The organism is Cereibacter changlensis JA139 (assembly GCF_003034985.1).
In the GTDB taxonomy this organism is placed as follows: domain Bacteria; phylum Pseudomonadota; class Alphaproteobacteria; order Rhodobacterales; family Rhodobacteraceae; genus Cereibacter; species Cereibacter changlensis.
Map to the genome: position 1 here is coordinate 1 of NZ_PZKG01000028.1, position 45,806 is coordinate 45,806.

General features: G+C 67.7%; 49 protein-coding genes. 31 read left to right on the forward strand and 18 right to left on the reverse strand.

Annotation, left to right across the window (positions count from 1 at the left end; translation table 11 throughout):
- From C5F48_RS08455 to C5F48_RS08465, 3 genes are all read right to left on the reverse strand, one after another.
- Positions 1 to 447, reverse strand: a 447-nt coding sequence (locus C5F48_RS08455; RefSeq protein ID WP_308812747.1) for a ferritin family protein, incomplete at its 3' end; no start/stop codon positions are given.
- A gap of 97 nt (positions 448 to 544) precedes the next feature.
- Positions 545 to 1,333 carry an exodeoxyribonuclease III gene (locus C5F48_RS08460; RefSeq protein WP_107663472.1) on the reverse strand — a complete coding sequence of 263 codons (789 nt, stop codon included), beginning with the start codon at positions 1,331 to 1,333 and terminating at the stop codon, positions 545 to 547.
- A gap of 264 nt (positions 1,334 to 1,597) precedes the next feature.
- Positions 1,598 to 2,284 carry a response regulator transcription factor gene (locus C5F48_RS08465; protein ID WP_107663473.1) on the reverse strand — a complete coding sequence of 229 codons (687 nt, stop codon included), beginning with the start codon at positions 2,282 to 2,284 and terminating at the stop codon, positions 1,598 to 1,600.
- A gap of 149 nt (positions 2,285 to 2,433) precedes the next feature.
- On the opposite strand from C5F48_RS08465, the gene ribA reads away from it, so the two are divergent.
- Positions 2,434 to 3,522 (forward strand): GTP cyclohydrolase II, encoded by a 1,089-nt coding sequence (gene ribA, locus C5F48_RS08470; RefSeq protein WP_107663474.1) that lies wholly within the window; start codon positions 2,434 to 2,436, stop codon positions 3,520 to 3,522.
- Positions 3,519 to 4,019: a L,D-transpeptidase family protein gene (locus C5F48_RS08475; protein ID WP_107663475.1), complete on the forward strand. Its 501-nt coding sequence runs from the start codon at positions 3,519 to 3,521 to the stop codon at positions 4,017 to 4,019. The genes ribA and C5F48_RS08475 overlap by 4 nt, the downstream gene beginning before the upstream one ends.
- A gap of 84 nt (positions 4,020 to 4,103) precedes the next feature.
- Here the strand turns inward: C5F48_RS08475 and C5F48_RS08480 are convergent, their stop codons facing one another.
- Together C5F48_RS08480 and C5F48_RS08485 are read right to left on the reverse strand one after the other, a co-directional pair.
- Complete coding sequence (locus tag C5F48_RS08480; protein WP_107663476.1) at positions 4,104 to 4,754, reverse strand: YggS family pyridoxal phosphate-dependent enzyme; 651 nt, start codon at positions 4,752 to 4,754, stop codon at positions 4,104 to 4,106.
- 141 nt (positions 4,755 to 4,895) lie between these two features.
- Positions 4,896 to 5,867, reverse strand: a complete 972-nt coding sequence (locus C5F48_RS08485) for a porin (RefSeq protein ID WP_170139537.1) — start codon at positions 5,865 to 5,867, stop codon at positions 4,896 to 4,898.
- 289 nt (positions 5,868 to 6,156) lie between these two features.
- On the opposite strand from C5F48_RS08485, the gene C5F48_RS08490 reads away from it, so the two are divergent.
- From C5F48_RS08490 to C5F48_RS08510, 5 genes are all read left to right on the forward strand, one after another.
- Positions 6,157 to 6,678: a DUF3576 domain-containing protein gene (locus tag C5F48_RS08490; protein ID WP_107663516.1), complete on the forward strand. Its 522-nt coding sequence runs from the start codon at positions 6,157 to 6,159 to the stop codon at positions 6,676 to 6,678.
- A 111-nt stretch (positions 6,679 to 6,789) separates the two neighbouring features.
- Positions 6,790 to 9,387, forward strand: a complete 2,598-nt coding sequence (leuS, locus tag C5F48_RS08495; protein ID WP_107663478.1) for a leucine--tRNA ligase — start codon at positions 6,790 to 6,792, stop codon at positions 9,385 to 9,387.
- The gene (gene lptE / locus C5F48_RS08500; RefSeq protein WP_107663479.1) at positions 9,374 to 9,865 is read left to right on the forward strand and encodes an LPS assembly lipoprotein LptE; all 492 of its coding nucleotides are present in this window, start codon (positions 9,374 to 9,376) and stop codon (positions 9,863 to 9,865) included. The genes leuS and lptE overlap by 14 nt, the downstream gene beginning before the upstream one ends.
- Complete coding sequence (holA, locus tag C5F48_RS08505) at positions 9,862 to 10,860, forward strand: DNA polymerase III subunit delta (RefSeq protein ID WP_107663480.1); 999 nt, start codon at positions 9,862 to 9,864, stop codon at positions 10,858 to 10,860. Before lptE ends, holA begins: the two co-directional genes overlap by 4 nt.
- A 129-nt stretch (positions 10,861 to 10,989) precedes the next feature.
- Positions 10,990 to 11,700 carry a hypothetical protein gene (locus tag C5F48_RS08510; RefSeq protein ID WP_107663481.1) on the forward strand — a complete coding sequence of 237 codons (711 nt, stop codon included), beginning with the start codon at positions 10,990 to 10,992 and terminating at the stop codon, positions 11,698 to 11,700.
- Positions 11,701 to 11,702: 2 nt separating this feature from the next.
- Here C5F48_RS08510 and C5F48_RS08515 read toward each other — a convergent pair whose 3' ends face one another.
- Positions 11,703 to 12,848, reverse strand: coding sequence for a TIGR03862 family flavoprotein (locus C5F48_RS08515; RefSeq protein ID WP_107663517.1), 1,146 nt, complete (start codon positions 12,846 to 12,848; stop codon positions 11,703 to 11,705).
- Between the two features lie 665 nt (positions 12,849 to 13,513).
- Here C5F48_RS08515 and C5F48_RS08525 point away from each other — a divergent pair.
- Complete coding sequence (locus tag C5F48_RS08525; protein WP_107663483.1) at positions 13,514 to 14,542, forward strand: LacI family DNA-binding transcriptional regulator; 1,029 nt, start codon at positions 13,514 to 13,516, stop codon at positions 14,540 to 14,542.
- Here C5F48_RS08525 and C5F48_RS08530 read toward each other — a convergent pair.
- From C5F48_RS08530 to C5F48_RS08540, 3 genes are all read right to left on the reverse strand, one after another.
- Complete coding sequence (locus C5F48_RS08530) at positions 14,539 to 15,141, reverse strand: LysE family translocator (protein WP_107663484.1); 603 nt, start codon at positions 15,139 to 15,141, stop codon at positions 14,539 to 14,541. The genes C5F48_RS08525 and C5F48_RS08530 overlap by 4 nt on opposite strands.
- Positions 15,142 to 15,243: 102 nt before the next feature.
- Positions 15,244 to 16,206, reverse strand: a complete 963-nt coding sequence (gene ispH / locus C5F48_RS08535) for a 4-hydroxy-3-methylbut-2-enyl diphosphate reductase (RefSeq protein ID WP_107663485.1) — start codon at positions 16,204 to 16,206, stop codon at positions 15,244 to 15,246.
- Positions 16,207 to 16,380: 174 nt separating this feature from the next.
- On the reverse strand, positions 16,381 to 16,953 hold the full coding sequence (locus C5F48_RS08540) for a LabA-like NYN domain-containing protein (RefSeq protein WP_107663486.1): 573 nt from the start codon (positions 16,951 to 16,953) through the stop codon (positions 16,381 to 16,383).
- Between the two features lie 138 nt (positions 16,954 to 17,091).
- Here C5F48_RS08540 and folK point away from each other — a divergent pair, with 138 nt between their 5' ends.
- From folK to C5F48_RS08600, 12 genes are all read left to right on the forward strand, one after another.
- Entirely contained in the window at positions 17,092 to 17,676 is a 585-nt protein-coding gene (gene folK, locus C5F48_RS08545; RefSeq protein ID WP_107663487.1) for a 2-amino-4-hydroxy-6-hydroxymethyldihydropteridine diphosphokinase, read from the forward strand.
- Between the two features lie 96 nt (positions 17,677 to 17,772).
- Positions 17,773 to 18,126 (forward strand): DNA-directed RNA polymerase subunit omega, encoded by a 354-nt coding sequence (gene rpoZ, locus C5F48_RS08550; RefSeq protein ID WP_107663488.1) that lies wholly within the window; start codon positions 17,773 to 17,775, stop codon positions 18,124 to 18,126.
- 33 nt (positions 18,127 to 18,159) lie between these two features.
- Positions 18,160 to 20,277, forward strand: coding sequence for a RelA/SpoT family protein (locus C5F48_RS08555; protein ID WP_107663489.1), 2,118 nt, complete (start codon positions 18,160 to 18,162; stop codon positions 20,275 to 20,277).
- A gap of 16 nt (positions 20,278 to 20,293) precedes the next feature.
- Entirely contained in the window at positions 20,294 to 20,980 is a 687-nt protein-coding gene (locus C5F48_RS08560; RefSeq protein WP_107663490.1) for a DUF2062 domain-containing protein, read from the forward strand.
- 33 nt (positions 20,981 to 21,013) lie between these two features.
- Entirely contained in the window at positions 21,014 to 21,772 is a 759-nt protein-coding gene (locus C5F48_RS08565; protein WP_107663491.1) for a pyridoxine 5'-phosphate synthase, read from the forward strand.
- Positions 21,773 to 21,818: 46 nt separating this feature from the next.
- Positions 21,819 to 22,247 (forward strand): holo-ACP synthase, encoded by a 429-nt coding sequence (acpS, locus tag C5F48_RS08570; protein WP_107663492.1) that lies wholly within the window; start codon positions 21,819 to 21,821, stop codon positions 22,245 to 22,247.
- Between the two features lie 83 nt (positions 22,248 to 22,330).
- Entirely contained in the window at positions 22,331 to 23,119 is a 789-nt protein-coding gene (lepB, locus tag C5F48_RS08575; RefSeq protein WP_107663493.1) for a signal peptidase I, read from the forward strand.
- Entirely contained in the window at positions 23,116 to 23,805 is a 690-nt protein-coding gene (gene rnc / locus C5F48_RS08580) for a ribonuclease III (protein ID WP_107663494.1), read from the forward strand. The genes lepB and rnc overlap by 4 nt, the downstream gene beginning before the upstream one ends.
- A gap of 55 nt (positions 23,806 to 23,860) precedes the next feature.
- On the forward strand, positions 23,861 to 24,775 hold the full coding sequence (gene era, locus C5F48_RS08585) for a GTPase Era (RefSeq protein ID WP_245941249.1): 915 nt from the start codon (positions 23,861 to 23,863) through the stop codon (positions 24,773 to 24,775).
- Between the two features lie 6 nt (positions 24,776 to 24,781).
- The gene (locus C5F48_RS08590; RefSeq protein WP_107663496.1) at positions 24,782 to 25,114 is read left to right on the forward strand and encodes a DUF1491 family protein; all 333 of its coding nucleotides are present in this window, start codon (positions 24,782 to 24,784) and stop codon (positions 25,112 to 25,114) included.
- A 37-nt stretch (positions 25,115 to 25,151) separates the two neighbouring features.
- The gene (gene recO / locus C5F48_RS08595; protein ID WP_107663497.1) at positions 25,152 to 25,868 is read left to right on the forward strand and encodes a DNA repair protein RecO; all 717 of its coding nucleotides are present in this window, start codon (positions 25,152 to 25,154) and stop codon (positions 25,866 to 25,868) included.
- 69 nt (positions 25,869 to 25,937) lie between these two features.
- Positions 25,938 to 27,173 (forward strand): MFS transporter, encoded by a 1,236-nt coding sequence (locus C5F48_RS08600; RefSeq protein WP_107663498.1) that lies wholly within the window; start codon positions 25,938 to 25,940, stop codon positions 27,171 to 27,173.
- On the opposite strand, the gene C5F48_RS08605 is transcribed toward C5F48_RS08600, so the two are convergent.
- Complete coding sequence (locus tag C5F48_RS08605) at positions 27,170 to 28,834, reverse strand: acyl-CoA dehydrogenase family protein (protein WP_107663499.1); 1,665 nt, start codon at positions 28,832 to 28,834, stop codon at positions 27,170 to 27,172. The two genes, C5F48_RS08600 and C5F48_RS08605, sit on opposite strands and share 4 nt — an antisense overlap.
- Before the next feature lie 164 nt (positions 28,835 to 28,998).
- On the opposite strand from C5F48_RS08605, the gene C5F48_RS08610 reads away from it, so the two are divergent.
- Complete coding sequence (locus tag C5F48_RS08610) at positions 28,999 to 29,766, forward strand: sulfite exporter TauE/SafE family protein (RefSeq protein ID WP_107663500.1); 768 nt, start codon at positions 28,999 to 29,001, stop codon at positions 29,764 to 29,766.
- A gap of 52 nt (positions 29,767 to 29,818) precedes the next feature.
- Here C5F48_RS08610 and C5F48_RS08615 read toward each other — a convergent pair whose 3' ends face one another.
- Positions 29,819 to 31,417, reverse strand: coding sequence for a phosphoenolpyruvate carboxykinase (locus C5F48_RS08615; protein WP_107663501.1), 1,599 nt, complete (start codon positions 31,415 to 31,417; stop codon positions 29,819 to 29,821).
- A gap of 338 nt (positions 31,418 to 31,755) precedes the next feature.
- On the opposite strand from C5F48_RS08615, the gene C5F48_RS08620 reads away from it, so the two are divergent.
- The 6 genes from C5F48_RS08620 to C5F48_RS08645 are packed head-to-tail and all read left to right on the forward strand — an operon-like array spanning position 31,756 to position 36,204.
- Positions 31,756 to 32,457 (forward strand): response regulator transcription factor, encoded by a 702-nt coding sequence (locus C5F48_RS08620; protein ID WP_107663502.1) that lies wholly within the window; start codon positions 31,756 to 31,758, stop codon positions 32,455 to 32,457.
- 1 nt (position 32,458) lies between these two features.
- On the forward strand, positions 32,459 to 34,186 hold the full coding sequence (locus C5F48_RS08625; protein WP_107663503.1) for a sensor histidine kinase: 1,728 nt from the start codon (positions 32,459 to 32,461) through the stop codon (positions 34,184 to 34,186).
- Positions 34,183 to 34,611, forward strand: a complete 429-nt coding sequence (locus C5F48_RS08630) for an HPr kinase/phosphorylase (RefSeq protein WP_107663504.1) — start codon at positions 34,183 to 34,185, stop codon at positions 34,609 to 34,611. The genes C5F48_RS08625 and C5F48_RS08630 overlap by 4 nt, the downstream gene beginning before the upstream one ends.
- 17 nt (positions 34,612 to 34,628) lie before the next feature.
- Positions 34,629 to 35,528, forward strand: a complete 900-nt coding sequence (gene rapZ, locus C5F48_RS08635; RefSeq protein WP_107663518.1) for an RNase adapter RapZ — start codon at positions 34,629 to 34,631, stop codon at positions 35,526 to 35,528.
- 7 nt (positions 35,529 to 35,535) lie between these two features.
- Positions 35,536 to 35,934 carry a PTS sugar transporter subunit IIA gene (locus tag C5F48_RS08640; protein ID WP_107663505.1) on the forward strand — a complete coding sequence of 133 codons (399 nt, stop codon included), beginning with the start codon at positions 35,536 to 35,538 and terminating at the stop codon, positions 35,932 to 35,934.
- Positions 35,935 to 36,204 carry an HPr family phosphocarrier protein gene (locus C5F48_RS08645; protein ID WP_107663506.1) on the forward strand — a complete coding sequence of 90 codons (270 nt, stop codon included), beginning with the start codon at positions 35,935 to 35,937 and terminating at the stop codon, positions 36,202 to 36,204. It abuts the gene before it with no gap.
- A gap of 13 nt (positions 36,205 to 36,217) precedes the next feature.
- Here C5F48_RS08645 and C5F48_RS08650 read toward each other — a convergent pair whose 3' ends face one another.
- A complete protein-coding gene (locus C5F48_RS08650; protein ID WP_107663507.1) occupies positions 36,218 to 37,093 on the reverse strand; it encodes a 3-hydroxybutyryl-CoA dehydrogenase in 876 nt (291 codons plus the stop codon).
- A gap of 157 nt (positions 37,094 to 37,250) precedes the next feature.
- Between C5F48_RS08650 and C5F48_RS25115 the strand changes: the two genes are divergently transcribed.
- Positions 37,251 to 38,078 (forward strand): DUF6473 family protein, encoded by an 828-nt coding sequence (locus C5F48_RS25115; protein WP_170139535.1) that lies wholly within the window; start codon positions 37,251 to 37,253, stop codon positions 38,076 to 38,078.
- A gap of 120 nt (positions 38,079 to 38,198) precedes the next feature.
- Here the strand turns inward: C5F48_RS25115 and C5F48_RS08660 are convergent, their stop codons facing one another.
- From C5F48_RS08660 to C5F48_RS08685, 6 genes are all read right to left on the reverse strand, one after another.
- Positions 38,199 to 39,125, reverse strand: a complete 927-nt coding sequence (locus C5F48_RS08660; protein ID WP_107663508.1) for an electron transfer flavoprotein subunit alpha/FixB family protein — start codon at positions 39,123 to 39,125, stop codon at positions 38,199 to 38,201.
- The gene (locus C5F48_RS08665; RefSeq protein ID WP_107663509.1) at positions 39,125 to 39,886 is read right to left on the reverse strand and encodes an electron transfer flavoprotein subunit beta/FixA family protein; all 762 of its coding nucleotides are present in this window, start codon (positions 39,884 to 39,886) and stop codon (positions 39,125 to 39,127) included. The genes C5F48_RS08660 and C5F48_RS08665 overlap by 1 nt, the downstream gene beginning before the upstream one ends.
- A 125-nt stretch (positions 39,887 to 40,011) precedes the next feature.
- Entirely contained in the window at positions 40,012 to 40,590 is a 579-nt protein-coding gene (locus tag C5F48_RS08670; RefSeq protein ID WP_107663510.1) for a cob(I)yrinic acid a,c-diamide adenosyltransferase, read from the reverse strand.
- The gene (locus C5F48_RS08675; RefSeq protein WP_107663511.1) at positions 40,590 to 40,799 is read right to left on the reverse strand and encodes a twin transmembrane helix small protein; all 210 of its coding nucleotides are present in this window, start codon (positions 40,797 to 40,799) and stop codon (positions 40,590 to 40,592) included. The genes C5F48_RS08670 and C5F48_RS08675 overlap by 1 nt, the downstream gene beginning before the upstream one ends.
- Positions 40,800 to 40,865: 66 nt before the next feature.
- Positions 40,866 to 41,690, reverse strand: a complete 825-nt coding sequence (locus tag C5F48_RS08680; RefSeq protein ID WP_107663512.1) for an SDR family NAD(P)-dependent oxidoreductase — start codon at positions 41,688 to 41,690, stop codon at positions 40,866 to 40,868.
- Between the two features lie 65 nt (positions 41,691 to 41,755).
- A complete protein-coding gene (locus C5F48_RS08685) occupies positions 41,756 to 42,259 on the reverse strand; it encodes an SH3 domain-containing protein (protein ID WP_107663513.1) in 504 nt (167 codons plus the stop codon).
- A gap of 138 nt (positions 42,260 to 42,397) precedes the next feature.
- On the opposite strand from C5F48_RS08685, the gene C5F48_RS08690 reads away from it, so the two are divergent.
- The 3 genes from C5F48_RS08690 to C5F48_RS08700 all read left to right on the forward strand — a co-directional run.
- Positions 42,398 to 44,701, forward strand: a complete 2,304-nt coding sequence (locus tag C5F48_RS08690) for a DNA topoisomerase IV subunit A (RefSeq protein WP_107663514.1) — start codon at positions 42,398 to 42,400, stop codon at positions 44,699 to 44,701.
- Positions 44,702 to 44,806: 105 nt separating this feature from the next.
- Entirely contained in the window at positions 44,807 to 45,376 is a 570-nt protein-coding gene (locus C5F48_RS08695) for a hypothetical protein (protein ID WP_107663515.1), read from the forward strand.
- A 97-nt stretch (positions 45,377 to 45,473) separates the two neighbouring features.
- Positions 45,474 to 45,806: GTP-binding protein (locus C5F48_RS08700; protein WP_181247682.1), on the forward strand; the 333-nt coding region annotated here is incomplete at its 3' end.

Sequence of the window (45,806 nt, forward strand, 5' to 3'; positions counted from 1 at the left end):
GCGCTCGTGCCCGGCCTCGGCGGCGGCGAGATCGCCCAGGAGCTTGCGTGTGCCGGCATCGGTGACCCGGGTGGCGGCGGTCTCGTAGAACTGCCGCGCGCTCGCCTCCATGTTCCAGGCCTCGGCGCGGATCGTCTCCAGCGAGAGATTGGCCATCAGCCAGACCGGCTTGCGCGCTTCGGCCCCCGCGACATGCTCGCGCCGGATCAGCGGGATGGTCTCGCCAAAGCGCCGACGATGCAGCTCGATCAGCCGCTGCCGGTGCCCGTCCTCCTCCGCCGCCATCCCCTCGAACACTGCCGCCGAAGCCGGATATTCCGCCCTCAGCCGCTCGGCATAGCCACGGTAGATCCGGGCATCGTCCTCCTCGGAGGAGATGGCCAGCGCGAGGATCTCCTGCTCGGACAGATCCTTGAAGCGGCGGCGGGAGGACAGTCCGGGGATCATGGCGGCTCCGTGGTTTAGAATGATTCCAAACTACGCGAAAGCGCGCAAAAGGCAAGGCGGCAAATCCGCCCGCCCGCGTCGTGTCTGGTCGAAATGCTTACAAATCGAAGGTCGCGAACACCGGCGCGTGGTCCGAAGGCTGCAGCCAGCCGCGGGCGCTGCGCAGGATGCGGCTGTCGTGGGCGGCGTTGACGATGTCGGGCGTGGCCCAGATGTGGTCGAGCCGCCGGCCCTTGTCGGCCAGATCCCAATCCGCCGCCCGATAGGACCACCAGGAATAGAGCTGCCCCTGCGGGATGTCGTGGCGGGTCACATCGATCCACTTGCCGGCCTCCATCACCGCGTTCAGGTGATCGACCTCGACCGGCGTGTGGCTGACGATCTTCAACAGCGCCTTGTGGTTCCAGACGTCGTCCTCGCGCGGGGCGATGTTGAGATCGCCGACCAGGATCGCGCGGTCCGGCGTCTCCCAGCGGCACCAGTCGCGCATCTGCGTCAGGTAGTCGAGCTTCTGGCCGAACTTGGCGTTCAGCTCGCGGTCGGGGATGTCGCCCCCCGCCGGAACATAGCAGTTGTGGATCGTCACCCCGTTCTCCAGCCGCGCCGCGACGTGGCGGGCATGGCCGAGCTGGGCGAAATCGCGGTCGCCCGCGTCCATGATCGGCAGTTTCGACAGGATGGCGACGCCGTTGTAGCCCTTCTGGCCGCGCGCCACGGCGTAGCGGTAGCCGAGGTCGTGGAACACGTTGAGCGGCATCTTCTCCACCGGCGACTTGCACTCCTGCAGGCAGAGGATGTCGGGCATCTCCTCGCCCAGCAGCCGCGTCACCAGGCCTTCGCGCAGGCGGATCGAGTTGATGTTCCATGTGGCGAGGGTGAAGGTCATGCGGGCTCCTGTGCTCTGCGCGCAGGATAGCGGCGGCCCGACGTCTGTACCACCCGAAACGGGCGCAAACCGTCAACCGGCGTGAGCGGGCGCATTCAATTGCGCCGCGTCCTTCAAATGAAAAAAGGCCGGGCACAAGGCCCGGCCAGGTCCAACAGGGAGGGTGCCGCGTCAATCGTCCCCGACGCGACAAGGGGATCCGTTTTGCAGAAGACCGGCTGCGCAATTGAGATCCTGAATTACAATCTGCGCATCAAATCCGATTCATGCAACAAGTCTGTATCCGCCGGATTCCGTCACCAGCAGACGGGCATTGGAGGGATCGGGTTCGATCTTCTGCCGCAGCCGGTAAATATGCGTCTCCAACGTATGGGTGGTGACCCCGGCATTGTAGCCCCAGACCTCGTGCAGCAGCACGTCGCGGGCGACGACGCCCTGCGAGGCGCGGTACAGGTACTTCAGAATATTGGTTTCTTTTTCCGTCAGCCGGATCTTCTTGTCCTTCTCGTCGACCAGCATCTTCTGCGAGGGTTTGAACGTGTAAGGCCCCAGCTGGAACACCGCGTCTTCGGATTGTTCATGGGTGCGCAATTGCGCCCTGATGCGGGCCAGCAAAACCGGAAACTTGAAAGGTTTTGTCACATAGTCATTGGCGCCGGCATCCAGCCCTAAAATGGTGTCGCTGTCCGAATCGTGACCGGTCAACATCAGGATCGGGCATTTCACCCCGGCCTTGCGCATGCGGCGGCACAATTCGCGGCCATCGGTATCCGGCAGGCCGACATCGAGAATGACCAGATCGTAAAGCGCGGCCTTGGCCTTCTCCATGCCCTCGGCCCCGGTGCTCGCCTCGAACACGTCGAAATCCTCGGTCATCACCAGCTGTTCGCTCAGCGCCTCGCGAAGGTCGTCTTCGTCGTCCACCAGCAGGATCTTGCGTAGGGATGCCATGGCGTCCTCCTTTGTTCTGGCTATCACATGCGCGTGCCTCACCGCTGCGACAAGTTGTGCGACCGATTTCTCACGCCCTCGTGTCGGAAAGCGGGGAAATGTTTCAATTCCCTTCAGCCGCGGCTAGACAGGGCGGGAAAGGACCGCCCATGCCGCTTGCTCCGAGCATCGTCGAACGTATCGCCCGCGCGCGGGGCGACCTGCGCATGGGCGTGCCCGTGGTGCTGACCGGCCCCGGCGGGGCCGCGCTGGTGGTGGCGGTGGAGGCGCTGGATGCCGCCCGGCTGGCCGACCTGCGCCTCCTGGGCACGCCCGAGCTCGCGATCACCCTGCGCCGGGCCGAGACGCTGAAGGCCCGGGCCTATGACGGCGACCTCGCCCGGCTCGAGGTGCCGGAGACGGCGGGGATCGACTGGCTGCGGGCGCTGGCCAACCCGGTGGATGACCTGCGTGTGCCGATGAAGGGCCCGTTCCAGTCGCTGCGCGGCGGCGCGGCCGACCTGCATCGCGCCGCCATCGCGCTGGCCAAGTCGGCGCATCTGCTGCCGGCGGCGCTGCTCGTCCCCGTCGCCGACGGGCCGACGCTGGCCGCGGCCCATGCGCTGACGCTGCTCGCCCTGTCGGAAGTGGCGCCGGAGCTGCTGCGCGGCTCGCCGCTGCATCCGGTGGTCTCGGCCCGGGTGCCGATGGTCGCCTCGGAGGCCGGGCGGGTGCATGTCTTCCGGCCCGAGGATGGCGGGGCCGAGCATTACGCCATCGAGATCGGCCGTCCCGACCGCGGCGCGCCGGTGCTGGCGCGGCTGCATTCGGCCTGCTTCACCGGCGACGTGCTGGGCAGCCTGAAATGCGACTGCGGCCCGCAGCTGCGCGCCGCCTTGGCGCAGATGGGGGCCGAGGGGGCGGGGGTGCTGCTCTACCTCAACCAGGAGGGCAGGGGCATCGGGCTGGCCAACAAGATGCGGGCCTATGCGCTGCAGGATCAGGGCTTCGACACGGTGGAGGCCAATCACCGGCTGGGTTTCGAGGACGACGAGCGCGATTTCCGTATCGGGGCCGGTCTGCTGAAACAGATGGGCTTCTCGGCGGTGCGGCTGATGACCAACAACCCCAACAAGCTGCGGATGATGGCGGCCAATGGCGTGACCGTGGCCGAGCGGGTGCCGCTGCATGTCGGCCAGACCGAGCAGAACGCGGCCTATCTGGCGACCAAGGCGGCCAAGTCGGGGCATCTGGCATGAAGCGCGGCGATCTGCTGGTGGGGCGCTGGGGCGCATCCTTCGGCGGGCGGCGCTTCGCCTGCTCCATCGGGCGGGGCGGGATCAGCGCGGCGAAGCGCGAGGGGGACGGGGCGACGCCGGTGGGGAGCCATCGCATCACCGGGCTGCTGTATCGCCCGGACCGGGTCGCTGTCTCGGACCTGCCGGAGTGGGCGGTGCCGATCGGGCCGGGGGATCTGTGGTCCGACGATCCGCGCGATCCGGAGTACAACCACATGGTCCGGGCTCCGCACCCCTTCGGCCACGAGCGGCTGAGCCGGGCGGACCCGCTTTATGATGTCATTCTGACCACGGACTGGAACTGGCCCTGGGCGCGGCCGGGGCGGGGGTCGGCGATCTTCCTGCACAGCTGGCGCAAGCCGCGGCATCCGACCGCCGGATGCGTCGCCTTCGCGCGGGAGGACCTGTTGTGGATCGCCAAACGGCTGGCCCCGGAGACGCGGCTGATCGTGCGGTAGCCGCGGCGTTTCACGCGTGAAAATCGGCCTATCCCGTTGATTCCGCAGGATTGCCGGAAATTTCTTCAGGAAGTCTTAACCGTTTCACACCACCCGCGCGCCGAAGATGGCGCTGCCGACGCGGACATGGGTCGCGCCATGGGCGATGGCCTGCTCGAAATCGGCGCTCATGCCCATCGACAGGCCGCTGAGCCCGTTGCGCTCGGCGATGGCGGCCAGTTCGGCGAAATGCGCGGCGGGGGGCTGGTCTTCCGGCGGGATGCACATCAGGCCGCGGATCGGCAGGTCCATCGCCCGGCAGGTCTCGACGAAGCTGTCGGCGTCGTCGGGCAGCACGCCGGCCTTCTGCGGCTCGGCGCCGGTGTTCACCTGCACGTAAAGCGCGGGGCAGCTGCCGTGCTGCTGCGCCAGCTTCGCCAGCTTTTCGGCCAGCGAGGGCCGGTCGAGCGTGTGGATCGCGTCGAACAGGCCGAAGGCGGCCTTGGCCTTGTTGGTCTGCAGCGGGCCGATCATGTGGACCTTGACGGCGCCGAAGCGGTCGCGCAGCGCGGGCCATTTGCCGGCGGCTTCCTGCACGTAATTCTCGCCGAACAGCCGGTGCCCGGCGGTCAGCACCGCCTCGACCCGGTCGAGCGGCTGCAGCTTGGAGACGGCGATCAGCTGCACCGAGCCCGGCGCCCGGCCGGTCTGCACCTCTGCCGCCGTGATCCGTTCGGCAATCGCCTGAAGCCCCATGTCATCCCCCTCTGCGGTTGGCAGGATGGTCCTAGCACGGCGGAAGCGGCGCTGCACCCCCGAGCTGCGCCCCTGCGCCGGAGCGCAGACATGAAAAAAGCGGGCCGAAGCCCGCTTTTCCCAAACCGATCCTTGGAAGGATCAGAAGCTCATCGTGATACCGAAGTCGGCAACGGTTTCGCGATCCGCGTCGGCAGCTTTGGAGCGGGCGATGCCGCCGGCCAGCGAAGCGCCGCCGCCGAGGTCGTAGGCAGCCGCCAGGCCGTAGATTTCCTGGTCGTCAGCGAAGTCTTCCATGTCGGCTTTGCTGTAGGCCGCGACGAAGGTGAACGCGTCCATGCTGTACGTGCCGCGCAGACCGTAGGACTTCACGTCGTAGTCGGCGCCGGTGTCGTTGTTGTCGATTTTGCCGTCGGCATAGAGAGCAGCGATCCCGAAGGCGCCGAAGGTGCCGCCAGCGGCGATGGTCGCGACTTCAGCATCGCCGTCGAAGGGACCGTCCGTCGCCGCGCCGTCGAAGTCGAGGTTCGAGTGCTTGGCGTAGCCGAGGCCAACGTAGGCGTCGCCGAAGTTGTAGCGGCCGCCGATGGCATAGCTTTCGACGTCGTCGCCGTCGCTGGTGTTCGCGTTGTCGATCTTGCCCGAGATGGAGATCGAGAAGGCGTCAGCCGCGTAGGTGTAGTTCACGTTGTGGTCGAGGCTCGAGGCCATGTAGTCGTCGAGTTCGTCGCCGGTGATGTTCTCGGCGATGTCGTCCGAACCGAGGTCGTCCCAGCCGATGTCCGACAGGCCGCCGAGTTCTTCAGCTTCCGGCACGGCGCCCATGCTCAGTTTGCCGAAGGCGCCCGAGATGAAGACGGTGGTGTCGTCGTTGGCCAGGTCGCCGTTGTTCTCGACAATCATGTCGATGGTGGCGCCGAAGGCCAGACCGGTGTCGGTTTCACCCGACATCGCAACGTAGAGAACAGCTTCGCTGTGCGCGGTCGCTTTGTCGTCTTCAAGCGCGCCGTCGTACTTCAGACCCATTTTGGCCTGGCCGGAGAAGCTGACTTCGGCGGCGGCGAAGCCGGCCGAGAATGCGAGCGCGGTGGTCGCAAGCAGAATCTTTTTCATAGTGTTCCCTCGTTTTATCTGGAAGGTGCGGCCCAACTCAGGGGAATCCGAATTGGGTATGGCTTTGTTTCCCGCTTTGGCCCCTCGATTGCAATCTGAACGGCCGGAACCGCGGGAAGAACGCCAGTGTTGGTGCAGCTTTGCCACAGTTTCGTTACCGGCGGAACAATGCCGCGGCGCCGCAAAACAGCTGCCCTCTAAGGCTCGCGCGGCGCGCCCGTGGGGAAAAGCCTTGTTCGGCCCCAAGCGCTCGGCTAGACAGCGGAATATCTGTTGAACGGGGGACTGCATGACCTTGAACCGCCTTGCGCGCGCCGCCATCGCCGGTGGTCTCGGGCTTTCTCTGGCCAGCTGCGGCGGCGGCGCCAACCCGCCGGTCAACGCGACGACCTACATGAGCCCCGGCCAGATGGAAGAGCTGGGACCGGAAGAGGTGCAGCGCCTGTCGCAGCAGGGCGCCCGCAAGCGCTCGACGCTCTGGGACCTGTTCAGCAACGTCGATGACCCGAATGTCACGGTCGAGGTGAACAAGTATCTCTGGAATGCCTCGCTGGAGGTGCTGAACTTCCTGCCCATCGAATCGGTCGATCCCTTCACCGGCGTCATCGTCACCGGCTATGGCCGTCCGCCGGGCGGCGGCCGCGCCTATCGCGCCACGGTCTATGTGCAGGACCCGGCGCTGGACGCGCGGTCCCTGAAGGTGGCGCTCGAGTCGCAGGGCGGCCCGGTGTCGGCCGAGACCCAGCGCGCCGTCGAGGATGCGATCCTCAGCCGCGCCCGCCAGCTGCGTATCCGCGACTCCAAGCTGTAACTCCGGCGGGGCCTCTGCGCCCCGTCCGGCCAAGAAGAAGCAGGGCGCGGCTCTGGACCTCGGGGCTTGGGTCGGTGTAACTGCGCCATCCGCCAGACGCATGAGGCCGCCATGTCCTACGATCCCGCCGCAACCGAAGCCAAGTGGCAAGCCGCCTGGGAGGCTGCGGAGGTGTTCCGCGCGCGGCGCGACCCGGCCAAGCCGAAATATTACGTGCTGGAGATGTTCCCCTATCCGTCGGGGCGCATCCACATGGGCCATGTGCGCAACTACACCATGGGCGACGTGGTGGCGCGGCAGAAGGCGTCCGCCGGCTATTCCGTGCTGCATCCGATGGGCTGGGACGCTTTCGGCATGCCGGCCGAGAATGCGGCGATGGAGCGGGGCGGCCATCCGAAGGACTGGACCTACGGCAACATCGACGTGATGCGCGATCAGATGAAGCCGCTGGGCCTCTCGATCGACTGGAGCCGCGAATTCGCCACCTGCGACCCGGAATATTACGGCCAGCAGCAGGCGATGTTCATCGACATGCTGGAGGCGGGGCTGGTCTATCGCAAGAGCGCGGTGGTGAACTGGGACCCGGTCGACATGACCGTGCTGGCGAACGAGCAGGTGATCGACGGCAAGGGCTGGCGGTCGAACGCGCCGGTGGTGCGGCGCGAGCTGACGCAGTGGTTCTTCCGGATCTCCGACTATTCCGGGGAATTGCTGGAGGCGCTGGACGGGCTGAAGGACTGGCCGGAGAAGGTCCGGCTGATGCAGGCCAACTGGATCGGCCGGTCGCGCGGGCTGCAGTTCGCCTTCTCGCTGGTCGATGCGCCGGAGGGATTCGACCGGCTGGAGGTCTATACCACGCGGCCCGATACGCTTCTGGGGGCGTCCTTCGCCGGGATCTCGCCGGATCATCCGCTGGCCAAGCATCTGGAGCGCGACAATCCCGAGATCGCCGAATTCGTCGCCGAATGCCGCCGCATCGGCACCTCGGAGGAGGCGCTGGAGAAGGCCGAGAAGCGCGGCATGGATACCGGCATCCGGGTGCGGCATCCGTTCGATACTTCGGTGGAGCTGCCGGTCTATATCGCGAACTTCATCCTGATGGATTACGGCACCGGGGCGATCTTCGGCTGCCCGGCGCATGACGCGCGCGATTTCGAATTCGCCACGAAATACGGCCTGCCGATCCCGCCGGTCTTCGTCGCCGAGGGCGCCGGGGAAGCGCCGCTTGCCGAGGCCTATGTGCCGCTGAAATCCGAGAAGGTGCGCTACATCCGCGGCTTCGCGGGGCAGGAAGTGCAGACCGGCGAGGAGGCGGTGAACGCCGCCATCGAATTCTGCGAGTCGCAGGGCGTGGGCCGGGGCGTCACCAACTACCGCCTGCGCGACTGGGGCATCAGCCGGCAGCGCTACTGGGGCTGCCCGATCCCGGTGATCCATTGCGAGACCTGCGGCGTCGTGCCCGAAGCCAAGGAAAACCTGCCGGTCCGCCTGCCCGACGATGTGAGCTTTGACATCCCGGGCAACCCGCTCGACCGCCATCCGACCTGGCGCGACTGCACCTGCCCGAAATGCGGCGGCCCGGGGCGGCGCGAGACCGACACGATGGATACCTTCGTCGACTCGAGCTGGTATTACGCGCGCTTCACCGCGCCGCATGCCGCGACGCCGACCGATGCCGAAGACGCCGATTACTGGATGAACGTCGACCAGTATATCGGCGGGGTGGAGCATGCGATCCTGCACCTGCTCTACTCGCGCTTCTTCGCCCGGGCGATGCACAAGACCGGGCACCTGCCGGCGAAGGCGATCGAGCCGTTCAACGCGCTGTTCACCCAGGGGATGGTGACGCACGAGATCTACAAGAAACCTCAGCCTGTTGAATTCACGGCCTACACGGCGAGCGGAGAAAAAGCTGAGTTCACGTCTCTCAAAACGCAGTACTATTTCCCCGAAGAGGTGGACCGTGCAACCCGCACCGTTATTTCCACGGGCGAGCCGGTGGAGGTGATCCCCTCGGCCAAGATGTCGAAATCGAAGAAGAACGTGGTCGATCCGGTGTCGATCATCCAGTCCTTCGGCGCGGATACCGCGCGCTGGTTCGTCATGTCCGACAGCCCGCCCGAGCGCGATGTGGAATGGACGGCCTCCGGCGCCGAGGCGGCCTTCAAGCACATGGGCCGGGTCTGGCGTCTGGCCGACGAGATCGGCCGCGCCGATGCCGCACCCAATGCCGAGGATACGGTGCTGGAGCGGGCGACGGCGCGGGCCATCGCCGAGGTGACCGCCGGGATCGAAGGCTTCGCCTTCAACAAGGCGGTGGCCAAGCTTTACGAGTTCACCAACACGCTGAACCGCTCCCCCGCCGGGGCCGCGGCGAAGAAGCAGGCGATGCTGACCATGGCGCAGCTGATGTCGCCGATGGTGCCGCATCTGGCCGAGGAGATCTGGGCGATGCTGGGCGGGCAGGGGCTGGTGGCGCAGGCCGCCTGGCCCAAGGCCGATCCGGCGCTGCTGGTCGAGGACACGGTCACCCTGCCGATCCAGATCAACGGCAAGCGGCGCGCGGAAATCACCGTGCCGAAGGACATGCCGATCGCCGAGGTTGAAAAGCTGGTGCTGGCGGAGGAGACTGTGGTCAAGGTGCTGGCGGGCAGCGCCCCGAAGAAACTCATCGTCGTGCCGGGGCGCATCGTCAATGTCGTCATCTGACCGCCGCAGCTTCCTGCTTCTGACCGCCGGCGCGCTTGCCGCCTGCGGTTTCCAGCCGGCCTATGCGCCGGGTGGCCCGGCGGAGAAGCTGCAAGGCGCGATCCGGGTGAATGATCCCGGCGACAAGAACGGTTTCGACCTGGTGGAGCGGCTGGAAGAGCGGATCGGCCGCCCCGACGCGCCGCGCTACGCGCTGAGCTACAGCATCGCCACCAATCCGGTGGGAATCGGCGTGACCACGAGCAACTCGATCAACCGCTACAATCTGGTCGGCAGCATCGACTGGGCGGTGACCGAGACCGCCAGCGGCGCCCGGGTCACCGGCGGCACGGCGCGCAGCTTCACCTCCTATTCCGCCACCGGATCGACCGTCGCACTGATCTCGGCCGAGCAGGACGCGGCCTATCGGCTGATGCGCATCCTCGCCGACCAGATTGTTGCCCAACTGATCGCCACCTCCGGGCGCTGGCTCAGATGATCCTGCGCGGCATCGAGGCGACGCGCTATTTCGCGAAACCCGATCCGGCGAAGACGGGGCTTCTGATCTTCGGCCAGGACGCGATGCGGGTGGCGCTGAAGCGGCAGGAGGTTGTGGCGGCGCTGATCGGCCCGGAGGGGCCGGCCGAGATGCGGCTGACCCGGCTGCCCGCCGCCGACCTGCGCAAGGACCCCGCCGCCCTGCTGGATGCGCTGACCGCGACCGGCTTCTTTCCCGGCCCGCGCGTGGTGCTGCTGGAAGAGGCGGGCGATTTCGCCACGGCGACCATCGGCGCGGCGCTGAAGGACTGGCGGCCCGGCGATGCGCAGCTGGTGGTGACGGCGGGCGGGCTGACCGGAAAATCCTCGCTGAAAAAGCTGTTCGAGGCGCATCCCAACGCCTTCGCCGCCGGGCTCTACGACGATCCGCCGAGCCGCGAGGAGATCGAGGCGACGCTGAAGGCCTCGGGGCTCAGCGGCATCGACGCGGCGGCGATGGCCGACCTTTCGGCGCTGGCGCGGGATCTCGACCCGGGCGACTTCCGCCAGACGGTGGAGAAGATCGCGCTCTACAAATGGGGTGATTCCTCGCCGCTCAGCTCGGCCGACGTGGCGGCGCTGGCCCCCGCCTCGATCGAGGCCGAGGTGGATGATGTGCTGCATGCCGCCGCCGATGGGCGGCGCGACGAGATCGGCCCGCTGATGCGCCGGCTGGAGGCGCAGGGCGCGAGCCCGGTCACGCTCTGCATCGGGGCGATGCGGCATTTCCGCGCGCTGCATCAGGCGGCGGCCGGTGGCGGCGGCGGGCGCCCCGCCTTCTTCGGCCCGCGCAAGGAGCAGATGCAGCGCCAGGCGCAGCGCTGGGGCATGTTCCGGCTGGAGCAGGCGCTGGCCTTGCTGCTGGAGACCGACCTGACGCTGCGCTCGGCCAGCCGCGCGCCGCAGATGGCGCTGATGGAGCGGGCGCTGATCCGGCTGGCCATGCTGCCGCGCTGAGCCGGGCGGAAACGCGCCAATCATGCCGCCGCCCTGCGACAGGGGGCCGGGCGGTGAATCTGCAGGGTGATTTGCGAATCGCCCTGTGCTAAACCGAAGATCCAAGACCAAAAAAAGACGGAGCAGTCGATGAACAGGCACCTTACCGGGATCGCGCTTGGCGCGTCCCTCGCATTCGCGATTCCGGCCCATGCGGTCGAACTCACCGGCGCCGAAGTGGGCGCCTCGCATTCCTTCTTCGTCGACGACACCTCGGTGTCGAAGACCACGCTGCAGGGCTCGGCGGAGCTCGGCTTCGGGCCGATGTTCGGGGTGCAGGGCGATCTGGGGATCAACTGGCTGAACGAGTCGGACGAGACCGCGACCAGCGCCACGCTGCACGGGCTGTACCACGTCAACGACCAGACCTCGCTCGGCCTGTTCTACGGGTCGGACAAGCTGGATGGCGAGCATCGCGACTATTACGGCTTCGAGGTCGGCCAGAAGGGCCCGAGCTTCGACGTCGAGGCCTATGTTGGCCGCGGCGAGGATTCGGGGCTGACCGGCACGATGATGGGCGTCGAGGGTCGTTTCGCCGTTTCCGGCGCCTTCGGTCTGGGCGGCAAGCTGCAGAACGCCGATTTCGACGATGACGCCTCGATGACCCGGGTCGGGCTGACCGGCGATTACACCATGCCGAACGGCATGGGGCTGACCGCCGAACTCGGCCGGCTGAACTCGGATGGGCTGGGGGTCGGCGACGAGACCTATGTCGGCATCGGCGCCAAGATGAGCTTCGGGCCGAACCAGGGCGTGACCTTCGGCAAGCGCGGGCTGCTGGACGTTCTGCCGGGGCTCTGAGCCTAGAGGCCTGCCGCCGCCCGCCCGGCCCAGCGTCCGCTGGCCAGGCAGGCGGTGAGCAGATAGCCCCCGGTGGGGGCCTCCCAGTCCAGCATCTCGCCGCAGGCGAAGGTGCCGGGCAGGGCGCGCAGCTCCAGCCCCTCCGTCAGGCTGGCGCGCGTGATGCCGCCGGCGACCGAGATCGCCTCGTCCAGCGGGCGCGGCCCGGCCAGCGGCACGGGCAGCGCCTTCAGCCGCTGCGCCAGCGCCGCACCTTCGGGCAATGGGCGGGCGAATTCCTGCACCAGCGCCACGGCGACGGGCGAGAGGCCGAGCTTGCGCAGCCGGTTCGCGGCGCTGTCCTTGGCCTTGCCTTGGGCCAGCCGCGCGGTAAGTTTCGCCTCGGTGAGGTCGGGCAGCAGGTCGAGACGCAGCGCGGCGCCGTCGCGCAGCTCGCGCGAGACGGCATAGATGCCGCCGCCCTCCAGCCCCCGGGCCGAGACCACGAATTCGCCGCGTTCGCGCCGGTCGCCTGTGCAGAGCGCGGCGCCCTTCACCGGGTTGCCAAAGTGCCGGGCCATATGCGGCGACCAGTCGACGAGGAAGCCCATGTTGGCCGGTCGGAACGGCGCGACCCCGACGCCCTTCGCCTCGAGCCAGGGCGCCCAGGCGCCGTCGGAGCCGAGCCGCGACCAGCTGGCCCCGCCGAGCGCCAGCACCGTCACCCGCGCCTCGATCCGCTGCGGCCCGTCGGGCGTGTCGAAGCCCTCGCCGGTCCAGCGCCAGCGCGGCCGGATCTCCCCCCCCAGCGTCGCCAGCCGGGCGAGCCAGGCGCGCAGCAGGGGCGAGGCCTTCATCGCCACGGGGAAGACCTTGCCGGAGGAGCCGGTGAAGACCTCCTGCCCCAGGCCGCGGGCCCAGTCCTGCACCTCCTCCGGGCCGAAGGCGTTGAGCATCGGCCGCAGCCAGTCGGCGGCTTCGAAATAGTGGTCGGCGAAGAGGTCGAGCGGTTCGGCCTTGGTCAGGTTCAGCCCGGATTTTCCGGCCATCAGCAGCTTGCGCCCGACGCTCGGCTTGCCGTCGCAGACCACCACCCGCCGCCCGGCGCGCGCCAGCTCCTCGGCCGCCATCAGCCCGGCGGGGCCGGCCCCGATCACCAGCGCATCGATCATCAGCGGCCCTCCTGCATCGCCCCTGCATAGCGGAGCTGCGGCGGCAGGAAAAGCGGGCCTCAGGAAAGGGGGAGGATTTGGAGATGGTGTCCGCGGCGGGATTCGAACCCACGGCCCCAGGATTCATACCACTTCGACTTTCGCCGCCCCCCTTTCGGGAGTTCGTGGTCTGGACTGTCCCTTCACCATCGACGCGAACGTCCTTAGGTGCTGCCCGTCCAGTCTCTACACCTTCCCGGCGGGCCGGGCTTGGCTCGGGATTGGCCTGGCGCCACGGCGCTTTAGCGTTCCCCGACTTTGAGCAGATCCGTTGCGCGGTTTCCCCTCGCAACGCCCAATTACACTAGGAATCCTGTGCTCTATCCAGCTGAGCTACGCAGACATCATCTCCGGCCCATTGCATAAACCGGATGCCGGCGTTCGGCAACAGGGCAACTGCGCGGCGGGATGTCGGGGATGGGGAAGGCAAGGGGGAGTGACTTTTGGCCCACCACTCCCCCTCTGGTCCGTCGCGTCGTCTTTGGAGAGCTTGCATGACGCGCAGGATGAGGTCGCCACCAGAGGGTGGCCGTTACCGCTAACATAGCGCGAGATCGGCCCTTGGACAAGCCCCGCCTTTGGCGCTAACAAGAAAATGAACTTGCAGGAAAGGCCCTTGCCCCTTGGCCAAAGACCCCGTCCCCCGCCGCACCCTGACCCTGCGCGACGTGTCCGAAGCCTCGGGCGTCAGCGAGATGACGGTCAGCCGCGTGCTGCGCAGCCGTGGCGACGTTTCCGTCAGCACGCGCGAGCGGGTGCTGGAGGCGGCGCGGGCGCTTGGCTATGTGCCGAACAAGATCGCCGGGGCGCTGGCCAGCCAGCGGGTGAACCTCGTTGCGGTCATCATCCCCTCGCTGTCGAACATGGTCTTTCCCGAGGTGATGACCGGGATCTCCGACGTGCTGGAGGATACCGGGCTGCAGCCGGTGGTCGGGGTCACCAACTATTCGCCCGAGCGCGAGGAGAAGGTGCTGTACGAGATGCTGTCCTGGCGGCCCTCCGGCGTCATCATCGCCGGGTTGGAGCACACGCCGGCGGCGCGGGCCATGCTGCAGAACGCGGGCATCCCGATCGTCGAGGTGATGGACATCGACGGCACGCCGGTGGACAGCGCCGTCGGCATCTCGCATTTCCGCGCCGGGCGGCACATGGCGGCGGCGATCGTCGCGGCGGGCTATCGCAGGATCGGCTTCCTCGGCACGATGATGCCGCATGACCACCGCGCGCGGAAGCGGCTGGAGGGCTTCGAGGAGGAGCTGGCGAAATCCGGTCTTGAGGTGCAGGACCGCGAGTTCTACTCCGGCGGCTCGCAGCTGTTGAAGGGGCGCGAGATGACCGAGGCTATCCTGACCCGCAGCCCGGATCTGGATTTCCTGTATTACTCCAACGACATGATCGCGGCGGGCGGCTTGCTCTACTGCCTGCACCACGGCATCGACGTGCCGGGCAAGCTGGGCCTCGCCGGGTTCAACGGGGTGGAGCTGCTGGAGGGTCTGCCCTGCCGGCTGGCGACGATGGACGCCTGCCGCCACGAGATCGGCCGCCGCGCCGCCGAGATCATCGCGGGCCAGCACGAGGCGGGCGCGACCGGCGGCATCATCACCGAGCTGGAGCCGAAGCTGCAACCGGGCGACACGATCCGGAGCACTTAGGCGCGTTCCAACGCCAGCCGCGCGCCCAGACCGGCGAAAGAGGCGGCGAAGGCGCGGCGCAGCCAGGTCATCACCTGCGGGCTGGACAGGATCGCGCGGCGCGAGCTGGCGACCAGCAGCACATAGCCGACGAAGGTGACGAAGGTCATCGCGGTGAAGACGAGGCCGAGCTCCACCAGCAGTCCCGCGGGACTGCCGGCAGGGATGAACTGCGGAAGGAAGGCGACGAAGAACAGGGGCAGCTTGGGGTTCAGCAGGTTCAGCAGGACGCCGCGCCAGATGATCCGCCCCGCTGTCCCCGGCTCGGCCGCGTCGATCCGCATCCCGCCGGAGCCCTGCAGCGTGGCCCAGGCCATCCACAGCAGATAGGCGACGCCGGCGAATTTCACGAGCTGGAACAGCACCGCGCTGGTGTGCAGCACCGCGGCGAGCCCCGCCATCGCCGCTACCATGTGCAGCGCCGTGACCAGGGTGCAGCCGAGCGCGGCCAGCACTCCGGCGCGCATTCCGCCGCCCAAGGTCATCGACAGGGTGTAGACCACGCCGATCCCCGGCGAGACGCAGACGATGAAGGCGGTCAGCAGGAATTCCGGGCTCATGTGGCGATCCTCCGGTTATGAGCGGAGGATGCGCGACAAAGGGCCCTTGCGGCAAGGGGTTTCACCGTCGCATTCGCCGCACTCTCCGAAGGGCCGCTCGGATCAGGCCGCGCCGGGCACCGGCTCGCGCAGGACGCGCGGCACCTTGAACTCGACGCGCTCCTTCACCGTCTCGACCAGCTCGACCGTGGTGTCGTAGCGGGCGCGGAAGGCCTCGAGCACCTCGTCCACCAGCACTTCCGGCGCCGAGGCGCCCGCCGCCACGCCGACCCGGGTCACGCCTTCCAGCGCGCGCCAGTCGATGTCGGTGGCGCGCTGCACCAGCTGGGCATAGCCGCAGCCCGCCGCGCGCCCGACCTCGACCAGCCGGCGCGAGTTCGACGAGTTCGGCGCGCCGATCACCAGAAGCGCGTCGATCTGGTCGGCGATGGCCTTCACCGCGCCCTGCCGGTTGGTGGTGGCATAGCAGATGTCTTCCTTGTGCGGCACGGCGATGGCCGGGAAGCGCGCCTGCAGCGCCGCGACGATGGCCGCCGTGTCATCGACCGACAGGGTGGTCTGGGTGATATAGGCCAGCCGCTCCGGATCGCGCACCTCAAGCCCCGCCACATCCTCCACCGTTTCCACCAGCAGCACCTCGCCCTCGGACAGCTGGCCCATGGTGCCGATGGTCTCGGGGTGGCCCCGGTGGCCGATCATCACCATCTGCAAACCGTTTTCATTGTGCCGCTCGGCTTCCAGATGCACCTTGCTGACCAGCGGGCAGGTGGCGTCGACATAGACCATCTCGCGCCGTTCGGCCTCGGCCGGCACCGCCTTGGGCACCCCATGCGCCGAGAAGATCACCGGGCGGTCCTGCGGCACCTCGTCGAGCTCCTCGACGAAGACGGCGCCCATCTCGCGCAGCCGGTCGACCACGAACTTGTTGTGCACGATCTCGTGCCGGACGTAGACCGGCGCGCCCCATTTCTGCAGCGCCAGCTCGACGATCTTGATCGCGCGGTCGACGCCGGCGCAGAAGCCGCGCGGCGCGGCGAGATAGAGGGTGAGGGCGGCTTTGGTCATCAGGAGGCTCATCGGTGAGGATGTCCCACAGGTAGGCGCTGACGGCGCGCAGGTCCAGTCCCCCATGATGCCGCATCGGGGGGCGTGGCGGAAGCAGAGGGGCCAGCGCGGTTTCCCCAAACCGGCTGGCCCCAGATCTGCAGGTTGGGGGCGGGCGGCGACGCCGCCCGGCTGTCACTTCGCCTCGGCGGCGATCTCCTCGCGCTCGACGCGCGGCTCGCGCGGCGGGCGGCCGATGACGTCGCGCAGCTCGTCCAGTTCGATGAAGTTGTCGGCCTGGCGGCGCAGTTCGTCGGCGATCATCGGCGGCTGGCTGCGGATGGTCGAGACCACCGAGACGCGCACGCCCTGTCGCTGCAGGCTTTCCACCAACGGACGGAAATCGCCGTCGCCGGAGAACAGCACGATGTGGTCGACCCGGGGCGCAAGCTCCATGGCGTCGACCGTCAGCTCGATGTCCATGTTGCCCTTGACCTTGCGGCGGCCCTGGCTGTCCGTGTATTCCTTGGCGGGCTTCGTCACCATGGTGAAGCCGTTGTAGTGCAGCCAGTCGACCAGCGGGCGGATCGGGGAATAGTCATCGTTCTCGAGCAGAGCCGTGTAGTAGAAGGCACGCAGCAGTTTCCCGCGCCGCATGAATTCCTGCCGCAACAGCTTGTAGTCGATGTCGAACCCAAGCGCCTTCGCCGCCGCGTAAAGATTGGATCCGTCGATGAACAGCGCGAGCCGTTCGTCCTTGTAAAACATTACAGTTGTCCCCTTGAAATCTTTGCCCCGTCAATCTGCCTGCTGCGCGCGCAATACGTTCTATAGGAAAATCGACAAGTACTGGGATATCAGTCAAAATAGTGCGCCGACAAGCGGGGCCATGAGAAAGATATAGCATTGCCTGACCCATCTGGAAAGCACGCTCTGGTTGCATTCGGGGCCAATGTCGCCCACGGCGACCAACCGCCTACGGCCACGATCCGGGCCGCTTTCGCCAATATTTGCGAAAGATTCCATGCGGTTGGCCAGCTGAGCCGGCTTCACGCCAGCCCCTGTTTCCCTGTCGGGGCGGGCCCGGATTACGTGAATGCCGCAGGGCTCATCATATTTGATGTTCAGGTTGACGCAGCGGAAATCCTGAGCGTTTTTCATGGGATCGAGGCCGCCCACGGGAGGCGAAGACTGTCGCGCTGGGGCGCGCGCACCCTCGACATCGATCTTCTGGCCCTGGGCGATTCGATCCTGCCCGACCGCGAAACCCAAGCCCATTGGCGCTGCCTGCCGCCGGAGCGTCAGGCGCAGGAGGCCCCCGACAGGCTGATCCTGCCGCATCCGCGGATGCAGGACCGTGCCTTCGTTCTCGTTCCGCTTCAAGAGGTAGCACCCGACTGGCGCCACCCGATCCTCGGTCTGACCGTCAGCGAAATGCTCGCCGCGCTGCCCGCCGCCGACCGCGATGCGGTGCGGCCGCTGCCGGGCTGAGCGGCCGTCAAGGCCAAGGATTCCGGGCTTGTCAAGCGTTCTGGCAAGGCATACATAGGGCCGTTCCATGCCCCCTGTCCGAAACTGGAGTATCCCATGGCCCGCGTGACGGTTGAAGATTGCGTTGACAAAGTCCCGAACCGCTTCGAGCTGGTGATGCTCGCCGCTCATCGGGCGCGCGAGATCGCCGCCGGCTCGCCGGTGACGGTGGACCGCGACAACGACAAGAACCCCGTGGTGTCGCTGCGCGAGATCGCCGACGAGACCCAGAGCGCGGAATCCCTGCGCGAGCGGATGATCGAAAGCCACCAGACCCAGATCGAGGTGGACGAGCCGGAAGAAGACCAGATGGCGCTGCTCATGGGCGGCGAGGTCGATCGTCCGATGCAGGACGACATGTCGGAAGAGAAACTGCTGCGCGCCCTTATGGAAGCGCAGGGTCAGAACTGACCCGCAGCGACTGAAGAGAAAGCGACGAGGGCAATGATCGACGTCGAAGACCTGATCGCCCTCGTCCGCAATTACAATCCGCGCACCAACGCCGATCTGATCCGCCGGGCCTATGCCTATGGGCGGCAGATGCACGAGGGCCAGTTCCGCCACTCGGGCGAGCCCTATTTCACCCATCCCGTCGCCGTCGCCGCCATCCTCACCGAACAGCGGCTGGACGATGCGACCATCGTGACCGCGCTGCTGCACGACACGATCGAGGATACCAAATCCACCTATACCGAGGTCTCGCGCCTCTTCGGCCCCGAGATCGCCGAGCTGGTAGATGGCGTCACCAAGCTGACCAATCTCGAGCTGTCCTCCGCCCAGTCCAAGCAGGCCGAGAACTTCCGCAAGCTGTTCATGGCGATGTCGAAGGACCTGCGGGTCATCCTCGTGAAGCTCGCCGACCGTTTGCACAACATGCGCACCATCAAGTCGATGCGCCCGGAGAAGCAGGCGCAGAAGGCGCGCGAGACGATGGAGATCTTCGCCCCGCTCGCCGGGCGCATGGGCATGCAATGGATGCGCGAGGAGCTGGAAGACCTCGGCTTCCGCGTGCTGAACCCCGAGGCGCGCAACTCGATCATCCGCCGCTTCATCACGCTGCAGCGCGAGACCGGCGACGTGGTGCACAAGATCACCGCCGACATCCGGCTGGAGCTGGAAAAGGCGCAGATCGAGGCCGATGTCTATGGCCGCGCCAAGAAACCCTATTCGATCTGGCGCAAGATGCAGGAGAAGGATCTCGCCTTCTCGCGCCTCTCCGACATCTACGGCTTCCGGGTGATCTGCGCCTCCGAGCAGGATTGCTACCGCATCCTCGGCGTCATCCACCAGCGCTGGCGCGCCGTGCCGGGCCGGTTCAAGGATTACATCAGCCAGCCGAAATCCAACGGCTACCGCTCGATCCACACCACGGTCTCGGGCCGCGACGGCAAGCGGGTCGAGGTGCAGGTGCGCACCCGCCAGATGCATGAGGTCGCCGAGGCTGGGGTGGCCGCGCATTGGTCCTACCGCGAGGGCGTGCGCGCGCTGAACCCTTTCGCCGTCGATCCGGCGAAATGGATCGCCGGCCTGACCGAGCGGCTGGACGAGGACGACCACGACGAGTTCATGGAGAACGTGAAGCTCGAGATGTACACCGATCAGGTGTTCTGCTTCACGCCGAAGGGCGATGTGGTGCAGCTGCCGCGTGGGGCGACGCCGCTCGACTACGCCTATGCGATCCACACCCGCATCGGCAACTCCTGCGTCTCGGCCAAGATCGACGGCATCCGCGTGCCGCTCTGGACCCGGCTGAAGAACGGCCAGTCGGTCGAGATCATCACTGCCGAGGGCCAGCGCCCGCAATCCTCCTGGATCGACATCGTGACGACCGGCCGCGCCAAGGCAGCGATCCGCCGCAGCTTGCGCGAGGAGGACCGCGGCCGCTTCGTCAAGCTGGGGCAGGAGCTGGCCCGCGCCGCCTTCGACCATGTCGGGCGCAAGGCCACCGACAAGGCGTTGCGCACCGCGGCCAAGATGCTCGGCCTCTCCGACGAGACCGAGCTTCTGGCGCAGATCGGCAGCGCCGAGCTGACTGCGCGCCGCGTGGTCGAGACGCTCTACCCCGAGCTCGCGCGCTCCACCGCGCCCGAGGTCGATGGCCAGCGCCCCGTCGTCGGCCTGTCGCAGGATCAGCAGTTCCGCCGCGCGCCCTGCTGCCAGCCGGTGCCGGGCGAGCGCATCGTCGGCATCACCTATCGCGGGCAGGGCGTGGTGATCCACGCCATCGATTGTCCCGCGCTGGAAGAATTCGAGGAACAACCTGGCCGCTGGGTGGATTTACACTGGCACGCCGGTCGCCACGCCGCCGTGCACACGGTCACGCTGGAGCTGACGATCTCGAATGACGCTGGTGTATTGGGGCGGATCTGCACCTTGATCGGCGAACAGAAGGCCAATATCTCCGACCTGCGCTTCACGGACCGGAAGCCGGATTATTACAGACTGCTGGTAGACGTGGACCTGCGCGATGTCGAACACCTGCACATGGTGATGACGGCGCTGGAAGCGGAGACCGACGTGGCGCAGATCTCGCGCCACCGGGATCTGAGCAGGAAGCCCTGACCGGGCAAGGAGGATCTTGGTGTTCAAACGACGCGAGAAGCGGACCTATACGCAACTCCTGACGGAATCGGTCTATCCGCGCGGCGGCTGGCGGCGGGCGGCGTATTACGTGCAGCATCGGCTGCAGCGCCTGCCGGACGAGCCGCACCGCATCGCCCGCGGCGTCTTCGCCGGCGTGTTCATCTCCTTCACCCCGCTGTTCGGTTTCCACTTCCTCGGCGCGGCGCTGATCGCCTGGATCCTGCGCGGCAACATCCTGGCCGCCCTGCTGGCGACCTTCGTCGGCAACCCCCTGACCACGCCGATCATCGCCGTCTCCTCGATCGAGCTCGGGCACTGGATCCTCGGCACCACGGCGCATTTCAACCTGATGACGGTGTTCGAATCCTTCACCAGCGCCGGGCGGGAGATCACCCACAACCTGCTGGCGATCTTCACCTCCGAGCCGACCCGCTGGCACAAGCTGGGGGCCTTCTTCCAGACCATCTTCCTGCCCTATCTGGTGGGGGGCATCCTGCCCGGCATCCTCGTCAGCTTCGTGTTCTACTATCTCACCATCCCGGTGATCCGCGCCTATCAGCTGCTGCGCGCCAAGCAGGCGGGCGAGCGCAAGCGGCGGCGGTTGCACGCAAAGCACGGTGGCCCCGCAGAAATGCGGACTGCGCTGCTGCCGCAGGATGACGGGGCCGGCGGAAAGCCCTAACATGGGGCGACAAGCGGGAAGGGGCGTCAGGCCATGAAACCACTCGGACGGCTGCGGCTCGGGGTGAACATCGATCACGTCGCCACGGTGCGCAACGCCCGCGGCTCGGCCTGGCCCGACCCGCTGCGCGCGGCGCTGGTGGCCGAGGCGGCGGGGGCCGACGGCATCACCGCCCATCTGCGCGAAGACCGCCGCCACATCCGCGACGACGACATCGCCTCGCTGATGGCCGGGATCAACGTGCCGCTGAACTTCGAGATGGCCGCCACGACCGAGATGCAGACCATCGCCCTGCGCCACCGGCCGCATGCGGTCTGCCTCGTGCCGGAAAAGCGCGAGGAGCGCACCACCGAAGGCGGGCTCGACGTGGCCGGCGATATCCCGCGGCTGACCGACTACATCGACGCGCTGCGCGAGGCCGGTTGCCGGGTGTCGATGTTCATCGGCCATGACGTGCGCCAGATCGAGGCCTCGGCCGAGATCAAGGCGGCGGTGGTCGAGCTGCACACCGGCCATTACTGCGACCTCATCGCCGAGAACCGCCGCGCCGAGGCCGCCATCGAGCTGGAGGCGCTGCGCGAGGGCGCGGCGCTGGCGCATTCGCTGGGGCTCGAGGTGCATGCCGGCCATGGCATCAGCTACGACACCGTGGCCGAGATCGCCGGCTTCCCGCAGGTGATGGAGCTGAACATCGGCCATTTCCTGATCGGCGAGGCGATCTTCCGTGGCCTGGGCAGCGCCATCGAGGGCATGCGCCGCCGCATGGACGCGGCGCGCGCCGCGCTGGCATGACGGACGCCGTGCTGCGGATCGCCTTTCCAGATCGACCGCCCGCCCGATGATCCTCGGGATCGGCACGGATCTGTGCAACATCGAGCGGATCGAGCGGACGCTGGCCCGCCATGGCGACCGCTTCCGCGACCGGGTCTTCACCCCGCGCGAACAGGCCCGCGCCGAGGGCCGCGCCCATGTCGCCGCCACCTATGCCAAGCGCTGGGCCGCCAAGGAGGCCTGCTCCAAGGCGCTCGGCACCGGGCTGCGGATGGGCATCGCCTGGAAGGACATGGCGGTCAGCAACCTGATGACCGGCCAGCCCGTCATGCAGCTGACCGGCTGGGCCGCCGACCGGCTGCGCAGCATGACGCCCGAGGGGCACGAGGCCATCGTCCATGTCACCCTGACCGACGACCACCCCTGGGCCCAGGCCTTCGTGGTGATCGAGGCGCGGCCGCTGGCGGGCGGCGCGGCGGGCGACCAGTCAACTTGACTCCCCGGCGTCCCGCGCGCATGTAGCGCGAAACTCGGAAATGGTCGGGCGACAAGCCCCGCACCCAGAGAAGGCAGGACCGAATGGCGAGCAAGGCAAAGACCGACGGCGGCATCCTCGAGACGATCAAGACCATCGTCTACGCGCTGCTCATCGCGGGCATCTTCCGCACCTTGTTCTTCCAGCCGTTCTGGATTCCCTCGGGTTCGATGAAGGATACGCTGCTGATCGGCGACTTCCTCTTCGTCAACAAGATGGCCTATGGCTATTCGCAATTCTCCTGCCCCTTCTCGTTCTGCCCGGTCTCGGGCCGCATCCTTGGGTCGGAACCGGAGCGCGGCGACGTGGTGGTGTTCCGCCACCCGGTGAACGGGTCGGACTTCATCAAGCGGCTGATCGGCCTGCCGGGCGACACCGTGCAGATGAAGAACGGCGTGCTGTTCCTGAACGGCGCCGAGGTGCCGCAGGTCGCGGACGGCGTCTTCGAGGAGACCTACGAGCAGCAGGGCCCGATGGGCAACCTGCCGCGCTGCGAGAACGGTCCGGTCGGCGAGGGCGGAACCTGCACCAAGTCGCGTTTCACCGAGACCCTGCCGAACGGCGTCAGCCATGACATCCTGAACATCGACACCAACGGCTTCGGCGACAACACCGATGTCTTCACCGTGCCGGCCGGGCATTACTTCTTCATGGGCGACAACCGCGACAACAGCCAGGACAGCCGCTATGGTCAGGCTGTCGGCGGCGTCGGCTTCGTGCCCTTCGATCACCTTATCGGCCGCGCCGACCGGATCATGTTCTCCTCCGCGGGCCGCTCCATGCTCTATTTCTGGACCTGGCGGTCCGATCGTTTCTTCAAGGCGGTCGATTGAAGCTATCCTCCGATCTCCGGGCCTTCGAAGGCCGCATCGGGCATGAGTTCCGCGAGTCCGAGCTCCTGCTGCGCGCCGTGACCCATGCCTCGATCTCCTCGCCGACCCGGCCCGACAACCAGCGGCTGGAGTTTCTCGGCGACCGGGTGCTGGGTCTCGTCATGTCCGAGGCGCTGCTGCAGGCCGACCCGAAGGCGAGCGAGGGCCAACTGGCGCCGCGCTTCAACGCCTTGGTGCGCAAGGAAACCTGCGCCGATGTCGCGCGCGAGCTGGGGCTCGGCGATGTGCTGAAGCTCGGCCGGTCCGAGATGATGTCCGGCGGCCGCCGCAAGGAGGCGCTGCTCGGCGACGCGCTGGAGGCGGTGATCGCGGCGGTCTATCTCGACGGCGGCTTCGAGGCGGCGCGCAACATGGTGCTGCGGCTCTGGGGCAAGCGGATCCACGCGGTGGAGACCGACGCCCGCGACGCCAAGACGGCATTGCAGGAATGGGCGCAGGCCCGTGGCCTGCCGCCGCCGACCTACAGCGAGAAAAGCCGTTCCGGCCCGGATCATGCGCCGGTCTTCACCGTCGAGGTCCGGCTCGGCAATGGCGCGGCGGAGAACGCCGCCGCCAATACCAAGCGGGCCGCGGAGCAGACCGCGGCAAGGGCGCTTCTGGCGCGGATGGAGGCGACAGATGACTGATGAACCGCAAGACACCGGCCCGCAGGACAACGAAGACACAGGCGCCATCGGCGGCGTGCCGGGCGAGACCCGCGCCGGCTTCGTCGCCCTGATCGGCGAGCCGAATGCCGGCAAGTCCACCCTGCTCAACCGCATGGTCGGCGCCAAGGTCTCGATCGTCACCCACAAGGTCCAGACCACCCGCGCCCGCATCCGCGGCGTGGCGATGGAGGGCGCCACGCAGATCGTCTTCGTCGACACCCCCGGCCTGTTCCGCCCGCGCCGCCGTCTCGACCGGGCGATGGTCGCCGCCGCCTGGGGCGGGGCCGCCGATGCCGACATCATCGTGCTCTTGATCGAGGCGCATCGCGGCCTGACCGAAGGCACGAAGGCGATCATCGAGTCGATGCGCGACCGCATCCCGCGCGGGCAGGCGGTGGCTCTGGCGATCAACAAGATCGACCGGGTGAAGGCCGAGACCCTGCTTGCCCTCACCGAAGAGATGAACAACGCCTTCCCCTTCGTCGAGACCTTCATGATTTCGGCCGAAAAGGGCTACGGCGTCGACAAGCTGAAGCAGTGGCTGGCCGGCGAACTGCCCGCCGGCCCCTGGTTCTACCCGGAGGACCAGATCGCCGACGTGCCGATGCGCAACATCGCCGCCGAGATCACCCGCGAGAAGCTGACCCTGCGCCTGCACGAGGAGCTGCCCTACCAGCTCACCGTCGAGACCGAGAAATGGGAGGACCGTCCCGACGGCTCCACCCGGATCGACCAGATCGTCTATGTCGCCCGCGACGGCCACAAGGGCATCGTGCTCGGCAACAAGGGCGAGAAGATCAAGGCCATCGGCCAGCAGGCCCGCATCGACATGACCGAGTTCCTCGAGCGCCCGGTACACCTGTTCCTGCAGGTGAAGGTCCGCCCGAACTGGCTGGAAGAACCCGAGCGCTATTCCGAGATGGGGCTGGACTTCAAGGATGGCAACTGAGGCTTCATGGCGCGGCTGACCGCCGACTTCTGGGTCCGGGCCTATCTGGCCCGGCTGCGGCTGGCCGACATCCCGGCCTTCATCACTGCCAAGGGTGACGCCACCTCGGGCGCGGTGCTGGTCAAGCTCGCCACGCTCGACGGCAAGGCGAAGGCCTTCCACCGCAGCTTCGATCTGATGACCGGCGAACGGGCCTGGATCGTGCTGGCCGAGGGCGAGGAGGCGACGGTGGATGCCTCCATCGCCAAGCAGCGCGGCTTCGACCGCGACCTCTGGGTGATCGAGATCGAGGATCGGCAGGGCCGCACCCTGCTCGACGAGCCCGGCCTCTCCGACTGAACTTGTCGCCTCGCGCATTTCGCCCGATAGTCCGGCGATGGAATGGCGGGACGAGGGCGCGCTGCTCTCCATGCGCAGGCATGGCGAGAGCTCGGCGATCATCGAGGTGTTCACGGCGGCGCATGGGCGTCATGCCGGGGTGGTGCGCGGCGGGGCCTCGCGCCGCTCGGCCCCCATCCTGCAACCCGGCGCCCAACTTGCGGTGAACTGGCGCGCCCGGCTCGACGACCATATCGGCGCCTATACGGTCGAACCCCTGCGCTCGCGCGCCGGGCTCATGGCCGACCGGCTGGCGCTGGCCGGGCTCAACGCGATCTGCGCCATGATCCGCGTCGCCCTGCCCGAACGCGAGCCGCATCTGCATCTCTGGCACATGACCATGGCGCTGCTCGATGCATTGGAGGCCCCCGGCTGGCCGCCGCACTACCTGCGCTGGGAGATGCTGCTGCTGGACGAGATCGGCTTCGGCCTCGATCTCTCCACCTGCGCCGTCACCGGCAGCCGCGAGGATCTGGCCTATGTCAGCCCCAAGACCGGCCGCGCCATCAGCGCCGAGGCGGCGGGCGACTGGGCGCCGCGCCTCTTCCCGCTGCCGCCCGTGCTTCTGGGGCAGGGGCCCGCCACCCAGACTGAGCTGGCCCAAGGTCTGGCGATCACCGGCCATTTCCTGACGCGCGAGCTCGCCCATGCCCGCAACGACCGCGGCCTGCCCGAGGCGCGGGCCCGGCTTCTCGACCTGCTCTCCCGCCCCTGACCATCCGCGACCCGGAATGTCGCGCACAAGCCAGACGCAGGGCGCCCGGAGGGGGCCAATGGGCGGGCCATGGCGACGCGCAATATCCCCATCTTCCTGAAACACACGCCGACCCCGCGTGTCGAATCCTTCGCCCTTCTGGCCGGGCTCGAGGCCGCAGTGCGCGGCATCCTGATCTCGGTCATGCCGCTGACCATCTATGACGCCGTGCTCGACGCCGGCGTGGTGTCGCGGATCTACTTCCTCGTCGGCATCGCTTCGCTGCTCTGGGGCCTGCTGGTCCCCTGGGCCACCCGCCATGTGCCGCGCCGCTGGCTCTACACGCTCGGCACCGGGCTCTATCTCGTCGGCATGACGCTGGCGGTCATCGGCGGGCCAATCACCGTGCCGCTGGCGCTTCTGGCCAATGCGCTGGCGACGGTGACGATCTTCGTCTGCTTCAACGCCTATGTGCTCGACTACATCGCCCGCGCCGATCTCGGGCGCTGCCAGTCGATGCAGATGCTCTACGCGGCCGCGCCTTGGGCGCTCGGCCCGATGCTGGGCGTCTGGCTGCGCAGCCTCTGGCAGCCCGCGCCCTTCCTGATCGCCGCGGTCTTCTCGGTGGCGCTCTGCATCGCCTTCTGGATCCTGCGGCTCGGCAACGGCAAGCAGATCACCCGCGCCAAGGGCCCGGCGCTGAACCCGCTGGCCTATCTCGGCCGCTTCTTCAGCCAGCCGCGGCTGATCGCCGGATGGCTCTTCGCGGTGATCCGCTCCTGCGGCTGGTGGGTCTATGTGGTCTACCTGCCGATCTACTGCATCGAATCCGGCCTCGGCGACAAGGTCGGCGGCGTCGCGCTGTCGCTCTCCAACGCGCTCCTCTTCACCACGCCGTTCCTGCTGCGCTTCGTCTACCGCCGCACCGTCCGCATCGCCGTGCGCTCCGCCTTCGCGCTTTGCGCCATGGCCTTCATCGGCGCGACGCTGGCTTCCGGCCTGCCGTGGATCACCGTGCTGCTGCTGATGGTCGGCTCCACCAGCCTCGTCCTGCTCGACGTTGCGGGGGGCCTGCCCTTCATGATGGCGGTGAAACCCTCGGAGCGGACGGAGATGGCCGCCGTCTACTCCAGCTTCCGCGATGTCTCGGGCATCCTCACCCCCGGTGCGGCCTATCTGGTGCTGCTGGCGGCGCCCCTCGCCGGGGTCTTCGCCGCCTGCGGTCTCGGCATGGCGGCGGCATGGGTCATGGCGGGCCGGCTGCACCCCCGCCTCGGCACCGCCCGCCCCTCGCGCGGCGGGCAGCCGCTGCCGAAGGCCGCCTAGTCCAGCAGCCGCCGCGCGATCACCTGCGCCTGGATCTCCGCCGCCCCCTCGAAGATGTTCAGGATCCGCGCATCGCAGAGGATGCGGCTGATCTGATACTCCAGCGCAAAGCCGTTGCCGCCGTGGATCTGCAGGGCATTGTCCGCCGAGGCCCAAGCCACCCGCGCCCCCAGCAGTTTCGCCATCCCCGCCTCCAGATCGCAGCGCTGGCCGTGGTCCTTCTCCCAGGCCGAGAAATAGGTCAGCTGCCGCGCCACCATGATCTCCACCGCCATCATCGCCAGTTTCCCGGCGACGCGCGGAAACTCGATCAGCGCCTTGCCGAACTGCTTGCGGTCCTCGGCATAGCCCATCCCCACCTCCAGCGCGTTCTGCGCCACGCCGATGGCGCGGGCGGCGGTCTGGATGCGCGCGCTCTCGAAGGTCTGCATCAGCTGCTTGAAGCCTTGCCCCGGCACCCCGCCCAAGAGGTTCTCGCCCTTCACCTTGAAGCCGTCAAAGCCGATCTCGTATTCCTTCATCCCGCGATAGCCGAGCACCTCGATCTCGCCGCCGCTCATGCCGGGGGTGGGGAAGGGCGCCTCGTCGGTGCCCGGCGTCTTCTCGGCCAGGAACATCGACAGGCCGCGGTAATCCGCGGTCTCCGGCTCGGTCCGCGCCAGCAGCGTCATCACATGGGTGCGGGCGGCATGGGTGATCCATGTCTTGTTGCCGCTCACCACCCAGTCCTCGCCTTCCTTCACCGCCCGCGTCCGCAGCGACCCCAGATCGGACCCGGTGTTGGGTTCGGTGAAGACCGCCGTCGGCAGGATCTCGGCCGAGGCGAGCTTCGGCAGCCAATAGGCCTTCTGTTCCTCGGTGCCGCCACACAGGATCAGCTCCGCCGCGATCTCGCTGCGCGTGCCCAAGGATCCCACGCCGATATAGCCGCGCGACAGCTCCTCCGAGACCACCACCATCGAGGCCTTAGACAGCCCGAAGCCGCCGAATTCCTCCGGGATCGTCAGGCCGAACACCCCCATTTCCGCCAGCGCCTCGATGATCTCCATCGGGATCAGCTCGTCGCGCAGGTGCCAGCCATGGGCGAAGGGCGCCACCTTCTCGTCGGCGAAGCGGCGGAACTGGTCGCGGATCATCTCCAGCTCCTCGTCCAGCCCCGAGGCGCCGAAGGTCGCCCGCCCGTGGTTGTCGCGCATCAGCTCCACCAGCCGCATCCGCGCCGCCGCCGTGTTGCCCGCCATCAGCGCCGCCACCGCCGCACCGGGAGCCTCCGCCTCGATCCCCAGATCCGACAGCCGCGCCATCTCGCCCTGCGACATCGGGATGCCGCCGCGGATCTGGCAGAGGTATTCGCCATAGCCGATCTGCAGGATCAGCGCCTCCATCTCGCCGAAGCGACCCTCGCCCTCCAGCTTCACCGCCCAGGCCCGCATCTGCCGCAGCGCCTCGGTATAGGTGGCGAGCCAGGCCAGCGCATGCGCCGCATGCTGGTGCTGTTCCAGCGCCGCGCCCGACACCTTGCCGCCCCGCGTCACCTCGGCCCGCAGCGCCTCGCGCGCGCCCCCGAACAGCGCCTCCACCTCGGGCAGGGCCTCGGCCGTCAGCGGCAGGAGCCCGGCGATAAGCGGGGCGGCGGGGCGGATCGTGGCGTCCTTCGGCATGGCGAGACTCCTTTGCTGCGACTGCGAAGGAGGTAGCCTCTCTGCAGTCATCGCGCAACAAAAATTCAACGCATGGATAACGGGCGCATGAAAATGTCTCGTCCGATTCGACCGTGCAGCCGTCGGATCAAAGCGCTAAGACGGCCCGGCAGCGGAGGATTTCCATGGACATGCTGATGGCGGGGCTCACCCCCGCAGCCTTCTGGGCCGCGATGGCGGTCACGCTCTTTTCCGGTTTCGTGAAGGGGGCCATCGGTTTCGCCATGCCGATGATCATGATCTCGGCCTTCTCCTCCTTCCTGCCGCCGGAGGTGGCGCTGGCCGGGATGATCCTGCCGACCCTGCTGACCAATTTCAGCCAGGCCTTCCGCCAGGGCTGGGGCCCGGCGTTCGAGTCGATGCGGAAATACTGGCGCTTCCTCGCCGGGACCATCGTCTTCATCCTCGTCTCGGCGCAATTCGTGCGCGACATCCCGCAGATCGTCTTCCTCCTGATGCTCGGCCTGCCGATCACCGCCTTCGCCGCGCTGCAACTGGCGGGCCGCAGCCTTGCCCTGCGGCTGGAGCATCGCCGCCGCGCCGAGACCGTGCTGGGCATCATCGGCGGCCTCTATGGCGGAGTGTCGGGCATCTGGGGCCCGCCGCTGCTGGTCTACCTGCTGTCGGTCGGGGCCGAGAAGCGCGAGGCGATCCGGGTGCAGGGCGTGGTCTTCCTGATCGGCGCGGCGACGCTGACCTTCGCACACTTGAACTCGGGCGTGCTGAACGCCGCCACCGTGCCCTTCTCGCTGGCCCTCGCCGTCCCCGCCTTCCTCGGCATGGTGGTCGGTTTCGCGGTGCAGGACAGGCTGGACCAGACCCGCTTCCGCCGCTGGACCCAGATCCTGCTGGTGCTCACCGGGCTGAACCTGATCCGGCAGGCGCTGTCCTGAATGAAAAAGGGCGCCCGCGGGCGCCCTTTCCGTTCCGACTGTCGCTCCGGCCTCAGCCGATGGCCGCCGCTTTCACATCCGCGTCGATATAGGGCACATATTGCGCAAAGTTGTCGGCGAACATCGCCACCAGCTTCGCCGCCTGCGCGTCATAGGCCGCCGGATCGGCCCAGGTGGAGCGCGGGTCGAGCAGCTTGCTGTCGACGTCATGCACCATGACCGGCACGTCGAAGCCGAAGTTCGGATCGCGGCGGAACTGCCCCGCGGCCAGCGAACCGTCCAGCGCCGCCGTCAAGAGCGCCCGGGTCGCCTTGATCGGCATCCGCTTGCCCGTGCCATAGGCGCCGCCGGTCCAGCCGGTGTTCACCAGCCAGCAGACGGCGCCATGCTTGGCGATCTTGGCCTGCAACAGCTTGCCATAGACCTCCGGCCGGCGCGGCATGAAGGGCGCGCCGAAGCAGGTCGAGAAGGTCGGCTGCGGCTCGGTCACGCCGCGCTCGGTCCCGGCCACTTTCGAGGTGAAACCCGACAGGAAGTGGTACATCGCCTGCGCCGGGGTCAGCCGCGCGATCGGCGGCAGCACCCCGAAGGCGTCGCAGGTCAGCATGATGATGTTCTTCGGATGCCCCCCCAGCCCCGACTCCGAAGCGTTGGAGATGTAGTCCAGCGGATAGGCGCAACGGGTGTTGGCCGTCAGGCTGTCATCCTCGAAGTCCAGCTCCAGCGTTTCCTCGTCATAGACCATGTTCTCGACCACGGTGCCGAAGCGCGAGGTGGTGGCATAGATCTCCGGCTCGGCCTCGGGGCTGAGGTTGATGGTCTTGGCGTAGCAGCCGCCCTCGAAGTTGAAGGTGCCGCGCTCCGACCAGCCATGCTCGTCATCGCCGATCAGCGTGCGGGTCGGGTCGGCCGAGAGCGTGGTCTTGCCGGTGCCGGACAGGCCGAAGAACACCGCGGTGTCGACCGGGTTGCCGATGGCGTGGTTGGCCGAGCAATGCATCGCCATCACGCCCTTGCCGGGCAGGATGTAGTTCAACAGAGTGAACACCGACTTCTTGTTCTCGCCGGCATATTCGGTGTTGCCGATCAGGATCGTCTTCTTGTCGAAGTTCAGCGCGATCACCGTGTCGCTGCGGCAGCCATGGCGCGCGGGGTCGGCCTTGAAGCTGGGGCAGTTGATGATCGTCCATTCCGGCACGAAGCCGTCGAGCTCGGCGCGCTCGGGGCGGCGCAGCATGTGGCGGATGAACAGGCCGTGCCAGGCCAGTTCCGTCACCAGCCGCACGTCGAGCCGCAGCGTCGGGTCGGCGCCGGCGTAGAGGTCCTGCACGAAATAGTCGCGGCCCTTCATATGCGCCAGCATGTCGGCATGCAGCGCGTCGAAGGCCTCGGGCGTCATCGGGGCGTTGTTCTCCCACCAGATCGAATCCTCGACCGCCGGGCTGCGCACCACGAACTTGTCCTTGGGCGAGCGCCCGGTGAACTGGCCGGTCGAGCAGAGAAATGCCCCGCCCTTGCCGAGACGGCCTTCGCCGCGCTTCACGGCGGCTTCGACGAGCGCCGGTTCGATCAGGTTGTAATGAACGTCGCCAAGTCCTGTGATGCCTTGTGCATCCAGCGTTTGCGCTGGGTTCACGCGTCCGAAATTCATACTGCAAGCTCCCCGAGGCCGTGTGTAGCGGCGGTTTCCGGTTCGAAGGCGGTATCCCGGGCCAAGAGGATACCCGTCGGCGCCCGGATCGGAGGCCGACGCAAAAGCTATAACATGAGCTTTCCTTGTCGCAACAGGCGCAGGATGCGTCGTTAGCGCAACCAGCGACAGGTTAGCGCAACCTCGGCGCGCGACCGCCCGATGCACGGCGGATTTTAACCCCTGCGCGATCACCCTGCGGTCGTGGCGGGGCGCGATTCGCACTTGAGGGTTGATTCCCCCCGAAGGAACCCGGATCATGAGCGGAAAGTCGCATAAACAGAACAGGAACATGCCCGATGGCCCGGATCGCCCTTGTCGATGACGATCGGAATATCCTGACGTCCGTCGCCATGACGCTGGAGGCCGAGGGTTTCGAGGTGGAGACCTACACCGACGGCCAGTCGGCGCTCGACGCCTTCCTCAAGCGCATGCCCGACATGGCGGTGCTCGACATCAAGATGCCGCGCATGGACGGCATGGACCTGTTGCAGCGCCTGCGGCAGAAGACCTCGATCCCGGTGATCTTCCTCACCTCCAAGGATGACGAGATCGACGAGGTGCTGGGCCTGCGCATGGGGGCTGACGACTATGTGAAGAAGCCCTTCTCGCAGCGCCTGCTGGTCGAACGCATCCGCGCCCTGCTGCGCCGGCAGGAGGCCATCGCCACCGGCGAGGTCGCCGTGTCGGAAGAGACCCGGATCATGGAGCGGGGCAACCTGCGCATGGACCCGCTGCGCCACTCGGTCGCCTGGAAGGGGCAGGATGTGTCGCTGACCGTCACCGAATTCCTGCTGCTGCAGGCGCTGGCCCAGCGGCCCGGCTTCGTGAAAAGCCGCGACCAGCTGATGGACGTGGCCTATGACGATCAGGTCTATGTCGACGACCGGACCATCGACAGCCACATCAAGCGGCTGCGCAAGAAGATGCGCGGGGCGGACCCGGAGTTTTCCGCCATCGAGACGCTCTACGGCATCGGCTACCGCTACAACGAGGAATGAGATGACGGCCCCGCCGCGCGCCCCGGGCAAGGGCAAGGAAGCGCGGCCGCCGCCGCCGCCGCGCCCCGGCGACCTGCTCCTGGGCGAGGATTGGCTGTCGCCCGACCAGCTGGCCGATCCGGCGCTGCACCAGACCCGGGTGCGGCGCGGTCTGGTGTCGCTGAACCGCTCGCCGCTGGCGCGCAAGATCATCATCTTCAACCTGCTGGCGCTGGTGGTGCTGGTCTCCGGCGTGCTCTTCGTCAACCCGTTCCGCGAGAATCTGGTGCTGCAGCGCGAGCGGGCGCTGGTCGGCCAGTCGCGGCTGATCGCCAATGTCTTCGAGGCGCGGATGCCCGCCGCCGGCGAGGCCGCGCTGGGGGCTGAGGACGGCATCGACGTGCAGCAGACGCTGGCCGGCATCGTGCTGGACCCGGGGGTCGAGCTCTTCATCTTCGACGCCGAGGGCGCGCTCCTGGCCTCGGGCCGCGACGACAGCGGGCGGGTCGACGACCTGTCGCCGCGCTCCACCCTGATCACCGATTTCCTCAATCTGGTCTGGGACGGCGCCTCGCGGCTCTTCTCCGGCGGCGCGGCCGGCCCGCCGGAGATCGCGGCGGTCGATCTGGCGCGGCAGGCCTTCCCGCAGGCCCGCGACGGCGCGCTCTCGGCCAATATCGGCCGCGACGGCAACGGCGGCGCGCTGTTCACCGTGGCGACGCCGATCCGCCGCGGTGACGCGGTGGCCGGGGTGGTGGCCCTGACCTCGGCGGCGGGCGAGATCGACCGGCTGGTGCGCTACGAGCGCGAGCAGATCCTGCAGATGTTCGTCGTGGCGCTGCTCGTCTCCATCGGCCTCAGCCTCGTCCTCGCTTCCACCATCGCCAACCCGCTCTCCGACCTCGCCGCCGCCGCCGAGCTCGGCCGCGACCGCGACGCCCGCCGCATGGCCCCCGGAAGGGTCCGCATCCCCGACCTCACCGCCCGGCCCGACGAGATCGGCCGGCTGTCGGTGGCGATGCGCGGCATGGTCGCCGCGCTCTACGAGCGGATCGAGGCCAACGAACAATTCGCCGCCGACGTGGCGCATGAGATCAAGAACCCGCTGGCCTCGCTGCGCTCCGCCGTCGGCACCATGCGGGTGGCGAAACGCGACGACCAGCGCGAGAAGCTCTTGGAGGTCATCGAGCATGACGTGCGTAGGCTGGACCGGCTGGTCAGCGACATCTCCAACGCCTCCCGGCTCGACAGCGAGCTGGTGAAGGAGGAGGAGGAGGAATTCGACCTGCTGCACACACTCGGCGGGCTCGGCTCCTATTTCGCCGAGCAGGCGCGGGCCAAGGGTGTCGACTTCATCTCGGACCTGCCGGGCGAACCGATCGAGATCCGCGGGCTGGAGGCGCGGCTGGCGCAGGTCTTCGTCAACCTCATCACCAACGCCCTGTCCTTCTGCGAGGAGGGCGACGCGGTGCGAGTCTGGGCCCGGCGCCGCGCCAACCGGGTGCTGGTGGTGGTGGAGGACACCGGCCCGGGCATCCCCGATCAGGCGTTGACCAAGGTGTTCAAGCGCTTCTACTCCGAACGCCCCGAGGGCCAGTTCGGCAACCACTCCGGCCTCGGCCTCGCCATCTCGAAGCAGATCGTCGAGGCGCATGGCGGGGTGATCTGGGCCGAGAACATCCGCCCGACCCATGCCGACATCACGTCCGACCCGCTGGGCGCCCGCTTCGTCATCGGTCTGCCGGTGTGAGCGGCGCGGCCGAGACCCTGCTGCACGCCAGCTGCGTCGCCGTGGCGGGGCAGGGTCTGCTGATCCTCGGCGCCTCCGGCAGCGGCAAGTCGGCGCTCGCCCTGCAACTGATGGCGCTGGGCGCGCAGCTGGTCGCCGACGACCGCACCCTCTTGCGGCGCGAGGGCGAGGCGCTGCTCGCCACCTGCCCCCCCGCCCTCGCCGGGCTGATCGAGGCGCGCGGCATCGGCATCCTGAGCGCCGCCGCCGTACCGGAGGCCCGCGTGACGCTGGCCGTCGACCTCGACCGGCGCGAGACGGAGCGATTGCCACAGTCCCGTAACATTACGGTGCTCGGCCTGCCGCTTGACCTTGTGCTCGGGCAGGAAGGCGGCCATTTTCCCTCTGCGCTCCTGCTCCGTCTGACCTCGGGCAGGGTTGCCTGACGGGTAGTGACATGGCCATGGTGGAACAGCTGCAGGAACACCGGCTCGTGCTGGTCACCGGCCCCTCGGGCGCCGGACGCTCCACCGCGATCCACGCGCTGGAGGACATGGGCTTCGAGGTGATCGACAACCTGCCCCTCTCGCTGGTGCCCCGCCTGACCGAGGGCCCGCCGCTGGGCCGCCCCATCGCGCTGGGCCTCGACGTGCGCAACCGCGACTTCAACGCCACCGCCCTGATCGAGCTGATCGACAGCCTGACCCAGGATCCCGGCGTCTCGCTCGAGGTGCTCTACATCGACTGCGCGCCGGGCGTGCTGGTCCGCCGCTACTCCGAAACCCGCCGCCGGCACCCGCTGGCCCCGGCCGAGACCCCCTCCGAGGGCATCGAGCGCGAGATCGACCTGCTGGCCCCGATCCGGGTGCGGGCCGACCACCTGATCGACACCAGCGAGATGTCGCCGCACGACCTGAAGGCCGAGCTCGGCCGCTGGTTCGACGGCGGCGCCGTCGCCCGGCTGGCGGTCTCGGTGCAATCCTTCTCCTACAAGCGGGGCGTGCCGCGCGGGGTCGACATGATTTTCGACTGCCGCTTCCTGCGCAACCCCTACTGGGTCGAGATGCTGCGCGCGCTCGACGGCCGCGATCCGGCGGTGGCCGAGCATATCCGCGCCGACCCGCGCTTCCTGCCCTTCTTCGAGAAACTCACCGATCTGGTGCTCTTCCTGCTGCCGGCGCAGCTGGAAGAGGGCAAGGCGCATCTCTCGATCGGCTTCGGCTGCACCGGAGGGCAACACAGATCCGTGGCAATCGCTGAAATGCTGGGCAATGTGCTTGCGCAGGCCGGTTGGCCGGTGTCAAAACGACATAGGGAACTGGAACGCAGGGCGGCAACGATGCTCCCCACGGGAACAGGGTGAACTGGGCGTGATCGGTATCGTCATCGTTGCTCATGGCGGTCTGGCGCGGGAATATCTTTCCGCCGTCGAGCATGTGGTCGGCAAGCAGGAGGCGATGGCGGCCATCGCCATCGAGGACGACCACGACCGCACCGCCAAGCAGGCCGAGATCAGCGCGGCGGCCACCCGGGTGGACCGCGGCGCGGGCGTCGTAGTGGTCACCGACATGTTCGGCGGCTCGCCCTCCAACCTGTCGCTGCCCGCCTGCGCCGGGCGCGACCGCCGCATCATCTACGGCGCAAACCTTCCCATGCTGATAAAACTCGCCAAGTCGCGCGAACTCGCCGTCCCCGAGGCTGTCGCTCTGGCGCTCGACGCCGGACGCAAGTACATCAACAGTCTGGATCTTGGCGGCGGGGCGGACTGAATGACATCACGGATCTTGCGTATCGTGAACGAGAAGGGGCTGCATGCCCGCGCTTCGGCGAAATTCGTCGAGATCGTCGAAGCCCACGATGCGCAGGCCGAGGTGCTGAAGGACGGCATGTGCGTCTCCGGCGACTCGATCATGGGGCTTTTGATGCTCGCCGCCTCCCGCGGCACCGAGATCGAGGTGCGCACCAGCGGCAGCGACGCCGACAAGCTGGCGGCGGCGCTGGAACTGCTGGTCTCCGAGAAATTCGGCGAGGATTTCTGACCGGACGCGCCGGTCAGCGCGTCGGCACCGGCACTTCGCCGCGATAGTCGTAGAAGCCGCGCTGGGTCTTGCGGCCCAGCCAACCGGCCTCGACATATTTCGTCAGCAGCGGGCAGGGCCGGTACTTGGTATCGGCCAGCCCCTCGTGCAGCACGTTCATGATCGCCAGACAGGTGTCCAGCCCGATGAAATCCGCGAGCTCCAAAGGCCCCATCGGGTGGTTGGCCCCCAGCTTCAGCGACTCGTCGATCGACTTCACCGACCCCACGCCTTCATACAGCGTGTAGACCGCCTCGTTGATCATCGGCATCAGGATGCGGTTGACGATGAAGGCCGGGAAATCCTCGGCGCTGGCCGCCGTCTTGCCCAGCTTGCCGACCACCGCCAAGAGCGCGTCATAGGTCGGCCCATCGGTGGCGATGCCGCGGATCAGCTCCACCAGCTGCATCACCGGCACCGGATTCATGAAGTGGAACCCCATGAACTTCTCGGGTCGGTCGGTGCGCGAGGCCAGCCGGGTGATCGAGATCGACGAGGTGTTCGAGGTCAGGATGGTATGCGGCTGCAGATGCGGCACCAGATCCTCGAAGATCGCCTGTTTCACCGTCTCGCGTTCGGTCGCGGCCTCGATCACCAGATCGGTCTGCCCCAGATCGGCCAGCTTCAGCGTGGTGGCGATCCGCGCCATGGCCGCCGCCTTGTCCTCCGCCGTCACCTTGCCGCGCGACACCTGCCGCTCGATGTTGCGGTCGATCAGCGCGACGGCCTTCTGCAGCCCCTCGGCGCTGATGTCGTTCAGCAGCACGTCATAGCCCGCCAGCGCGAAGACATGGGCGATGCCGCTGCCCATCTGACCTGCCCCGACGATGCCGACCTTCTGGATGTCCATGCGCTGCCTCCTGTTCTGTCGTGGCGAACAATGGCCCCGCCGCGCCGAAGGTGCAAGCCGCGGGAATGGCTAAAACTTGCCGCCATTTGTCAGCTTAGCCGAATGGCAAGGGCTTGGCGGCACTCTGTCGGGCGGGTGAACTGGGTTGGTGGCTCTCATGGCTTTCGAATATCCGGGCGCCGGCGCCCTGGATTATTTTCCGTGCCGGTATGGCAAGTCCAAGCTGCTGTTCCGCGGCCCGCGCCGCGACCTCGACGGGCGGTTCTGCGCCGTGCTCGGCGGGACAGAGACCTACGGCAAGTTCCTGCCCCGGCCCTATCCGGCGCTGGTCGAGGCCGGGATCGGCCTGCGCATGGTGAACCTCGGCTGCGTCAGCGCCGGGGTCGATGTCTACCTGCAGGACCAGGCGCTGCTCGATCTGGCGGGGCAGGCGCATGTGGTGCTGGTGCAGGTGCTGGGGGCGGCGAACCTGACGAATCCGTTCTACGCCGTGCATCCCCGCCGCAACGACCGCTTCCTGCGCGCCGCGCCGGAGCTTTGCACCCTGTTCCGCGAGGTGGATTTCGCCGATTTCCACTTCACCCGGCACATGCTGCAGACCCTGCAAACGGTCTCGCCGGAAAAGTTCGAGGTGCTGGCCCGGGCGCTGCGCGCCACATGGATCACCCGGATGCGGCTGCTGTTGGCCCGGATCGGCGGGCGCAGCCTGCTGGTCTGGATCGCCGACCAGCCGCCGCCGCCCGCCGGCAGCCCGGTGCTGCTGACCCGCTCCCCAGTGCTGGTCGATGCCGACATGCTGGCCGAGGTGCAGCCTTTCGCCACGGCCTATGTCGAATGCGTCAGCAGCCCCGAAGCCCGCGCCGCGGGCCGCGCCGGCATGGTCTACGCCCCGCTGGACGAGCTTGCCGCCACCGAACTACCCGGCCCCGCCGTCCATGCCGAGATCGCGGCGCGGCTGATGCCGGCGCTGCAGGCGATGCTGTGAATGCAGAACGGGCGCCGCAGGGGGCGCCCGTTCCGGTGGTCCAAAGGCTTGCCAAAAGGTTAAGAACTTTCGGAAGGCGTAGTCATATCAATCGGTTGGCTGGATTTTCACGCGTGAAAATCACAGCTTCCCGGTTAGCTCCGGCACCAGCGTGAACAGGTCGCCGACAAGCCCGTAATCGGCCACCTGGAAGATCGGCGCCTCCTCGTCCTTGTTGATCGCGACGATCACCTTCGAATCCTTCATCCCGGCGAGATGCTGGATCGCCCCGGAAATCCCCACCGCGATATAAAGCGTCGGCGCCACCACCTTGCCGGTCTGCCCGACCTGCCAGTCGTTCGGCGCGTAGCCCGAGTCGACCGCCGCGCGGCTCGCGCCCACGGCGGCGCCCAGCTTGTCGGCCAGCTGCTCGATCATGGCGAAGTTCTCCTCCGACCCGATCCCGCGCCCGCCCGAGACGACGATCTTGGCCGAGGTCAGCTCCGGCCGGTCCGAGGTCGCCACCTTGTCCTCGACCCAGGACGACAGCCCCTTGTCGCCGGCCGCGGCGATGGTCTCGACCGGGGCCGAACCGCCCGCCGCCGCCGCCTCGAAGGTCGCGGTGCGGATCGTCGCCACCTTGGTCGCGTCGCCCGACTTCACGGTCTGCACCGCGTTGCCGGCATAGATCGGCCGCTCGAAGGTGTCGGCATCGATCACCGCGGTCACGTCCGACAGAACCATCACGTCCAGGAGCGCCGCGACCCGCGGCAGCACGTTCTTCGCCGCCGAGGTGGCGGGCGCGAAGATGTGGCTGTAGCCCGGCGCGAGGCTGACGATCAGATCGGCCAACGGCTCGGCCAGCCCGTTGCCATAGGCGGCGTCATCGGCGGCCAGAACCTTGCCCACGCCCGCCAGCCCCGCCGCCTCGGCAGCGGCGCCCGACACGCCCGAGCCCGCCACCAGCACGGTCACGTCGCCCAGAACCTTCGCCGCGCTCAGCGCCTTGGCGGTGGAATCGAGCCCCAGCGCCCCGCCGGTCACTTCGGCAATCAGCAGAACAGCCATCAGAGCACCCCCGCTTCGTCTTTGAGTTTGGCGATCAGCTCGTCCACCGAGCCGACCTTGACGCCGGCCTTGCGGCCCGCCGGTTCGGTGGTCTTCACCACCGTCAGCCGCGGCGCGACATCGACGCCGTAATCGGCGGCGGTCTTCTCCTCCAGCGGCTTCTTCTTGGCCTTCATGATGTTCGGGAGCGAGGCATAGCGCGGCTCGTTCATCCGCAGGTCCACGGTGACGATGGTCGGCATCTTGACCTTGATGGTCTGCATCCCGCCATCGACCTCGCGCGTCACCAGCGCGGTGTCGCCCTCGATCGCCAGCTCCGAGGCGAAGGTGCCCTGGCTCCAGCCGAGGAGCGCGGCCAGCATCTGCCCGGTCGCGTTCATGTCGTTGTCGATCGCCTGCTTGCCGCAGATCACCAGACCCGGGGCTTCGGCCTCGACCACCGCCTTCAGCAGCTTGGCCACGGCCAGCGGCTCGATGTCCTGATGCACGTCATCGGCGGCCTGGATCAGGATGGCGCGGTCGGCGCCCATCGCCAGCGCGGTGCGCAGGGTTTCCTGCGCCTGCTTCACGCCGATGGAGACGACGACGACCTCGGTCGCGGCGCCCGCCTCGCGCAGACGGATCGCCGCTTCGACCGCGATCTCGTCGAAGGGGTTCATCGACATCTTCACGTTGGCCAGATCGACACCCGTCCCGTCCGCCTTAACGCGCACCTTGACGTTGTAGTCGATCACTCGTTTGACAGGCACAAGAACCTTCATCCGCGCAATCTCCCTTATCCGTGCCCCTGAGGGCATCATTCAAGCTCTCCCGCCCGTTGTTAGCCGCAACGCAGCACGGAAAACAGATCAAAACCGACAGGCCCTGATGCCGCTACGTCGCGTCTTCAGGCCTCGCGCGTCAGCCCCGGCACCCAGAGCACGTCGTCGGCGCCGTCGTTGTTGGCGATGCGGCCGGCGACGAAGAACCAGTCCGACAGCCGGTTGAGGTAGCGCACCGCCTCGGCATTGATCGATTCCATGGTGCCGAGCTCCACCGTCAGCCGTTCGGCCCGGCGGCAGATGGTGCGGCAGAGGTGCAGATGCGCCGCCAGCGCCGAGCCGCCGGGCAGGATGAAGCTGCGCAGCGGCGTCAGTTTGGCGTTCATCGCGTCGATCTCGCGCTCCAGCCGCTCCACCTGCACCGCGAGGATGCGCAGCGGGACGTAGGCCGCCTCGCTGTCGCGCTCCATATCGGGGCGGCAGAGGTCGGCGCCGAGGTCGAAGAGGTCGTTGGAGATCCGGGCGAGGGCCAGGTCCATCTCGCCGGTCGCATGCTGGCGGGCGAGGCCGACGGTCGCGTTGGTCTCGTCCACCGTGCCATAGGCGTTCACCCGGCTTGAATGTTTGGCGACGCGGGCGCCGTTGCCGAGCGCGGTCTCGCCGGCATCGCCGGTCTTGGTGTAGATCTTGGACAGGACGACCATTAGAAAACTCCGTATTGCCGCACCGCGACGAACAGCAGGATCAGCGCGACGGCGAAGGCCTGCGCGTAGATGCGGTAGCGCATGATGCGGTTGGCATGTTTGCGGTTGAAATCGCCGCCCTTGGCGAAGCCGCCGATGCCGACCAGCAGGATGAAGAGCACGGCCAGCACCGCGACGGCGGCGATGATGAAAAGCGGATCGTCGAGCATGGGGCGTCCTCCGGTGTGTCGGCGAGATGTAGCGGCAGGGGCGGCAAAAGCGAAAGCTATTTCGCTTCAGCCCCTGGAGATCACCCAGTCCAGCGCCCGGGTCGGCAGCAGCCGGCGGGCGATGTTCATCAGATGGGTGGGCGTGGTGATGAAGTAGCGCGGGGCCGGGCGCGGATGCTCCAGCGCCTCGATGAGCTTTGCGCTGACGGCGGAGGGCGGCAGCTCGAACCTATCGGGGCCGCGCTCCTCGTAGAGCCGTTTCAGCAGGCTCGTCTGGTATTGCGCGGCGCGGGCCGAGGCCTTCCAGTCGATCCAGCGCTCGAAGGCGGCGATGGAGTTCTTGCGGATGCGCGAGGTGACCGGCCCGGGCTCGAGCAGGATCACCTTGATCGGCGTGTCGGCCATCTCCAGCCGCAGCACGTCGGTCAGGCCCTCGAGCGCGAATTTCGTCGCCACATAGGCGCCACGCCACTGGTAACCGACGAGGCCCAGCACCGACGAACAGGTGACGATGCGCCCGTGGCCCTGCGCCCGCATCACCGGAATCACCCGGCGGGTGAGGTCATGCGTGCCGAAGAGGTTGACCTCGAAGATCTCGCGCAGCGCGCAGCGCGGCAGGTCCTCGACCGCGCCGGGGCAGGCGAAGGCGCCATTGTTGTAAAGCGCGTCGAGCGTGCCGCCAGTGCGGCGCAGGGTCTCGGTGACGGCCTCGCCGATGCTGGCCTCGTCGGCGAGGTCGAGGCGGAAGCTTTCCAGCCCCTCGGCCCTCAGCCGCTCGCAATCCGCTTCCTGCCGACAGGTGGCGAAGACGCGCCAGCCGCGCCTTTGCAGGGCGCGGGCGGCGTCGAGGCCGATGCCGGAGGAACAGCCGGTGATCAGGACGGATTTCACGGGGGTCTCCTGCGTTGCCCGCCCCCTGTTAGGAGGTTTGCCCGCAGGAGGCAAAGGGATCGGGGTCAGAAGGGGGCGACGCTCGACAGGTATTTCGACGAGACGAAGCCCTCGACGCCGTCGCCCTCGATGCGGATCGGGGCCCAGCCGGCCTCGTCGGCGCCGACCAGCAGCGCGGCCTCGCCCTCGGCCAGCCGGCCGATCACCGGAAAGCGGGTGGAGGGGCCGCTGCGCACGTTCACCAGCTCGGCGGTGACGTAGAGCAGGGGCATGGTTTCCTCGACCGGCGCGGCAAGCGCGACCGGCTCGACTCGCTCGGGGGCGGGCAGGACGACGATCGACGGCTTGGGCGGGACCGGCAGCTGGACGGCGGCCTGCGCCGAGGCGGAGAGGGCCGGCGCCTCGGTATCGAGCGAGGCGACCTCGACCTGCTGGATCAGAGGCTGCGCTTCGGCCTCGGGGGTGACGACGGCGGCGGCGAGGCCGGGGCGCATCTGGCCGTAATCGCGGCCGCCGATGAGCAGGGTCAGGAAAAGGGCTGCACAAAGCAGAAAGGTCAGGCGGAGCATGGAAATCCTCGCTCGTCGGAAAATGTTCTGGTGACGCTGGGTTGTACTGGGAGAATGCGGAAAGCCGCCGATGGTTCCGCGGAATCTTGCCGACGCATGAGGCTGGACCCCCGGCCTGCCTGCGACTAGAGAATGCGCATGACCCAGCCTCCCGAAGACCCGACCTCCCCGCCTCTCACCACGTCGGAGCCGCTGCGCCGCGCCATCGGCGAGCGCTACCTGACCTATGCGCTGTCCACCATCATGAACCGGGCGCTGCCGGATGCGCGCGACGGTCTGAAGCCGGTGCATCGCCGCATCCTGTTCGCGATGCGCGAGCTGCGGCTGTCGCCCACGGGGGGCTTCCGCAAGTCGGCCAAGATCTCCGGCGACGTGATGGGCAACTACCACCCGCACGGCGACGCGGCGATCTATGACGCGATGGCGCGTCTGGCGCAGGATTTCAACGTGCGCTACCCGCTGGTCGACGGGCAGGGCAACTTCGGCAACATCGACGGCGACAACCCGGCGGCCTCGCGCTATACCGAGGCCCGGCTGACCGCCATCGCCGAGACGCTGATGGAAGGTCTGGCCGAGAACGCCGTCGACTTCCGCCCGAACTACGACGGCACGCTGGAAGAGCCGGTGGTGATGCCGGCCGCCTTTCCGAACCTGCTGGCGAACGGGTCGTCCGGCATCGCGGTCGGCATGGCGACCAACATCCCGCCGCACAACCTGCACGAGCTGATCGACGCCTGTCTCGCCATCATCAAGACGCCTGCGATCGAGGAGGAGGCGCTGGTGGCGCTGGTGCCCGGCCCGGATTTCCCCACGGGCGGCGTCATCGTCGAGCCGCGCCAGTCGATCATCGACAGCTACCGCACCGGGCGGGGCAGCTTCCGGCTGCGTGCGAGGTGGAGCGTCGAGGATCTGGGCCGCGGGACATGGCAGATCGTCATCACCGAGATCCCCTATCAGGTGCCGAAGTCGCGGCTGATCGAGAAGCTGGCCGAGGTGATCCAGACCAAGAAGGTGCCGCTCCTGGCCGATGTGCGCGACGAATCCGCCGATGACGTGCGCATCGTGCTGGAGCCGCGGGCCCGGACGGTGGACCCGGAGATGCTGATGGGCATGCTGTTCCGCAGCACCGATCTCGAGATCCGCTTCAGCCTGAACATGAACGTGCTGATCGACGGGCGCACCCCCAAGGTCTGCTCGCTGAAGGAGGTGCTGCGCGCCTTCCTCGACCACAAGCGCGACGTGCTGCTGCGCCGCAGCGAGCACCGGATGGAGAAGATCGACCACCGGCTGGAGGTGCTGGAAGGCTTCATCATCGCCTTCCTCAACCTCGACCGGGTGATCGACATCATCCGCTACGACCCGGACCCGCGCGGCGCGCTGATGGCCGAGCGCTGGGGACGGGAGTTCCCGCGGGCGATGTCGGAGAAGGATTACGTCTCGCCCGAGCCGGGCGAGGGCGAGCTGACCGAGGTGCAGGCCGAGGCGATCCTGAACCTGCGGCTGCGCAGCCTGCGCCGGCTGGAAGAGCTGGAGCTGATCGCCGAACGCGACGCGCTGATGAACGAGCGCGCCGGGCTGGAGGACCTGCTGGCCAACGAGCCGGTGCAGTGGAAGCGCATCGGCGCCGACCTGCGGATCATCCAGAAGACCTTCGGCAAGGGCACCAAGCTCGGCAACCGCCGCACCGAATTCGCCGAGGCGGGCGAGGTGGAGGAAGTCTCCTACGAGGCGATGATCGAGCGTGAGCCGATCACGGTGATCTGCTCCAAGATGGGCTGGATCCGCGCCATGAAGGGGCACCAGCCGCTCGATACCGAGGTGAAGTTCAAGGATGGCGACGAGGGTCGCTTCCTGTTCCATGCCGAGACCACCGACAAGATCCTGCTGATCGGCTCCAACGGGCGGTTCTACACGCTGCTTGGCGCCAACCTGCCCGGCGGGCGCGGCATGGGCGAACCGGTGCGGCTGATGGTCGACCTGCCGAACGAAGCCGCCATCGTCGATCTGGCGATCTGGCGCCCGGCGGAGAAGCTTCTGGTCTGCTCCACCGCGGGCGACGGGTTCATCGTGCCCTCGGAAGAGGTGCTGGCCCAGACCCGCGCCGGCAAGGCGGTGCTGACGGTGAAGGAGGGCGTGACGCTGGCGCTCTGCCGTCCGGTGAAGGGCGACCATGTCGCGGTCATCGGCGAGAACCGCAAGCTGCTGGTCTTCGAACTGGGCGAGCTGCCCGAGATGGCCAAGGGCAAGGGCGTCCGGCTGCAGAAATACAAGGACGGCGGTCTGGTCGACGCCATCACCTTCAACTGGGCCACCGGCATCAGCTGGAAGGAGACCGGCGGCCGCACCCGGTCGGAACCCGACATGAGCGAGTGGAAGGCGGCCCGCGCCACCGCGGGCCGCATGGCCCCGCGCGGCTTCCCGCGCGACAATCACTTCGCCTGAGAGGGGCCCGGACCGGCGATGGTCCGGGCCTTCGCTTTTGGCGTCACGGTTGCGCAGGGGCCGCCGCCACGCTATGCGGGCAGAAGCACAGCACAGGATTTTCCCATGTCGTTTTTCCGCGTGACGGCCTTCTGCCTTGGTCTGGCCCTCGTCGCGGGCTGCGAACGCAGCGATCTGGAAGAGCCGCCGGTCCCCTTGGGCGACTTCGCGCTGGGCCTGAACATCGTCGTGGCCGACAATGTCGAGAAGGTGCCGATCTCGCGCACCGCGACGGTGGAGGAATGGGAAGCGGCGATGAAGCACGCGGTGCGGAGCCGCTTCGGCCGCTACCAGGGCAGCAAGCTCTACAACATCGGCATCAGCGTCGACGGCTATGCGCTGGCCCCGCCCGGCATCCCGGTGGTGGCCGCGCCGAAATCGGTGCTGGTGGTGACGGCGAACATCTGGGACGACGCGGCGCAGAAGAAGCTGAATGCCGAGGGCAAGCAGATGACGATCTTCGAGAGCCTGTCGGGCGAGTCGGTGATCGGCACCGGCCTCACCCGGTCGAAGAAGCAGCAGATGGACGCGCTGTCCTACAATGCGGCCAAGCAGGTGGAGCGCTGGCTGCTGGAAAATCCCGAGTGGTTCGGCCTGCCGCCGCTGCCGCCCAAGCCGGTGGAACGGGGCAACTGAGCCACGGGAGGCTTGATTTTCCCCTTGCCAATGGATAAGTGCCCTCGCGGTGTAGAACAGGGCATTCCGGCCCCCCAATTCCGCGAGGCGCCACCCAATGGCAAAGGCAAAGTTCGAACGTAACAAACCGCACGTCAACATCGGCACGATCGGCCACGTTGACCACGGCAAGACGACGCTGACGGCGGCGATCACCAAGTATTTCGGCGAATTCCGCGCCTATGACCAGATCGACGGCGCGCCGGAAGAGAAGGCCCGCGGGATCACGATCTCGACCGCCCACGTGGAATACGAGTCGGAAACCCGTCACTACGCCCACGTCGACTGCCCCGGCCACGCCGACTATGTGAAGAACATGATCACCGGCGCCGCGCAGATGGACGGCGCGATCCTGGTGGTGAACGCGGCCGACGGCCCGATGCCGCAGACC

Excerpts from the sequence above, each read along its gene's own strand:
- C5F48_RS08685 (WP_107663513.1), bottom strand. The coding sequence starts at position 42,259 with ATGCTCCGCCTGACCTTTCTGCTTTGTGCAGCCCTTTTCCTGACCCTG.
- C5F48_RS25115 (WP_170139535.1), top strand. The coding sequence starts at position 37,251 with ATGGCTTTCGAATATCCGGGCGCCGGCGCCCTGGATTATTTTCCGTGC.
- rpoZ (WP_107663488.1), top strand. The coding sequence starts at position 17,773 with ATGGCCCGCGTGACGGTTGAAGATTGCGTTGACAAAGTCCCGAACCGC.
- ispH (WP_107663485.1), bottom strand. The coding sequence starts at position 16,206 with ATGACCAAAGCCGCCCTCACCCTCTATCTCGCCGCGCCGCGCGGCTTC.
- C5F48_RS08465 (WP_107663473.1), bottom strand. The coding sequence starts at position 2,284 with ATGGCATCCCTACGCAAGATCCTGCTGGTGGACGACGAAGACGACCTT.
- C5F48_RS08605 (WP_107663499.1), bottom strand. The coding sequence starts at position 28,834 with ATGCCGAAGGACGCCACGATCCGCCCCGCCGCCCCGCTTATCGCCGGG.
- C5F48_RS08675 (WP_107663511.1), bottom strand. The coding sequence starts at position 40,799 with ATGCTCGACGATCCGCTTTTCATCATCGCCGCCGTCGCGGTGCTGGCC.
- holA (WP_107663480.1), top strand. The coding sequence starts at position 9,862 with ATGATCCTGCGCGGCATCGAGGCGACGCGCTATTTCGCGAAACCCGAT.
- lepB (WP_107663493.1), top strand. The coding sequence starts at position 22,331 with ATGGCGAGCAAGGCAAAGACCGACGGCGGCATCCTCGAGACGATCAAG.
- C5F48_RS08695 (WP_107663515.1), top strand. The coding sequence starts at position 44,807 with ATGTCGTTTTTCCGCGTGACGGCCTTCTGCCTTGGTCTGGCCCTCGTC.
- C5F48_RS08670 (WP_107663510.1), bottom strand. The coding sequence starts at position 40,590 with ATGGTCGTCCTGTCCAAGATCTACACCAAGACCGGCGATGCCGGCGAG.
- recO (WP_107663497.1), top strand. The coding sequence starts at position 25,152 with ATGGAATGGCGGGACGAGGGCGCGCTGCTCTCCATGCGCAGGCATGGC.
- C5F48_RS08665 (WP_107663509.1), bottom strand. The coding sequence starts at position 39,886 with ATGAAGGTTCTTGTGCCTGTCAAACGAGTGATCGACTACAACGTCAAG.
- C5F48_RS08625 (WP_107663503.1), top strand. The coding sequence starts at position 32,459 with ATGACGGCCCCGCCGCGCGCCCCGGGCAAGGGCAAGGAAGCGCGGCCG.
- ribA (WP_107663474.1), top strand. The coding sequence starts at position 2,434 with ATGCCGCTTGCTCCGAGCATCGTCGAACGTATCGCCCGCGCGCGGGGC.
- acpS (WP_107663492.1), top strand. The coding sequence starts at position 21,819 with ATGATCCTCGGGATCGGCACGGATCTGTGCAACATCGAGCGGATCGAG.
- C5F48_RS08645 (WP_107663506.1), top strand. The coding sequence starts at position 35,935 with ATGACATCACGGATCTTGCGTATCGTGAACGAGAAGGGGCTGCATGCC.
- C5F48_RS08540 (WP_107663486.1), bottom strand. The coding sequence starts at position 16,953 with ATGTTTTACAAGGACGAACGGCTCGCGCTGTTCATCGACGGATCCAAT.
- C5F48_RS08620 (WP_107663502.1), top strand. The coding sequence starts at position 31,756 with ATGGCCCGGATCGCCCTTGTCGATGACGATCGGAATATCCTGACGTCC.
- C5F48_RS08660 (WP_107663508.1), bottom strand. The coding sequence starts at position 39,125 with ATGGCTGTTCTGCTGATTGCCGAAGTGACCGGCGGGGCGCTGGGGCTC.
- C5F48_RS08565 (WP_107663491.1), top strand. The coding sequence starts at position 21,014 with ATGAAACCACTCGGACGGCTGCGGCTCGGGGTGAACATCGATCACGTC.
- C5F48_RS08485 (WP_170139537.1), bottom strand. The coding sequence starts at position 5,867 with ATGAAAAAGATTCTGCTTGCGACCACCGCGCTCGCATTCTCGGCCGGC.
- C5F48_RS08600 (WP_107663498.1), top strand. The coding sequence starts at position 25,938 with ATGGCGACGCGCAATATCCCCATCTTCCTGAAACACACGCCGACCCCG.
- C5F48_RS08475 (WP_107663475.1), top strand. The coding sequence starts at position 3,519 with ATGAAGCGCGGCGATCTGCTGGTGGGGCGCTGGGGCGCATCCTTCGGC.
- leuS (WP_107663478.1), top strand. The coding sequence starts at position 6,790 with ATGTCCTACGATCCCGCCGCAACCGAAGCCAAGTGGCAAGCCGCCTGG.
- rapZ (WP_107663518.1), top strand. The coding sequence starts at position 34,629 with ATGGTGGAACAGCTGCAGGAACACCGGCTCGTGCTGGTCACCGGCCCC.
- C5F48_RS08650 (WP_107663507.1), bottom strand. The coding sequence starts at position 37,093 with ATGGACATCCAGAAGGTCGGCATCGTCGGGGCAGGTCAGATGGGCAGC.
- C5F48_RS08590 (WP_107663496.1), top strand. The coding sequence starts at position 24,782 with ATGGCGCGGCTGACCGCCGACTTCTGGGTCCGGGCCTATCTGGCCCGG.
- C5F48_RS08615 (WP_107663501.1), bottom strand. The coding sequence starts at position 31,417 with ATGAATTTCGGACGCGTGAACCCAGCGCAAACGCTGGATGCACAAGGC.
- C5F48_RS08530 (WP_107663484.1), bottom strand. The coding sequence starts at position 15,141 with ATGAGCCCGGAATTCCTGCTGACCGCCTTCATCGTCTGCGTCTCGCCG.
- C5F48_RS08610 (WP_107663500.1), top strand. The coding sequence starts at position 28,999 with ATGGACATGCTGATGGCGGGGCTCACCCCCGCAGCCTTCTGGGCCGCG.
- C5F48_RS08555 (WP_107663489.1), top strand. The coding sequence starts at position 18,160 with ATGATCGACGTCGAAGACCTGATCGCCCTCGTCCGCAATTACAATCCG.
- C5F48_RS08510 (WP_107663481.1), top strand. The coding sequence starts at position 10,990 with ATGAACAGGCACCTTACCGGGATCGCGCTTGGCGCGTCCCTCGCATTC.
- C5F48_RS08690 (WP_107663514.1), top strand. The coding sequence starts at position 42,398 with ATGACCCAGCCTCCCGAAGACCCGACCTCCCCGCCTCTCACCACGTCG.
- C5F48_RS08460 (WP_107663472.1), bottom strand. The coding sequence starts at position 1,333 with ATGACCTTCACCCTCGCCACATGGAACATCAACTCGATCCGCCTGCGC.
- C5F48_RS08490 (WP_107663516.1), top strand. The coding sequence starts at position 6,157 with ATGACCTTGAACCGCCTTGCGCGCGCCGCCATCGCCGGTGGTCTCGGG.
- C5F48_RS08480 (WP_107663476.1), bottom strand. The coding sequence starts at position 4,754 with ATGGGGCTTCAGGCGATTGCCGAACGGATCACGGCGGCAGAGGTGCAG.
- lptE (WP_107663479.1), top strand. The coding sequence starts at position 9,374 with ATGTCGTCATCTGACCGCCGCAGCTTCCTGCTTCTGACCGCCGGCGCG.